Annotated in this window: 53 protein-coding genes and 1 tRNA gene (1 of these 54 running past the window's edge); 24 read left to right on the top strand and 30 right to left on the bottom strand. The window is 70.2% G+C overall.

Annotated elements, in window-relative coordinates; genetic code table 11:
- Nucleotides 1–953, top strand: the 3' portion of a protein-coding gene (locus ACZ6B1_RS18200; RefSeq protein ID WP_468779496.1) for a glycosyltransferase family 87 protein. The gene continues 580 nt to the left of window position 1, outside the view; the window shows 953 of its 1533 coding nt (coding positions 581–1533); its start codon lies off the left edge, out of view; it ends in the stop codon at nucleotides 951–953.
- Between the two features lie 96 nt (nucleotides 954–1049).
- Here the strand turns inward: ACZ6B1_RS18200 and ACZ6B1_RS18195 are convergent, their stop codons facing one another.
- The 3 genes from ACZ6B1_RS18195 to ACZ6B1_RS18185 all read right to left on the bottom strand — a co-directional run bounded on the left by ACZ6B1_RS18195 (nucleotide 1050) and on the right by ACZ6B1_RS18185 (nucleotide 3782).
- Nucleotides 1050–2081 carry an alanine racemase gene (locus ACZ6B1_RS18195; RefSeq protein ID WP_468779494.1) on the bottom strand — a complete coding sequence of 344 codons (1032 nt, stop codon included), beginning with the start codon at nucleotides 2079–2081 and terminating at the stop codon, nucleotides 1050–1052.
- A gap of 84 nt (nucleotides 2082–2165) precedes the next feature.
- Nucleotides 2166–3287 carry a lipid II:glycine glycyltransferase FemX gene (locus ACZ6B1_RS18190; RefSeq protein WP_351661714.1) on the bottom strand — a complete coding sequence of 374 codons (1122 nt, stop codon included), beginning with the start codon at nucleotides 3285–3287 and terminating at the stop codon, nucleotides 2166–2168.
- Between the two features lie 177 nt (nucleotides 3288–3464).
- Nucleotides 3465–3782 (bottom strand): hypothetical protein, encoded by a 318-nt coding sequence (locus ACZ6B1_RS18185; protein ID WP_468779492.1) that lies wholly within the window; start codon nucleotides 3780–3782, stop codon nucleotides 3465–3467.
- 286 nt (nucleotides 3783–4068) lie between these two features.
- Here ACZ6B1_RS18185 and rpsF point away from each other — a divergent pair, with 286 nt between their 5' ends.
- The 4 genes from rpsF to rplI all read left to right on the top strand — a co-directional run bounded on the left by rpsF (nucleotide 4069) and on the right by rplI (nucleotide 5762).
- Nucleotides 4069–4359 (top strand): 30S ribosomal protein S6, encoded by a 291-nt coding sequence (gene rpsF / locus ACZ6B1_RS18180; RefSeq protein WP_004985983.1) that lies wholly within the window; start codon nucleotides 4069–4071, stop codon nucleotides 4357–4359.
- Nucleotides 4360–4432: 73 nt separating this feature from the next.
- Nucleotides 4433–5020 carry a single-stranded DNA-binding protein gene (locus ACZ6B1_RS18175; protein ID WP_468779491.1) on the top strand — a complete coding sequence of 196 codons (588 nt, stop codon included), beginning with the start codon at nucleotides 4433–4435 and terminating at the stop codon, nucleotides 5018–5020.
- Nucleotides 5021–5060: 40 nt separating this feature from the next.
- A complete protein-coding gene (gene rpsR, locus ACZ6B1_RS18170) occupies nucleotides 5061–5297 on the top strand; it encodes a 30S ribosomal protein S18 (RefSeq protein ID WP_003949403.1) in 237 nt (78 codons plus the stop codon).
- Between the two features lie 18 nt (nucleotides 5298–5315).
- Nucleotides 5316–5762, top strand: a complete 447-nt coding sequence (gene rplI, locus ACZ6B1_RS18165) for a 50S ribosomal protein L9 (RefSeq protein WP_143630260.1) — start codon at nucleotides 5316–5318, stop codon at nucleotides 5760–5762.
- Nucleotides 5763–5896: 134 nt separating this feature from the next.
- Here rplI and ACZ6B1_RS18160 read toward each other — a convergent pair whose 3' ends face one another.
- Nucleotides 5897–7234 carry an MATE family efflux transporter gene (locus ACZ6B1_RS18160; RefSeq protein ID WP_468779489.1) on the bottom strand — a complete coding sequence of 446 codons (1338 nt, stop codon included), beginning with the start codon at nucleotides 7232–7234 and terminating at the stop codon, nucleotides 5897–5899.
- A gap of 458 nt (nucleotides 7235–7692) precedes the next feature.
- Here ACZ6B1_RS18160 and dnaB point away from each other — a divergent pair, with 458 nt between their 5' ends.
- Both dnaB and ACZ6B1_RS18150 read left to right on the top strand, forming a co-directional pair.
- Entirely contained in the window at nucleotides 7693–9171 is a 1479-nt protein-coding gene (gene dnaB / locus ACZ6B1_RS18155; RefSeq protein ID WP_390053801.1) for a replicative DNA helicase, read from the top strand.
- 85 nt (nucleotides 9172–9256) lie between these two features.
- On the top strand, nucleotides 9257–10645 hold the full coding sequence (locus tag ACZ6B1_RS18150) for a serine hydrolase domain-containing protein (RefSeq protein WP_468779487.1): 1389 nt from the start codon (nucleotides 9257–9259) through the stop codon (nucleotides 10643–10645).
- A gap of 55 nt (nucleotides 10646–10700) precedes the next feature.
- Here the strand turns inward: ACZ6B1_RS18150 and ACZ6B1_RS18145 are convergent, their stop codons facing one another.
- Entirely contained in the window at nucleotides 10701–11153 is a 453-nt protein-coding gene (locus ACZ6B1_RS18145; RefSeq protein WP_468779485.1) for a GNAT family N-acetyltransferase, read from the bottom strand.
- Nucleotides 11154–11162: 9 nt separating this feature from the next.
- Nucleotides 11163–11621: a MarR family winged helix-turn-helix transcriptional regulator gene (locus ACZ6B1_RS18140; RefSeq protein ID WP_468779483.1), complete on the bottom strand. Its 459-nt coding sequence runs from the start codon at nucleotides 11619–11621 to the stop codon at nucleotides 11163–11165.
- A gap of 143 nt (nucleotides 11622–11764) precedes the next feature.
- On the opposite strand from ACZ6B1_RS18140, the gene ACZ6B1_RS18135 reads away from it, so the two are divergent.
- On the top strand, nucleotides 11765–12973 hold the full coding sequence (locus tag ACZ6B1_RS18135; RefSeq protein WP_468779481.1) for an MFS transporter: 1209 nt from the start codon (nucleotides 11765–11767) through the stop codon (nucleotides 12971–12973).
- A 126-nt stretch (nucleotides 12974–13099) separates the two neighbouring features.
- Nucleotides 13100–13519, top strand: a complete 420-nt coding sequence (locus ACZ6B1_RS18130) for a GlcG/HbpS family heme-binding protein (RefSeq protein WP_468779479.1) — start codon at nucleotides 13100–13102, stop codon at nucleotides 13517–13519.
- A gap of 53 nt (nucleotides 13520–13572) precedes the next feature.
- Here the strand turns inward: ACZ6B1_RS18130 and ACZ6B1_RS18125 are convergent, their stop codons facing one another.
- The 6 genes from ACZ6B1_RS18125 to ACZ6B1_RS18100 all read right to left on the bottom strand — a co-directional run bounded on the left by ACZ6B1_RS18125 (nucleotide 13573) and on the right by ACZ6B1_RS18100 (nucleotide 18372).
- A complete protein-coding gene (locus tag ACZ6B1_RS18125) occupies nucleotides 13573–14439 on the bottom strand; it encodes a GNAT family N-acetyltransferase (RefSeq protein WP_468779477.1) in 867 nt (288 codons plus the stop codon).
- A 179-nt stretch (nucleotides 14440–14618) separates the two neighbouring features.
- A complete protein-coding gene (locus ACZ6B1_RS18120; protein ID WP_468779475.1) occupies nucleotides 14619–15101 on the bottom strand; it encodes an NUDIX domain-containing protein in 483 nt (160 codons plus the stop codon).
- A gap of 87 nt (nucleotides 15102–15188) precedes the next feature.
- Nucleotides 15189–16094 (bottom strand): LysR family transcriptional regulator, encoded by a 906-nt coding sequence (locus tag ACZ6B1_RS18115; RefSeq protein ID WP_468779473.1) that lies wholly within the window; start codon nucleotides 16092–16094, stop codon nucleotides 15189–15191.
- Nucleotides 16095–16311: 217 nt separating this feature from the next.
- On the bottom strand, nucleotides 16312–17460 hold the full coding sequence (locus tag ACZ6B1_RS18110) for a cystathionine gamma-lyase (RefSeq protein ID WP_468779471.1): 1149 nt from the start codon (nucleotides 17458–17460) through the stop codon (nucleotides 16312–16314).
- A complete protein-coding gene (locus tag ACZ6B1_RS18105) occupies nucleotides 17457–17987 on the bottom strand; it encodes a low molecular weight protein-tyrosine-phosphatase (RefSeq protein WP_468779469.1) in 531 nt (176 codons plus the stop codon). The genes ACZ6B1_RS18110 and ACZ6B1_RS18105 overlap by 4 nt, the downstream gene beginning before the upstream one ends.
- A gap of 7 nt (nucleotides 17988–17994) precedes the next feature.
- Nucleotides 17995–18372, bottom strand: coding sequence for a phage holin family protein (locus ACZ6B1_RS18100; RefSeq protein ID WP_351661667.1), 378 nt, complete (start codon nucleotides 18370–18372; stop codon nucleotides 17995–17997).
- 57 nt (nucleotides 18373–18429) lie between these two features.
- On the opposite strand from ACZ6B1_RS18100, the gene ACZ6B1_RS18095 reads away from it, so the two are divergent.
- The 4 genes from ACZ6B1_RS18095 to ACZ6B1_RS18080 all read left to right on the top strand — a co-directional run bounded on the left by ACZ6B1_RS18095 (nucleotide 18430) and on the right by ACZ6B1_RS18080 (nucleotide 20776).
- On the top strand, nucleotides 18430–18747 hold the full coding sequence (locus tag ACZ6B1_RS18095) for a cupin domain-containing protein (RefSeq protein WP_389451950.1): 318 nt from the start codon (nucleotides 18430–18432) through the stop codon (nucleotides 18745–18747).
- A gap of 165 nt (nucleotides 18748–18912) precedes the next feature.
- On the top strand, nucleotides 18913–19125 hold the full coding sequence (locus ACZ6B1_RS18090; protein ID WP_199211200.1) for a DUF5326 family protein: 213 nt from the start codon (nucleotides 18913–18915) through the stop codon (nucleotides 19123–19125).
- Between the two features lie 197 nt (nucleotides 19126–19322).
- On the top strand, nucleotides 19323–20237 hold the full coding sequence (locus ACZ6B1_RS18085) for an IclR family transcriptional regulator (RefSeq protein WP_468779466.1): 915 nt from the start codon (nucleotides 19323–19325) through the stop codon (nucleotides 20235–20237).
- 101 nt (nucleotides 20238–20338) lie between these two features.
- Complete coding sequence (locus ACZ6B1_RS18080; RefSeq protein WP_468779464.1) at nucleotides 20339–20776, top strand: SsgA family sporulation/cell division regulator; 438 nt, start codon at nucleotides 20339–20341, stop codon at nucleotides 20774–20776.
- Between the two features lie 94 nt (nucleotides 20777–20870).
- Here ACZ6B1_RS18080 and ACZ6B1_RS18075 read toward each other — a convergent pair whose 3' ends face one another.
- Nucleotides 20871–22247: a YibE/F family protein gene (locus tag ACZ6B1_RS18075; protein WP_468780127.1), complete on the bottom strand. Its 1377-nt coding sequence runs from the start codon at nucleotides 22245–22247 to the stop codon at nucleotides 20871–20873.
- Between the two features lie 246 nt (nucleotides 22248–22493).
- Here ACZ6B1_RS18075 and thiC point away from each other — a divergent pair, with 246 nt between their 5' ends.
- Nucleotides 22494–24278, top strand: coding sequence for a phosphomethylpyrimidine synthase ThiC (gene thiC, locus ACZ6B1_RS18070; RefSeq protein ID WP_468779462.1), 1785 nt, complete (start codon nucleotides 22494–22496; stop codon nucleotides 24276–24278).
- A gap of 146 nt (nucleotides 24279–24424) precedes the next feature.
- Here thiC and ACZ6B1_RS18065 read toward each other — a convergent pair whose 3' ends face one another.
- From ACZ6B1_RS18065 to ACZ6B1_RS18055, 3 genes are all read right to left on the bottom strand, one after another.
- Nucleotides 24425–25288 carry a hypothetical protein gene (locus ACZ6B1_RS18065; RefSeq protein ID WP_468779460.1) on the bottom strand — a complete coding sequence of 288 codons (864 nt, stop codon included), beginning with the start codon at nucleotides 25286–25288 and terminating at the stop codon, nucleotides 24425–24427.
- Between the two features lie 181 nt (nucleotides 25289–25469).
- Nucleotides 25470–26546 (bottom strand): metallophosphoesterase, encoded by a 1077-nt coding sequence (locus ACZ6B1_RS18060; RefSeq protein WP_468779458.1) that lies wholly within the window; start codon nucleotides 26544–26546, stop codon nucleotides 25470–25472.
- 364 nt (nucleotides 26547–26910) lie between these two features.
- Nucleotides 26911–28023 carry a LacI family DNA-binding transcriptional regulator gene (locus ACZ6B1_RS18055; RefSeq protein ID WP_468779456.1) on the bottom strand — a complete coding sequence of 371 codons (1113 nt, stop codon included), beginning with the start codon at nucleotides 28021–28023 and terminating at the stop codon, nucleotides 26911–26913.
- Nucleotides 28024–28452: 429 nt separating this feature from the next.
- On the opposite strand from ACZ6B1_RS18055, the gene hisC reads away from it, so the two are divergent.
- The 4 genes from hisC (at nucleotide 28453) to cydD (ending at nucleotide 35893) form a co-directional block, all read left to right on the top strand.
- Entirely contained in the window at nucleotides 28453–29532 is a 1080-nt protein-coding gene (gene hisC, locus ACZ6B1_RS18050) for a histidinol-phosphate transaminase (protein WP_468779454.1), read from the top strand.
- Between the two features lie 247 nt (nucleotides 29533–29779).
- Entirely contained in the window at nucleotides 29780–31288 is a 1509-nt protein-coding gene (locus tag ACZ6B1_RS18045; protein WP_468779452.1) for a cytochrome ubiquinol oxidase subunit I, read from the top strand.
- 15 nt (nucleotides 31289–31303) lie between these two features.
- Nucleotides 31304–32308: a cytochrome d ubiquinol oxidase subunit II gene (gene cydB / locus ACZ6B1_RS18040; protein ID WP_468779450.1), complete on the top strand. Its 1005-nt coding sequence runs from the start codon at nucleotides 31304–31306 to the stop codon at nucleotides 32306–32308.
- A gap of 51 nt (nucleotides 32309–32359) precedes the next feature.
- Nucleotides 32360–35893, top strand: a complete 3534-nt coding sequence (cydD, locus tag ACZ6B1_RS18035) for a thiol reductant ABC exporter subunit CydD (protein ID WP_468779448.1) — start codon at nucleotides 32360–32362, stop codon at nucleotides 35891–35893.
- A gap of 39 nt (nucleotides 35894–35932) precedes the next feature.
- Here the strand turns inward: cydD and ACZ6B1_RS18030 are convergent, their stop codons facing one another.
- The 6 genes from ACZ6B1_RS18030 to ACZ6B1_RS18005 form a co-directional block, all read right to left on the bottom strand.
- Nucleotides 35933–36820 carry a Cof-type HAD-IIB family hydrolase gene (locus ACZ6B1_RS18030; protein WP_468779447.1) on the bottom strand — a complete coding sequence of 296 codons (888 nt, stop codon included), beginning with the start codon at nucleotides 36818–36820 and terminating at the stop codon, nucleotides 35933–35935.
- Nucleotides 36821–36906: 86 nt separating this feature from the next.
- Entirely contained in the window at nucleotides 36907–37809 is a 903-nt protein-coding gene (locus ACZ6B1_RS18025) for an LLM class flavin-dependent oxidoreductase (RefSeq protein WP_468779445.1), read from the bottom strand.
- Between the two features lie 106 nt (nucleotides 37810–37915).
- Nucleotides 37916–38464 (bottom strand): RNA 2'-phosphotransferase, encoded by a 549-nt coding sequence (locus ACZ6B1_RS18020; protein ID WP_468779444.1) that lies wholly within the window; start codon nucleotides 38462–38464, stop codon nucleotides 37916–37918.
- Nucleotides 38465–38586: 122 nt separating this feature from the next.
- Complete coding sequence (locus tag ACZ6B1_RS18015; protein ID WP_468779442.1) at nucleotides 38587–39534, bottom strand: MerR family transcriptional regulator; 948 nt, start codon at nucleotides 39532–39534, stop codon at nucleotides 38587–38589.
- Nucleotides 39535–39643: 109 nt separating this feature from the next.
- Nucleotides 39644–41398 (bottom strand): SDR family oxidoreductase, encoded by a 1755-nt coding sequence (locus ACZ6B1_RS18010; RefSeq protein WP_468779440.1) that lies wholly within the window; start codon nucleotides 41396–41398, stop codon nucleotides 39644–39646.
- Nucleotides 41395–42237 (bottom strand): M24 family metallopeptidase, encoded by an 843-nt coding sequence (locus ACZ6B1_RS18005; protein WP_468779437.1) that lies wholly within the window; start codon nucleotides 42235–42237, stop codon nucleotides 41395–41397. The genes ACZ6B1_RS18010 and ACZ6B1_RS18005 overlap by 4 nt, the downstream gene beginning before the upstream one ends.
- A 239-nt stretch (nucleotides 42238–42476) precedes the next feature.
- Here ACZ6B1_RS18005 and ACZ6B1_RS18000 point away from each other — a divergent pair, with 239 nt between their 5' ends.
- From ACZ6B1_RS18000 to ACZ6B1_RS17975, 6 genes are all read left to right on the top strand, one after another.
- Complete coding sequence (locus tag ACZ6B1_RS18000) at nucleotides 42477–43442, top strand: ABC transporter ATP-binding protein (protein ID WP_468780125.1); 966 nt, start codon at nucleotides 42477–42479, stop codon at nucleotides 43440–43442.
- On the top strand, nucleotides 43432–44349 hold the full coding sequence (locus ACZ6B1_RS17995) for an ABC transporter permease subunit (protein ID WP_468779435.1): 918 nt from the start codon (nucleotides 43432–43434) through the stop codon (nucleotides 44347–44349). The genes ACZ6B1_RS18000 and ACZ6B1_RS17995 overlap by 11 nt, the downstream gene beginning before the upstream one ends.
- The gene (locus ACZ6B1_RS17990) at nucleotides 44346–45257 is read left to right on the top strand and encodes an ABC transporter ATP-binding protein (protein WP_468779433.1); all 912 of its coding nucleotides are present in this window, start codon (nucleotides 44346–44348) and stop codon (nucleotides 45255–45257) included. The genes ACZ6B1_RS17995 and ACZ6B1_RS17990 overlap by 4 nt, the downstream gene beginning before the upstream one ends.
- A 10-nt stretch (nucleotides 45258–45267) precedes the next feature.
- On the top strand, nucleotides 45268–45987 hold the full coding sequence (locus ACZ6B1_RS17985; protein ID WP_468779432.1) for an ABC transporter permease subunit: 720 nt from the start codon (nucleotides 45268–45270) through the stop codon (nucleotides 45985–45987).
- 89 nt (nucleotides 45988–46076) lie between these two features.
- On the top strand, nucleotides 46077–46319 hold the full coding sequence (locus ACZ6B1_RS17980; protein ID WP_468779431.1) for an SGM_3592 family protein: 243 nt from the start codon (nucleotides 46077–46079) through the stop codon (nucleotides 46317–46319).
- Between the two features lie 263 nt (nucleotides 46320–46582).
- A tRNA-OTHER gene (locus ACZ6B1_RS17975) sits at nucleotides 46583–46687 on the top strand.
- A 24-nt stretch (nucleotides 46688–46711) separates the two neighbouring features.
- Here the strand turns inward: ACZ6B1_RS17975 and ACZ6B1_RS17970 are convergent.
- The 8 genes from ACZ6B1_RS17970 to ACZ6B1_RS17935 all read right to left on the bottom strand — a co-directional run bounded on the left by ACZ6B1_RS17970 (nucleotide 46712) and on the right by ACZ6B1_RS17935 (nucleotide 55550).
- Nucleotides 46712–47515, bottom strand: a complete 804-nt coding sequence (locus tag ACZ6B1_RS17970; RefSeq protein ID WP_468779429.1) for an HAD family hydrolase — start codon at nucleotides 47513–47515, stop codon at nucleotides 46712–46714.
- Nucleotides 47512–48789 carry a serine--tRNA ligase gene (serS, locus tag ACZ6B1_RS17965; protein ID WP_468779427.1) on the bottom strand — a complete coding sequence of 426 codons (1278 nt, stop codon included), beginning with the start codon at nucleotides 48787–48789 and terminating at the stop codon, nucleotides 47512–47514. The genes ACZ6B1_RS17970 and serS overlap by 4 nt, the downstream gene beginning before the upstream one ends.
- Before the next feature lie 552 nt (nucleotides 48790–49341).
- On the bottom strand, nucleotides 49342–50274 hold the full coding sequence (gene pheA / locus ACZ6B1_RS17960) for a prephenate dehydratase (RefSeq protein WP_468779426.1): 933 nt from the start codon (nucleotides 50272–50274) through the stop codon (nucleotides 49342–49344).
- Nucleotides 50275–50376: 102 nt separating this feature from the next.
- Nucleotides 50377–51675: an iron uptake transporter deferrochelatase/peroxidase subunit gene (gene efeB, locus ACZ6B1_RS17955; protein WP_468779424.1), complete on the bottom strand. Its 1299-nt coding sequence runs from the start codon at nucleotides 51673–51675 to the stop codon at nucleotides 50377–50379.
- Nucleotides 51676–51683: 8 nt separating this feature from the next.
- A complete protein-coding gene (locus tag ACZ6B1_RS17950; RefSeq protein ID WP_468779422.1) occupies nucleotides 51684–53585 on the bottom strand; it encodes a copper resistance CopC/CopD family protein in 1902 nt (633 codons plus the stop codon).
- A 13-nt stretch (nucleotides 53586–53598) separates the two neighbouring features.
- Nucleotides 53599–54072, bottom strand: a complete 474-nt coding sequence (locus ACZ6B1_RS17945) for a copper chaperone PCu(A)C (RefSeq protein WP_468779420.1) — start codon at nucleotides 54070–54072, stop codon at nucleotides 53599–53601.
- Nucleotides 54069–54722, bottom strand: coding sequence for an SCO family protein (locus ACZ6B1_RS17940; RefSeq protein ID WP_468779418.1), 654 nt, complete (start codon nucleotides 54720–54722; stop codon nucleotides 54069–54071). Before ACZ6B1_RS17940 ends, ACZ6B1_RS17945 begins: the two co-directional genes overlap by 4 nt.
- A 90-nt stretch (nucleotides 54723–54812) precedes the next feature.
- Entirely contained in the window at nucleotides 54813–55550 is a 738-nt protein-coding gene (locus tag ACZ6B1_RS17935) for a YcnI family copper-binding membrane protein (protein ID WP_468779417.1), read from the bottom strand.
- Nucleotides 55551–55604 lie beyond the last annotated feature (54 nt).

The following is a 55604-nucleotide window of genomic DNA, read 5'->3' as shown; positions in this document are numbered from 1 at the left end:
CGCCTGCGGCCGCCCTGACCGCCACCATCAACTGGGACCTGCTCGCGGTGGCCCTGACGGCCGCCGCGATGCTGATGTGGTCGAGGGGCCGCCCACTGGCCTTCGGCGTTCTCCTGGGACTCGCCACCGCCGCCAAGCTCTACCCGGTCCTGTTGCTCGGCCCCCTGCTGGTGCTGTGCTGGCGGGCCGGCAAGTGGCGGGAGTTCTTCCAGGCCGTGGGCGGCGCGGCCGTCGCCTGGCTGGTGGTGAACCTGCCGGTGATGCTCTTCGCCTACGAGGGATGGTCGAAGTTCTACACGTTCAGCCACGACCGGGGTGTCGACTTCGGGTCGCTCTGGCTGATCTGGGCGCAGAACTCGAGCAACCCGCCCTCCACCGACTTCGTGAACAACGCCGCCGTCGTGCTGGTGGCCCTGTGCTCGCTGGGTATCGCCGCGCTGACGCTCACCGCCCCGCGCCGGCCGCGCTTCGCCCAGCTGGCCTTCCTGATCGTCGCGGTCTTCATCCTGACCAACAAGGTCTACTCCCCGCAGTACGTCCTGTGGCTGGTGCCGCTGGCCGTCCTCGCCCGGCCCAAGTGGCGGGACTTCCTGATCTGGCAGGCCTGCGAGGTGGCGTACTTCCTGGGCATCTGGTTCTACCTCGCCTACACGACCAGCGGGGACGCTCACAAGGGACTGCCCACGCTGGGATACGACTGGGTGATCGCGGTGCATCTGCTCGGCACCCTCTACCTGTGCGCCGTCGTCGTGCGGGACATCCTGATGCCCGAGCGGGACGTGGTGCGCCGGTCCGGTGACGACGACCCCTCGGGCGGAGTGCTCGACGGCGCCGAGGACGTCTTCGTGCTGGGCGCCGCGGCCCATCCGCCGCGCCACGCCGCCCACTTCGACGGGCCTCAGGTGGACTGGGGAAGGCCCGGGCTGCCACCGAACGGGCAACGTTCGCTCTGAGCGAACCAGCGCCTGGGCGCACAGGAAGAAGGCCGTACACGCGCGATGCGTGTACGGCCTTCCCGGTCCGGGGCCCGTGCTGTCCGGCCGTCCGGACTAACGGTCCACGATCCGGTCGAACTGCGTTGTGGTGTGCCGCAGATGGGCCACCAGCTCGTCGCCCACCTTCGGCTCGGGGGCGTCCGAGGGCACGAAGAGGATCGACACCTGCATGTGCGGCGGCTCGGCGAACCAGCGCTGCTTGCCGCCCCAGACGAACGGAGCGAGGTTCCGGTTCACGGTCGCCAGGCCGGCCCGTGCGACGCCCTTGGCGCGCGGCATGACGCCGTGCAGCGCCTTCGGGGCCTCCAGACCCACTCCGTGCGACGTACCGCCCGCCACGACCACCAGGAAGCCGTCCGAGGCCGCCTTCTGCTGCCGGTAACCGAAGCGGTCGCCCTTGGTCACCCGGGTGACGTCCAGGACGGCGCCGCGGTACTCCGTGGCGTCGTGGTCCCCGAGCCAGAGCCGCGTGCCGATGCGGGCGCGGAACCGCGTCTGCGGGAACTGCTGCTGCAGCCGGGCGAGTTCATCCGCCTTGAGATGGCTGACGAACATCGTGTGCAGCGGCAGCCGGGCCGCGCGGAGCCGGTCCATCCAGCCGATGACCTCCTCGACGGCGTCCGAGCCGTCGGTGCGGTCCAACGGCAGGTGGATGGCGAAGCCCTCCAGCCGGACGTTCTCTATGGCGGAGTGCAGTTGCGGCAGGTCCTGCTCACTGATGCCGTGCCGCTTCATCGAGGACATCACCTCGATGACGACGCGCGCGCCCACGAGGCCGTACACGCCGTCGACCGACGACACCGAACGGATCACCCGGTCCGGCAGCGGAACGGGCTCCTCGCCCCGCCGGTACGGCGTCAGCACCAGCAGGTCGCCGCCGAAGAAGTCCTTGATGCGCGCGGCCTCGTACGTGGTGCCGACGGCGAGGATGTCCGAGCCGAGCCGGGTGGCCTCCTCCGCCAGCCGTTCGTGTCCGAAGCCGTAGCCGTTGCCCTTGCAGACCGGGACGAGGCCCGGGAACTGCTCCTGCACGTGCTTGTGGTGCGCCCGCCAGCGCGCGGTGTCGACGTAGAGCGTGAGCGCCATGGCCGGACCCGGACCCTTTCTCGTGGCTGCCGTGTGTCAGTGGGGTGGAGAGCTGTGAAGGCTATGGAATCAAACGTCCCGCGCTCAGCGGCGCGACATGTAGATGTCGAGCGCCTTGTGGAGCAGCTTGTTCAGCGGGAAGTCCCACTCGCCGAGGTACTCGGCGGCCTGGCCGCCGGTGCCGACCTTGAACTGGATCAGGCCGAACAGGTGGTCCGTCTCGTCCAGCGAGTCCGAGATACCGCGCAGGTCGTAGACGGTGGCGCCGAGCGCGTAGGCGTCGCGCAGCATCCGCCACTGCATCGCGTTCGAGGGCCGGACCTCACGGCCGATGTTGTCGGAGGCGCCGTAGGAGTACCAGACGTGCCCGCCGACGATCAGCATGGTCGCGGCAGACAGGTTCACGCCGTTGTGGCGGGCGAAGTACAGCCGCATGCGGTTGGGGTCCTCGGTGTTGAGGGCCGTCCACATGCGCTGGAAGTACGACAGCGGGCGGGGCCGGAAGTGGTCGCGTACGGCCGTGATCTCGTACAGCCGCTGCCACTCGGCGAGGTCCTGGTAGCCGCCCTGGACGACCTCGACACCGGCCTTCTCGGCCTTCTTGATGTTACGGCGCCACAGCTGGTTGAAGTTCTTGTGCACGTCTTCCAGGGAACGATTCGCCAGCGGCACCTGGAAGACGTAGCGGGGCTGGACGTCGCCGAAGCCGGCGCCGCCGTCCTCGCCCTGCTGCCACCCCATGCGGCGCAGCTTGTCGGCCACCTCGAAGGCGCGCGGCTCGATGAAGTCGGCCTCCATGTCGCGCAGGCGCTTCACGTCCGGGCTCTGGATGCCCTTCTTGATCGTCTCCGCGTTCCAGCGGCGGATGATCACCGGCGGGCCCATCTTCACGGAGAAGGCGCCCTGCTGCTTGAGGTGGGCCAGCATCGGCTGGATCCAGTCGTCCAGGTTCGGCGCGAACCAGTTGATGACCGGGCCCTCGGGGAGGTAGGCGAGGTAGCGCTTGATCTTGGGCAGCTGGCGGTACAGGACCAGGCCCGCGCCGACCATGTCGCCGGTGCGCTCGTCGAACCAGCCGAGGTGCTCCGAGCGCCACTCCGCCTTCACGTCGGCCCACGCCGGGACCTGCATGTGGCTCGCCGACGGCAGGCTCTGGATGTAGGCCAGATGTTGCTCGCGGCTGATGGTCCTCAGGGTCAGGCTCATGTCGGGGCGCTCCTCGGGCTGGTGTGTCCCCATGGGTTCAGGGGCTCCGGCTCACGCGCCGAAGCCTACTGCGCCTTGCGACCACCCCGACTGGGCACACGGCACCTTCGCCCCGGCCTGTCGCCTGCCGGGGCGTCTGCGCGGTGCTCAGCGGGGCGTCGTCGGAGGGCCGGCGGCTCAGCCGACGAGCCCGCCGAACAGTCCGCCGTTCGCCATACCGAGCATGAAGCCGACGCCGGAGGCGCCCAGGCCCAGGATCAGGCCGAACCGTTCACGCGTCGTCACCGAGATCCACTGGCCGTAAGCCCCGATCACGAGTCCCGCGAGGCCGGCCCAGGAAGCGATCAGATGCAGACCGGAGAAGAAGGACGTGATGAAGGCCAGCACGCCCAGGACGAGCGTCACCGCCATGAGGGCGTCCTGGAGCGGATGGGGCTTGCCGTCCGTGGCGAAGAGGGATCCGGCGGTGTTGGGTTGCAATGCCTGCTGTGCCATGGGGCACCTCCTGCGGATCGCGGCGCACGGTAGCGCCATACACACCCGATGTGTACAGACTGACGGTGCCCACCGCCGGATTTCAACCGGAAGCCGGTGTGCAGGTAGTCTGTACCGTCTGCACCGGTGTCTGCCCAGGCCTGCCAGAAATATCTGCGGCCGCACTGCGGGATCCCCAGCGGAAGCCCTTCGATTGTCAGTGGCGGCCGATACCGTTGCGTACGCATCACGACCCTCCTGCCACGGAACGACCGTGGCCGCTGAGTCCAAAGGAGGTGGGTTCCACATGCGTCACTACGAGGTGATGGTCATCCTCGACCCCGATCTCGAGGAGCGCGCTGTCTCCCCGCTGATCGAGAACTTCCTGTCCGTCGTCCGCGATGGCGGCGGCAAGGTTGAGAAGGTCGACACCTGGGGCCGTCGTCGTCTCTCGTACGAGATCAAGAAGAAGCCCGAGGGCATCTACTCGGTCATCGACCTGCAGGCCGAGCCTGCGGTCGTCAAGGAGCTCGACCGCCAGATGAACCTGAACGAGTCGGTCCTCCGGACCAAGGTCCTCCGTCCCGAGACCCACTGAGCCTCCCGCTCAGCTGATCTCGGGATTCGAGTAGCAGCAAGCAGCCAGCAGCAAACCCGCCGAGAGGTTCCCCATGGCAGGCGAGACCGTCATCACGGTCGTCGGCAATCTTGTCGACGACCCCGAGCTGCGCTTCACCCCGTCCGGTGCGGCGGTCGCGAAGTTCCGCGTCGCGTCCACTCCCCGCACCTTCGACCGCCAGACGAACGAGTGGAAGGACGGCGAGAGCCTGTTCCTGACCTGCTCGGTCTGGCGTCAGGCGGCGGAGAACGTCGCCGAGTCGCTCCAGCGAGGCATGCGCGTCATCGTGCAGGGCCGGCTGAAGCAGCGGTCCTATGAGGACCGTGAGGGCGTCAAGCGCACGGTCTACGAACTGGACGTCGAGGAAGTCGGCGCCAGCCTGCGCAACGCCACGGCGAAGGTCACCAAGACCTCCGGTGGCGCCCGCGGTGGCCAGGGCGGGTACGGCGGCGGTGGCGGCCAGGGTGGCGGCGGCTGGGGCGGCGGCCCCGGTGGCGGCCAGCAGGGCGGCCAGCAGGGCGGCGCTCCTGCCGACGACCCGTGGGCGACCGGCGCTCCCGCCGGTGGCAACCAGGGTGGCGGCGGCTGGGGCGGTGGCTCCGGCGGCGGTGGCGGCTACTCGGACGAGCCCCCCTTCTAGGGCTCGTATTCCCACTTCTTGATCACACAGGAGAAACACCATGGCGAAGCCGCCTGTGCGCAAGCCTAAGAAGAAGGTCTGCGCTTTCTGCAAGGACAAGGTCACGTACGTGGACTACAAGGACACGAACATGCTGCGGAAGTTCATTTCCGACCGCGGCAAGATCCGTGCCCGCCGCGTGACCGGCAACTGCACGCAGCACCAGCGTGACGTCGCCACGGCCGTCAAGAACAGCCGTGAGATGGCGCTGCTGCCCTACACGTCCACCGCGCGCTAAGGGAAGGGTGACCGACTAATGAAGATCATCCTCACCCACGAGGTTTCCGGCCTCGGTGCCGCGGGCGACGTCGTGGACGTCAAGGACGGTTACGCTCGCAACTACCTGATCCCGCGGAAGTTCGCTATCCGCTGGACCAAGGGTGGCGAGAAGGACGTCGAGCAGATCCGTCGCGCTCGCAAGATCCACGAGATCCAGACCATCGAGCAGGCCAACGCTGTGAAGGCCCAGCTCGAGGGCGTCAAGGTCCGTCTGGCCGTCCGCTCCGGCGACGCCGGTCGTCTCTTCGGTTCCGTCACCCCGGCCGACGTCGCTTCCGCGATCAAGGCTTCCGGTGGCCCCGAGGTCGACAAGCGCCGTATCGAGCTGGGTGCGCCGATCAAGACCCTGGGCGCCCACGAGACGTCCGTGCGTCTGCACCCCGAGGTTGCCGCCAAGGTCAACATCGAGGTCGTCGCGGCGTAACGTCGCGCTCGGCTTGAACAGCTGAGAGAGGGGCCACCCCACTGGGGTGGCCCCTCTTCGTATGGCGGTGTGGCCTGCTGGGGCGCGGTCTTGTTTCACGTGAAACCGGGCCAAGGTGAGCGGGCTGGTCCCGCTCAGCGAGTCGCGCCCGTCACGACCCATCGGCCCGAGCGCGTCCGCAGCCACAGGGTGATCATGCGGACCGTCATCATCAGGGTCATGGCCGCCCAGAGGGCGGTGAGGCCACCGCCGAGCGCGGGGACGAGCAGCGCCACCGGTGCGAAGACGGCCAGGGTCACGACCATGGCCCCGGCCAGATACGGGCCGTCGCCGGCGCCCATCAGGACACCGTCCAGGATGAACACGATTCCGCAGATGGGCTGCGAAACGGCCACCATCAGCAGCGCGGGCAGTGCCGCGTCCTTGACCACTGAGTCGCTGGTGAACAGCGGCAGGAACAGGGGGCGGGCGGCCACCACGAGCAGCCCGAGCCCGGCGCCGGTGGCGATGCCCCACTGGACCATGCGGCGGCAGGCCAACCGGGCGCCCTCGGAATCGTTCGCCCCGAGATAGCGGCCGATGATGGCCTGACCGGCGATGGCGATCGCATCGAGGGCGAAGGCCAGCAGACTCCACAGGGACAGGATGATCTGATGGGCGGCGATGTCGGCGTCGCCGAGGCGTGCGGCGACCGCTGTGGCGATCATGAGGATCGCCCGCAGCGACAGGGTACGGACGAGCAGCGGGGCTCCGGCCTGCGCCGAGGCCCGGATACCGGCCGCGTCCGGTCGCAGCGAAGCCCCGTGCCGCCGGGCCCCACGGACCACCACGATCAGATAGGCCGCCGCCATGCCGCACTGGGCGCTCACGGTGCCCCAGGCGGATCCGGCGATGCCGAGTCCGGCGCCGTAGACGAGACCCACGTTGAGCGCGGCGTTGGCGACGAAACCCGCGATGGCGACGTAGAGAGGTGTCCTGGTGTCCTGCAGGCCGCGCAGCACACCGGTGGCGGCCAGGACGATCAGCATGGCCGGGATGCCGAGCGCGGAGATGCGCAGGTAGGTCGTGGCGAAGGGCGCCGCGGTGGCGGATGCGCCGAACAGGTCCACGATGCCTGGGGCCAGGGGGAGGACGGCGGCGATGACCGCCGCCCCGAGGAGCAGCGCGAGCCAGATGCCGTCCATGCCCTGGCGGATGGCCGCCTGAAGATCGCCGGCGCCGACTCGCCGGGCCACGGCGGCCGTGGTGGCGTACGCGAGGAAGACGAAGACGCTCACCGCGGTGGTGAGGAGGGCCGACGCCACCCCCAGGCCCGCGAGCTGGGCGGTCCCCAGGTGGCCGACGATCGCGCTGTCGGCCATCACGAACAGCGGCTCGGCGACGAGGGCACCGAAGGCCGGGACGGCCAGCGCGATGATCTCTTGGTCGTGCCGGCGGCGGGTGGCCTTGGGGATCGCGGGAGCCTGTGTCATGAGCACCAATCTAATCGTCCACAGGTAAGAGATGCAATTGACTAATGACCCTTACTGCCAGTCGGGGGTCGCGCGGCTGTGCGTACCGGCCGGGGTGATCTTGATCCGACCGGGAAAGTTTTTCTTCTGCACAGCCGGTGGACGGTAAAGCCGCAGCTCAAAGGGGTGGCATGTGTCATAGGGAGGGCTTGTTCACAGGGCTGTCCACCGGGTCGTGCACAGGTTTGGGGAGGTTCTCCACAGCATCTGGGCCGTCGTCCACATGGCCTGTGGATAACCAGATTGGCTGACGCTGCCGACAGGCCTAACGTTGTCCGGCGCCCGCTCCTTCCTCCGACCCGGGAAACCTCACAAAACAGACCCGCGCGAACCGGAGTTGGGCCTCTTATTTGTCAGTGTCGTGCCGTACAACAGAGGGCACGGCTAGGTCCGCCGTGCGGACGGGAGGAGGTGGCTCGGTGAGCATTTCCGAGCCCTTGGACGATCCGTGGGCCGAGGCCGGGCCCAGCGATCGTCTGCCGGCCTCCCGTAGGCGGAGCGACGGTGGCCGGGGTCGTGACGAACAGCACGACCGGGGCCGGGAGAGCGGTGGCTGGGACGGCGGGGGTTCCTCCTTCGAACGGCTGCCCCCGCAGGACCTGGACGCCGAGCAGTCCGTTCTTGGTGGCATGCTCCTGTCCAAGGACGCCATCGCCGACGTCGTGGAGATCCTCAAGGGCCACGACTTCTACAAGCCCGCGCACGAGACGATCTACCAGGCGATCCTCGACGTCTACGCCAAGGGCGAGCCGGCCGACCCGATCACCATCGCCGCCGAACTCACCAAACGGGGCGAGATCAACAAGGTGGGCGGGGCGTCGTATCTGCACACCCTCGTGCAGACCGTGCCGACGGCGGCGAACGCCGAGTACTACGCCGAGATCGTGCACGAGCGCGCGGTGCTGCGCCGTCTGGTCGAGGCCGGTACCCGCATCACGCAGATGGGATACGCGGCCGACGACGACGTGGACGAGATCGTCAACCGTGCCCAGGCCGAGATCTACGCCGTCACCGAGCAGCGCACCAGCGAGGACTACCTCCCGCTGGGGGACATCATGGAGGGCGCCCTCGACGAGATCGAGGCGATCGGCTCGCGCAGCGGCGAGATGACCGGTGTACCGACCGGGTTCACGGACTTCGATTCGCTGACGAACGGCCTGCACCCGGGCCAGATGATCGTCATCGCGGCCCGTCCGGCCATGGGTAAGTCCACTCTCGCGCTGGACTTCGCCCGGGCCGCCTCGATCAAGAACAACCTCCCCAGCGTCATCTTCTCCCTTGAGATGGGGCGCAACGAGATCGCGATGCGTCTGCTGTCGGCGGAGGCCCGCGTCGCCCTCCACCACATGCGGTCCGGCACGATGACGGACGAGGACTGGACCCGGCTCGCCCGGCGTATGCCGGACGTGTCCGCTGCCCCGCTCTACATCGACGACTCCCCGAACCTGTCGATGATGGAGATCCGCGCGAAGTGCCGAAGGCTGAAGCAGCGCAACGACCTGAAGCTGGTGGTCATCGACTACCTCCAGTTGATGCAGTCCGGCGGCTCCAAGCGCGCCGAGAGCCGTCAGCAGGAGGTATCGGACATGTCCCGTAACCTCAAGCTGCTCGCCAAGGAGCTGGAGCTCCCGGTCATCGCGCTCTCCCAGCTCAACCGTGGCCCCGAGCAGCGCACCGACAAGAAGCCGATGGTCTCCGACCTGCGTGAGTCCGGCTCCATCGAGCAGGACGCCGACATGGTCATCCTGCTGCACCGTGAGGACGCGTACGAGAAGGAATCCCCGCGCGCGGGTGAGGCCGACCTGATCGTGGCCAAGCACCGAAACGGCCCCACGGCGACGATCACGGTCGCCTTCCAGGGCCACTACTCACGCTTCGTGGACATGGCCCAGACCTGACCGTCTACTGAAGGGTCGTGGCCGTCACGCGCGGGGCCGGTGAAATGGACTCGACGTGTGTCGGCACAGCCGCTGAACTGGGGGCATGACGACATCCCAGGAAGAGCTGCTCCCCGGTACGCGGCGGGCGTTGCTGCACCGCATCGCTGTCGCTCAGACCGAAGGGCGGACACCCTCGCTGGTCGCCGCGGTCGTTCGGGACGGGCGGACCGTGTGGCACGGCGCGCGATCCTCGGTCGACGGGCACGCGCCGGACGAGAACGTGCAGTACCGGATCGGTTCGATCACCAAGACGTTCACCGCCGTCCTGGTGCTACGACTGCGTGATGAGGGTTTGCTCGACCTCAACGACCCGCTGGAGAAGCATCTGCCGGGCACCGGCGCGGGGGAGGCGACCATCGCCCAACTGCTCGCGCACACCAGTGGGCTGGCGGCGGAGTCACCCGCACCCTGGTGGGAGCGGACGCCCGGTTCGCTGCGTCCCGAGCTGAGTGACGTCCTGGGAGAGCGGCCGGTACTGCACCCCGTCGGCCGGCGGCACCACTACTCCAATCCCGGCTACACCCTGCTCGGTGCCCTCGTGGAGCGGCTGCGCGGCGCTGCCTGGACGGACGTGCTCGGCAGGGAGGTGCTGGAGCCCCTGGGGCTGACCCGTACCAGTGCCCAGCCGCAGGCGCCCCACGCGGGAGGCTGGGCCGTCCATCCGTGGGCCGACGCGCTGCTGCCCGAGCCTTTGGAGGACCTGGGCCGGATGGCGCCGGCCGGACAGCTCTGGTCCACCACGGCCGATCTGGCGCGCTTCGCCGCCTTCCTGGTCAGGGGAGACGACGGGATATTGAGCGCGGAATCGGTCCGGGAGATGCGCACACCGGCCGCCCCGGCGGAGACCTCGGACGTCGTCGACGGCGCCGCGTACGGCCTCGGTATGCAGATTCAGCAGCGCGACGGCCGGCTGATCGTGGGGCACTCCGGCTCGCTGCCGGGGTTTCTCGCGAACCTCAGCATCAGCGTGGAGGACGGGGTGGCGGCCGTGGTGCTGACCAACTGCACGTCCGGCCCGGTGGTGTCAGCGGTGGGCGCCGATCTCGTCCGCATCGTCGCGGAGGCTGAACCCCGGATTCCCGCTCCGTGGCGCCCGCTGAGCGAAGCCGACCCGGTCGTACTGGAGTTGGCAGGGCAGTGGTACTGGGGAACGCATGCCTTCGCCCTGCGCGTGACGGCGGACGGCCTCGTCTCCCTGGGGCCGATGTCGGGCGCCGGGCGTCGGGCGCGCTTTCGGTCCAACGGTGACGGCACCTGGACCGGACTGGAGGGCTACTACGCGGGAGAGGTCCTGCGTGCCGTGCGGCGTCCGGACGGTTCCGTGAGCCATCTGGACCTCGGGTCGTTCGTGTTCACACGGCAGCCCTACGAGGACGGCGCCGGGGTGCCCGGCGGAGTGGACCCGGCGGGCTGGCGGGGGATCGCGGACTGACTGAACGAAGCGGCTGTTGGTGGTGTTTCACGTGAAACACCACCAACAGCCTTTTTCACAGCTGGAGCTTGAAGCCGACGTGGGAGGCGGCGAAACCGAGCCGCTCGTAGAAGCGGTGGGCGTCGGTACGGCTGCTGTCGGAGGTCAGCTGTACCAAGTGGCAGTCCTGACGCCTTGATTCCTCGATCGCCCACTGGATGAGCTGCGTACCCAGTCCGCTGCCCCGCTCGTCGGCGTGGATGCGAACGCCCTCGATGATCGAGCGGGTGGCTCCCCTGCGGGAGAGGCCGGGAATGATCGTGAGCTGGAGCGTGCCGACGACCCGGGTCTCGCGCACCGCGACGACGAGCCGCTGGTTCGGGTCCGCGGTCAGCCGCTCCAGGGCTGACAGGTACGGCGACAGGTCGTCGGGTGACTCGCGCTGGGCTCCGAGTGGATCGTCGGCGAGCATGGCCACGATCGCGGGCAGGTCGGGTGCGGTTGCCCCGCGTATCTCAAGATCTCCCATGCCCGAACCCTATGCGGGCACGTTCAGGGACTCCACGACCCTTACCAGGGGGGCCAGCTCGGGATTTCTGGCCGCCTCGTCCAGGGCTTCGCGGAGAGCGGCGTCATTGGTGGGCCGCGCCTCGTTCAGCAGCCGCAGACCCGCCTCCGTGACGTTGGTGTAGATGCCGCGACGGTCGGTGGGGCACAGGTAGCGCTCCAGTAGACCGCGGTCCTCCAGGCGGGTCACCAGCCGAGTTGTGGCGCTCTGGCTGAGGACGACCGCGTCGGCGACCTGCTTCATCTGCAGATGGCCGCCCTCACCCTCGTGCTGGCGGCTGAGCACGTCGAGCAGGGAGTACTCGCGCACGCTCAAGTCGTGCTTCGCCTGCAGAGCGCGCTCGATGTGCGCCTCGATCCTCCCGTGCAACAGGGAGAGGGCGCACCAGCCCTGGGCGAGGGCGGTGAGCGCAGGGTCCGTCGCTGTCATTGGCGTCTTCCTCCGTCCCGGAGCGGCTGGATCCAGGGTAGAGCATTTCCGCAATAGTCGGCGCTTGCACGTAGCCCGCGTCTGCAACTATTGTGAACGCACGCAAAGCGCTCCTGCAATCGTCTGGGAAGGTGTACCCCCACATGCCTCTCGCGCTTCTGGCCCTCGCGATCGGGGCCTTCGGAATCGGAACGACCGAGTTCGTGATCATGGGCTTGCTGCCCGAGGTCGCGGGTGACTTCGGGGTCTCCATCCCCACGGCCGGCCTGCTCGTGACCGGGTACGCCCTCGGCGTGGTGATCGGCGCCCCGTTGATGACCGTGCTCGGCACCAAGGTCCCGCGCAAGCGGATGCTGATGCTCCTCATGGGGCTCTTCATCGCCGGCAACCTGCTCTCCGCGGTGGCCCCGGCCTTCGCGGTCATGCTGATCGGACGTGTGATCGCGTCTCTCGCCCATGGCGCCTTCTTCGGCATCGGCTCGGTCGTCGCGGCCGAACTGGTGGCTTCCGACAAGAAGGCCGGAGCCATCGCCATGATGTTCACCGGTCTGACCGTCGCCAATGTCGTCGGCGTCCCGCTCGGCACGCTGATCGGCCAGAGCGTCGGCTGGCGTGTCACCTTCGGCATCGTCGCCGCCCTCGGTGTCGTCGGCCTGGCGGGCATCGCCCGGCTGGTGCCGGACCTGCCGCGGCCGGAGGGCGTACACCTGCGTCATGAGCTGGCCGCCTTCAAGAACGCCCAGGTGCTGCTCGCCATGGCGATGACCGTCCTCGGCTTCGGCGGGGTCTTCGCGGCCATCACCTATATCGCGCCGATGATGACGCACATCGCGGGCTTCGCCGATGGCTCGGTCACCTGGCTGCTGGTCCTGTTCGGCCTCGGCATGGTCGGCGGCAACCTCATCGGCGGCAAGTTCGCCGACCGCGCGCTGATGCCCATGCTGTACGTCTCCCTGGGCGCGCTGGCCGTGGTCCTCGCGCTCTTCACTCTCACCGCGCACAACAAGATCGCCGCCGCCGTGACCATCGCCCTGATCGGCGCCCTCGGCTTCGCGACCGTGCCGCCGCTGCAGAAGCGCGTCCTCGACCAGGCGCACGGCGCCCCGACGCTCGCGTCGGCCGTCAACATCGGCGCCTTCAACCTGGGCAACGCCCTCTCCGCCTGGCTCGGCGGCATGGTCATCGCGGCCGGCCTCGGCTATACCGCGCCCAACTGGGTCGGTGCCGCCCTCGCCGCGAGCGCCCTGGTCCTGGCCGTGCTCTCGGCCACCCTCGAGCGCCGCGACGGCACGCGCGGCATGGTGGTCGCCTCGGAGGCGCCTGCCGGGCAGCGGACCCCGGTCCACCACTGAGCCCACCCCGGGCCGTCGGACAGAGCGTCCGTACCCGGCCGTCGCACGGAACACGGGGGCGTGAGCGCACCGGACCGTGCCACATCACCTCACCTCACGCACCACCGCACAAGGAGAACGCTCCACATGAGCACCATCACCGTCGCCCCGCTCACCATCGAGGACGCCGACCTGCTCGTCGCCACGGCACGACGCGCGGCCGAAGAGGCCGGCGTCACAGTCAGCGTCACCGTCCTGGACGCCGGCGGCAACCTGCTCGCCTTCCGTCGGGACGACCGGGCGGTGCTGATCTCCGGTGAGACCAGCACCCGCAAGGCCTACACGGCGCTCCAGCTCAACGCGGCCACCGCCGACCTCGTGGACGCCGTGCAGCCGGGCGGCCTCTTCCACACGCTGCCCACCGCCCTCGACCGGCCCCTGCTCTTCATCGCGGGCGGTCTCCCCGTCCACCGGGACGGCCGCCTGATCGGCGCGATCGGTGTCGGCGGCGGTGCGCCCGAGCAGGACCACGGTTTCGCCACCGCGGCCGTTGCGGCACTCGTCTGACCGACCCCTCCGGTCCGGCAGCGTCGGCCCCGCTCCCGAGTGAGGGCCGACGATCAGCCTGCGGCCACCGTCAGCGGCGCGAACCGGCGCCGCCAGTCCCCCGGCAGGTCCGTGATGCCGTAGGTCATGACGGCGTTGACGGCCACGGCGCCCAGTCCCCGGGCTTTGGCCCAGGTCAGCAGCTCCTCGTGGCGTACGTCGATGTCGGTGCGCAGGGGGCGGCGTGTGTGGGCCGCGAGCGAGGCGATGAGGGCCTTGGCCGTCTCCGTGTCCCGGGCGATCAGCGGACCGACGACATGGGTGTCCATGTTGGGCCACGCGGCCGTGTAGCCGATGATCCTGCCGTCCTCCTCGGCCACGCGCAGCTGGTCGGCGAACGAGGGGAGACGGGTGATGAGGGGAGTGCGGTCGGTGCCGAACGCCTCCTCGTCGAGCCGGAGGATCGAGGGCAGGTCCTCGGCGACGGCCGGCCGTGTCGCCACTCGGCATTCCGGCCCGCCGGGAGTGAAGTGCCCCCTCAACATCTCCGACCGACCCGTGACCTTGAAGCCCAGCTCCTCGTAGAGCGGACGCCCGAAAGGCGTGGCGTACAGGGTCAGCGGAGTCGTGTCCATGAGTGACACGACATGCCGCATCAAACGGCGTCCGACTCCCTGGCGGGCATGGCGTCCGGCCACGAGGACCATGCCGATGGCGCCGAGGGTCGAGCGCTCCCAGGAACCGTACTCAGTGACGACGCACGCGGCGACGAGGCCGCCATCGGGGTCGTCGATGCCGTGTCCCTTGCCGGCTGTGAGCAGGAGGCCCCACTTGTGTTCCTCACGTGGCCACCCCCGGTCCTCGGACAAGTCGGCGCAGGCTTGGAGATCGTGGAGCGTCAGACGCCGGATGGGCAGGGCGGCGAGCGAAGGAGTCGGCACGCAGGTCAGGCTGTCCGACCGGCCCCCCGTACGTCCACCTGTTTCGATGCGGACATGGACGCTTTCGGCCACGTCATGGCCCATTCACGCGGGCCTGGGTGAGCGCACGAGTTTCACGTGAAACACCGGTGGGCCACGGGCCACGTGCCCGTAGTGGCCTCCGGGACGGGCCGTGTGTTCTATCCGAGGTCGGGGGCGTGCATGGCGCGTACGCCTTCGATATTGCCGTCCAGGTAGTGCCGCAGGGACAACGGCACGAGGTGGACGGAGGCAATGCCGACCCGGGTGAAGGGAACACGGACGATCTCGTACTCGCCCAGAGGTTCATCCACTTCGGGGCCGTGACGCAGCGACGGGTCCATGGACTCCAGTCGGCAGACGAAGAAGTGCTGCACCTTCACACCGGTCGCGCCGCCGTCCTCGCCGATGTGCTCCACGGTGTCCACGAAGCAGGGCACGACGTCGGTGATCTTGGCGCCGAGTTCCTCGTACACCTCTCGGTGCAGGGCGTGGACGACGGTCGGGTCCGCGGCTTCCACTCCGCCACCGGGGGTGACCCAGTAGGGATCGACGCCGGGCTTGGTGCGCTTGATCAGGATCAGGTCGTCACCGTCGAGCAGGACGGCGCGGGCGGTGCGCTTGACCACGGGTCGGACGGTCATGGAGGGAATGTGGCCCGGCTCGTTCCACGTGAAACATCACGCCTTCGACACCGCTCGACTGCGAGCCGTGAAGTCAGTCCGGCTGTCTCAGCACCAGGCGGTCGCCGCCCGCTGGAGCCATTCGTGCGCCCGGGCGATGTGCGGCATGCCGAGGGTGCCGGTGCGCGCGGTCAGGAAGTAGGTGCGCAGCGGCGGCACCGCGGGCTCGTACAGCGTCGTGATCTCGCCGCGGTCCAGGGCGGAGGCGCTCAGATAGCGGGGCAGTACCGCGAGCCCCGCGCCCGAGATCGCGCAGGAGAGCACGGCACGCAGATCGGGAACGATGACCGTGCCAGAGGCGGCCGGACGGGAGTCGAAGACGGAGGCCCAGTAGCGCGAGACGAACGGCAGCGACTCGTGGACCTCCACGACGGGCAAGTTCTCCAGGGCTTTTGCTCCCTTGAGGCGCAGGGCTCCGGGTCGGATCCGCTCGGCCCAGCGGGGAGCGGCCACCAGCACGTGCTCCTCGTCGCAGAGCGGGGTCGCGGTCAGCAGGGCGCCGCGCGGTCGGGCGGTGCTGATGGCCAGGTCGTGGTGTCCGGCGGCGAGCCCTTCCAGCGCCTCCTCCGCGGTGCCGAAGGAGGCGCGCAGCGCGAAGGCCTGGCCGTCCTCGCCGGTCAATCGGGTCAGAGCGGGAAGGGCACGCTCGGCGGTGAACTCCGGCGGGCCCACGAGGTGCAGCGTTCGTAACGAGGATCCGTCGTCCGGGGCGCTCTCGGCTATCTCCACCAGGGCGTCGAGGTGGGGCGCGGCCTTGTGGGCGAGTTCGTCGCCGATGGTCGTGGGCGTCACCCCGCGGGCCTGTCTCAGGAACAGGGGACTGCCCAGCTGCCGCTCCAGGGTGCGGATCTGGGAGGTGACGGCCGGCTGGGAGAGGCCCAGCAGGGCCGCGGCGCGGGTGAAGGAACCGGCCCGGTGCACGGTGACGAAGGTGCGCAGCAAGGCCAGGTCCATGGCGCGCCCTCCCCCTTTCCCTGCCCTCTTCCGGCCCCCGGGCAGGCACCAACTATAAATAAGTCGATAGGTCTCTGTCGCCACCGTGATTGGACACTGACAGAGAGTCAACTAGCCTTGTTCGCGCGGTTCTTCGCGCGCAGAACCGAGGACGGTCCGAGCCACGAGGGGGGAGGCTCGGACCGTCTGCCGACCGGGATTGCCGTCGTTAACCGGCTCACTCGGCCGACTCGTCGAGCGCGCGCAGCACGTCCGCCACCAGGTCCTCGGGGTCCTCCGCGCCGACGGACATGCGGATGAAGCCCTCGGGAACCGCGTCCCCGCCCCAGCGTCGGCGGCGCTCGGCCGTGGACCGCACTCCGCCGAAGCTCGTCGCGTCCTCGACCAGGTGCAGCGCCTCCAGGAACCGCTCGGCACGCGCGCGCGTGGGCAGCGTGAAGGAGACCACGCAGCCGTAGCGGCGCATCTGCTGCGAGGCGACCTTGTGCGAGGGGTCGTCGGGCAGCCCCGGATAGCGCAGCCCCGAGACCTCGGGCCGGTGCCGCAGGGCCTCGGCGACCGCGAGCGCGGTGGTGTTCTGCCGGTCGACGCGCAGCTGGAGCGTGGCGATGGAGCGGTGGGCGAGCCAGGCCTCCATCGGCCCGGCGATCGCTCCGACGATCTTGCGCCACCGTCGTACGGCGGCCATCGCCTCACCGTCACGCCCGGCGACGTAGCCCAGCAGGACGTCCCCGTGACCGGTCAGCTGCTTGGTACCGCTGGCCACGGAGAAGTCGGCACCCAGTTCCAGCGGACGCTGGCCGAGCGGGGTGGCGAGCGTGTTGTCGACGGCGACGAGGGCGCCCCGCGCATGCGCGGCCTCCACCAGCCGCCGGATGTCGCACACGTCGAGCCCCGGATTCGACGGCGACTCGATCCACAGCAGCCGGGCGCCGTCGAGAACCTCGAGCTGGGCGTCTCCACCCGTGGGTGCGGTGCGCACCTCGACGCCGTAGGCCTCCAGCTGGGCGCGGACCAGTGGCAGCACCTGGTAGCCGTCGGAGGGCAGGACGACCGCGTCGCCCGCGCGCAACTGGGAGAACAGCACCGCCGAGATCGCGGCCATCCCCGATGCGAATACCAGCGTCTCGACGTCGTCCCGTCCCGGTGCCTCCAGCTCGCCGACGGCGCGCTCCAGGTTGGTCCAGGTGGGGTTGTCGTCACGGCCGTAGGAGTACGGCCCCGTCACCTCGCCCGGGAGGTGGAAGTGCGCGGCGAACACGGGCCCCGGCAGGGTCGGCTCGTGCTTGACCGGCTCGGGCAGTCCGGCCCGTACCGCGCGTGTGCCGTCGCCGGTGTGGTCCGCGCCCCTGGTGGATTCGCTCATGCGATCCGTCCCTCCAGTTGTTCCCGTACGGCGGCGAGCAGACCGGTGCTCGCCTCCTCCACCATCTCAAGGCATCCCTGGAAGCCGTCCGCGCCCCCGTAGTACGGGTCCGGCACGTCGAGGTAGTCGCAGGCGCCCTCGGGAGCGCCGGCCGTGCCGCGTCGGTCGGAGGAGGGGCGGGCGTAGGAGCGCAGCAGGCGGACCTTGCGAGCGTCCTCCTCGGTGGGCGCGAGACGGCGCAGGGCCTTGAGGTGGCCGGTGTCCAGGGCGATCACCAGGTCGAGTCGGCCGAACCAGGCGGGCTGGAACTGCCGTGCGACGTGCTCGGTGCGGTAGCCGTGCTCGTCGAGGACCGTGACGGTGCGCGGGTCGGCGGCTTCCCCCTCGTGCCAGTCGCCGGTGCCGGCGCTGTCGATCTCCACCAGGTCCTCCAGGCCCGCCTCCTCCACGCGCGCGCGGAAGACGGATTCGGCCATCGGGGAGCGGCAGATGTTGCCGGTGCACACGAAACAGACGCGGTAGGTCATGGCGAGCTCAGTCCTCGTCGGGCAGGACGAGGTTCAGCGCCCAGGAGACGACGGAGATGATCAGTCCGCCGAGCACGGCCGTCCAGAAGCCCTCCACGTGGAAGCTCAGGTCGAGCTTGCCGCACACCCATGAGGTCAGCAGCAGCATCAGCGCATTGACGACCAGGGTGATCAGCCCCAGCGTCAGCAGGAACAGCGGGAAGGTGAGCACCTTCACGATCGGCTTGACCAGGAAGTTGACCAGACCGAAGATCAGCGCGACGACGATCAGAGTGCCGGCCTTCTTGCCCGTGCTGTCACCCGTGAGAGTGATCTTGTCGAGCAGCCAGACGGCGATGGCGAGAGCGGCCGCGTTGGCGATCGTCTTGACTACGAAATTCTTCATGTGTCTGATCGTGGCAGACCGGATCCAGGGCGAGCAGGGGCGAGGGCGGACAAGGCGATGAAGGCATTCCGGCTGGACGAACTGGAGGCGGAGCGCGCCGCCAACGAGGGGGCCTACCTTCAGTTCCTGCGGGAGCGGAACATGTCGGTCGGCCTGTACGCCCTCGACGCGGGCGAGCACGACCCGCAGAAGCCGCACAACCAGGACGAGGTGTACTTCGTCGTCAGCGGCCGCGCGTCGATCACGGTCGGCCTGGAGACCACCCAGGTGGCGCGGGGCAGCGTGGTGTACGTACCGGCCGGCGTCGCCCACAAGTTCCACCACATCAGCGAGGACCTGAGGGTACTGGTCGTCTTCTCTCCACCCGAGGCCTGAGCTCGGGGCTCGGGGTTCCCTAGGGGTCGGGTCAGGGGAGGACAAGGGGTGCGAGGCGCCCGCACGCCCGCTCGGCGGCCCTAGCATCGATGGCAGACATCGGGACTGTGTCCAGGACAGAGCGCAGCACGTCGGGGACGCAACGGAACGCAAAGGACGAGGGCAATGCGAGAGATCTTCGCTGGGCTGCCGTGGTGGGTGAAGTGGGTCGCGGTGCCGGTCATCGCCCTGGTCGTGTTCGGCAGCCTGATAGCGACCGTCATCGGCTTCGTGATCGGCCTGCTCTTCAAGGCACTGGTCTTCGTCGCGCTGGTCGGCGGACTGATTTACATCGTGCGCAAGTTCATGTCGAACTCCTCGTCGCGCAGCGACTGGTGACGGGCGCGGGAGCCGGTGACCGGTAACGGAAATCACCGGTTCCCTCGGGGGAGGGAAGTTTCCCCGCGGGCCGTCCGCACGCGGTGGAGGACGGTTAGGTTCGGAACCCACGCGGGGCCGAGCCCCGCACGCGGCACACACCCTCACCCGTGTTTCCCCGCACGGGCCGCCCCACCCTCGCGCTCCCGGAGTGACCCTTGGCCACGGTTGACACCGCACCGGCAGAACCCCACGCACCCGCCGCTCCACCGCGACCCTGCGTGCCCCAGGTGCAGCGGCCATGTGCGGCGGCCGTCCCGGGACAACCGCGTCCCGCGAACGGCCCCGGACGCGCACGGCCCCCGGAGGTTCCGGAGCAACCGCAGGCGGCGACCCTCATCGGCTCCGTCCAGCGGGCGATGCGCCTGTTGGAGACCGTCGCGGTCCACGAGTACGGCGCGCCCGCCAAACAACTCGCCCGCGAGACCGGCCTCGCCCTCCCCACGGCGTATCACCTCCTGCGCACCCTGGTGCACGAGGGCTATCTGCGCCGCGACAAGGGTCTGTTCTTCCTCGGCGACGCGGCCGAGCGGCTGAGCAGCAGCGGAGCGCAGCAGAAACGTCGCAGCACGGTGGCCGACACCCTCGCGTACTGGCGCGAATCGATCGGGGCTCCGGTGTACTACGCCATGTACCGGGCCGGTGAGATCGAGGTCATGTGCGTATCCGACTCTCGGGAGACACCCGCCGTCGAGGAGTGGGCCGACTTCCGTGAGACCGGGCACGCGCACGCCATCGGACAGTGCCTGCTCTCCCAACTGGACGAGGAGGCACGCCGGGACCACCTGAGCCGCTATCCGGTGCGGTCCCTCACGCCGTACTCGGTGCGGGACAACCACGCTCTCCTGCGCCGGCTGGCCAGGACGCCGCGCATGGAGCCGGTGGTGGAGCGGCAGGAGTACGCGCTCGGGACGGTCTGTGCGGCGATCCCCATCACGGTCGGCACGACGGCGGCCACGATGGCCATCTCACTCCCCGTACATCAGAGCGAACAGCTGCTGCCCGCCGCCCTGCGCCTGCAGGCCGGGATCGGGCGGCATCTGGGCGCGCTGTCGCTCTCTATCAGTATCTGAAAACTCACTCCTTGTGATCTGCTGTGTACGTTGAGCAAGATTTGGTGCACAGTCGAGGGGGATCATTCCCGGCCAGTCGACGTCATATGACGGGGTAGGCGATGCGCGAATCCGTACAGGCAGAAGTCATGATGAGTTTTCTCGTGTCCGAGGAGCTCTCCTTCCGCATCCCGGTGGAGTTGCGCTACGAGACCTGTGATCCCTACGCCGTCCGGCTCACCTTTCATCTGCCCGGTGACGCCCCGGTGACCTGGGCCTTCGGGCGGGAACTGCTGATCGACGGGGTCGGGCGGCCGTGCGGGGAGGGTGATGTGCACATCGCCCCCGCCGACACCGAGGTGCTGGGCGAGGTGCTGATCCGACTTCAGGTGGGCACTGACCAGGCCCTGTTCCGCTCCTCCACGCCGCCGCTCGTGGCCTTCCTCGACCGCACGGACAAGCTGGTGCCGCTCGGCCAGGAGGGCGCGCTGGCGGACTTCGACGCCCACCTCGACGAGGCTCTGGACCGGATCCTGGCCGAGGAGCAGAGCGCCGGCTGAGGGTTCGTGGCAGCGGGGCGCCGGGGCGCTCAGGTACCGCCGCCCGGTACGCCGCAGGAACGCTTCTTCGGTGGTGCCCCGGACTGATGCCCTTTCAGCGCTTCCGCCGCCGTCCCCTGCCGGCGCGCGCCGGGACGGGCCGCGTCCCGCCGTCCCCCGCACCGGCCGGACCGGACCGGTCGGCCGACACCACCAGGGCCGCGAGGGCGGTGGTGACCGGGACCGAGGCGACCAGGCCGATCGAGCCCACCAGCGTGCGCACGATCTCCTCGGCCACCAGCTCGCTGTTGGCCACCGTACCCACGCTGCTCTGCGCGATCGAGAACAGCAGGAGCAGCGGCAGGGCGGCACCGGCGTAGGCGAGGACAAGGGTGTTGACGACCGAGGCGATGTGGTCGCGACCGATCCGGATACCCGCCCGGTACAGGTCGCGCCAGCCCATCGCGGGATTGGCCTCGTGCAGCTCCCAGACCGCAGACGTCTGGGTCACCGTCACATCGTCCAGCACACCCAGTGAACCGATGATGACTCCGGCGAGCAGCAGACCGCTCATGTCTATCGACGGAAACAGGCCGTGGATCAGACCGGTGCTGTCGTCCGTGTTACCGGTCAGCGCCGCCCAGTCGATGAACCCGGAGCCCAGAACGCCGATCAGCAGCAGGGAGGCCAGGGTGCCGAGCACCGCGACGGATGTACGCGCCGAAAGGCCATGGCACATGTAGAGCGCGATGAGCATGATGGCGCTCGACCCGACGACGGCGACCAGCAGTGGATTCGAGCCCTGCAGGATCGCGGGCAGGATGAAGAACGTCAGCACCAGGAAGCTCACGGCCAGCGCCACCAGGGCCATGACCCCGCGCAGCCGGCCCACGACCACGACGGCGAGCGCGAAGATGCCCGCCAGCAGTGCCATGGGGAACTTCCGGTTCACATCGGTCACCGAGTACTGCAGGTCCTTCGGCGCCGAGGGCTCGTAGGCGACCACGACCTTCTCGCCCTGGTGCAACTGCCGTGACTGGTCCGGCTGCACGATCTCGGCGAAGGTCCGGCCCTCGTCCTTGCCGGTGTCGACCCGGATCGTCGCCTTCCTGCAGGTGCCCTTCGCCTCGTGGCCCGCCGAGCCGTCCCCTGGAGTGGAGGTGCCGCCGGCGGTCGTACCGCCCGATGCGGTCACCGACTTGCAGCTCAGCTCGACCACCTCGGTGACCGTGGCCTGCTGCGTCTGTCGGTCGAAGCCCACACCGGTGCGCTCGTGCGGCGGCGCACCTCCGGGCCACAGAATCACCAGGCCGACCACGACGGCCGCGGTGAACGGGACGAGGATCGCCGCGATGACCTTGCGCAGATGCTTCGAGACGGGCGCGGCAGGCCCATGGCTGTGACTGTGACCGTGGGAGTGGCCATGACCACGGTCTGGTTCGGAGCCGCCTCGGCGCGGCGGCTCGGAGGGCGGATGAGGGTGCTGCTCCATCGTGGTCACCGCCCGATCATCGCAAGAACGAAGGGGGCCCTCTGTTCACCGCGCCCGAACTGACGCTAGCGTGGAGGCACCTTTGCACACGCGGGAGCTCGGAGCACCGGGCTGAGAGGGCGCTGACCTCCGTACACGCGATGTTTCACGTGGAACGTGGTTTCCCGGGAGACATCCGAAGTCGGAAGCCGCTGCGTCGACCGCCGAACCTGTTACCGGGTAATGCCGGCGTAGGGAGTAGGTCTCATGACCAACAAGGACGCACGCACGCCTGCCTCCGTTCAGGACGAGAAGTCCCAGGAGGCCGGAAAGTCCATCGGCTGGCACAAGGCGTACATCGAGGGTTCACGCCCCGACCTGTGCGTGCCGGTCCGTCAGGTGCACCTCACCAACGGGCAGTCCGTCACGCTGTACGACACCTCGGGCCCGTACACCGATCCACTCGTCGACACCGATGTCCGCAGGGGGCTGTCGCCGCTGCGGGAGAACTGGATCATCGCCCGCGGTGACACCGAGGAGTACGCGGGCCGCCCCGTCCGCCCCGAGGACGACGGGATCAAGCACACCTCGCCGCGCGGCGGGCTGCGCAACCTGGACGCGGTGTTTCCCGGGCGCCCGCGTCAACCGCGGCGCGGCCGTGAAGGCCAGGCGGTCACACAGCTCGCATACGCGCGCAGGGGCGAGATCACGCCCGAGATGGAGTACGTGGCCCTCCGGGAGAACCTCTCTCCCGAGGTGGTCCGTGAAGAGATCGCGGCGGGGCGCGCGGTGTTGCCGGCCAACGTCAACCACCCGGAGATCGAGCCGATGATCATCGGCAAGCGCTTCCTGGTGAAGGTCAACGCCAACATCGGCAACTCCGCGGTCACTTCCTCGATCGAGGAGGAGGTCGAGAAGATGACCTGGGCGACCCGCTGGGGCGCCGACACGGTCATGGACCTCTCCACCGGCCGCAACATCCACACCACTCGCGAGTGGGTGCTGCGCAACTCCCCCGTGCCCATCGGCACCGTTCCGCTCTACCAGGCGCTGGAGAAGGTCGACGGCAGGGCCGAGGAACTGACCTGGGAGATCTACAAGGACACCGTCATCGAGCAGGCCGAGCAGGGCGTGGACTACATGACCGTCCACGCCGGCGTACGCCTGCCGTATGTGCCGCTCACCGCCAACCGCAAGACCGGCATCGTCTCGCGAGGCGGTTCGATCATGGCCGCGTGGTGCCTGGCGCACCACAGGGAGTCCTTCCTGTACGAGAACTTCGAGGAGCTCTGCGAGATCCTCGCCGCCTACGACGTCACGTACTCGCTGGGCGACGGTCTGCGACCCGGCTCGATCGCGGACGCCAACGACGAGGCGCAGTTCGCGGAGTTGCGCACGCTCGGGGAACTCAACCGGATCGCCAGGCGTTTCAACGTACAGACCATGATCGAGGGCCCGGGCCACGTCCCGATGCACAAGATCAAGGAGAACATCGACCTTCAGCAGGAGATCTGCGATGAGGCTCCGTTCTATACGCTCGGCCCGCTGACGACCGACATCGCGCCGGCGTACGACCACATCACCTCCGGCATCGGCGCCGCCATGATCGCCTGGTGGGGCACGGCGATGCTCTGTTACGTCACGCCCAAGGAGCACCTGGGCCTGCCCAACCGTGACGACGTCAAGACCGGGGTCATCACCTACAAGATCGCCGCACACGCGGCGGACCTCGCCAAGGGGCACCCGGGCGCGCAGGAATGGGACGACGCGCTGTCCGACGCCCGCTTCGAGTTCCGGTGGGAGGACCAGTTCAATCTCGCCCTGGACCCGGACACGGCACGGGAGTTCCACGACGAGACCCTGCCGGCCGAACCCGCCAAGACGGCCCACTTCTGCTCCATGTGCGGGCCGAAGTTCTGCAGCATGAAGATCTCCCAGGACATCCGCCGGGAACACGGCGGCACCCGGGCCGAGGTGGAGGAGGGCATGGCCCAGAAGTCGAAGGAGTTCGCGGCGTCGGGCAACCGGGTGTACCTGCCGATCGCCGACTGATCCGGCCATGACGGCGGCCGGCCCGGGGCGTGCCGGGTCCTGGGCACCGGGCGACGCGGAGAGATCGGCGTCGTGCCGCCTCGGCACCGTCCCTGCCGGGCGCCGACCCGGGTCCGGCAGGCGTCCCGTCAGGGGGCGCCTGCCGGCTATTCCGGCTGGTGGTCCGGGCCGCCGAAGTCGGGGCTGGTGTAGTCGGGGCTGCTGAAGCTCGGGCGCTCGGAGACGGAGCCGTCGTCCGGGCTGCTGAAGCCGGGGCGGCCGTAACCGAGGCGCGGCATGCGGCTCGTCGGGGCCGCAGGTGCCGTGCGGTGCAGCGGGGCCGTATCGGGCTGGGCGAGCGCGTCCCGCAGGAACGGAACGACACCGCGTTCCAGCAGGGCCTCCCGCCAGGCCTCTCTGGCCCTGGTCACGTCCTCGTCGGCCGCGTCACGGGCTCCGGCTTCCGCGGCGGCGCTGTTGCGCAGGGCGGTGAGCAGCAGCCCGGCACCGGCGACGAGGATCGCGGCGGCGGTGACGGCGCCGAAGACCCAGCCCGCGGTGAGCATGGTCCGGGCGAAGGCCTGGCCGGGGGCCAGCATTCTCAGGATGTAACCGACGAGCAGGAAGATCGCCGCGGCGGTCCCGGCGAGGACGGGCGCCAGCACCGCGATCACGGCGACGGCGCCCGCGCCGGTGGCCTCGGCGGCCTCGCCAAGGGCGGTGGCGAGACCCACCGGGTCCGCGCCCGGCTCCGCGGAACCGGTGTCGTCGGCGGCCGGAGCGACGTACGGCGCCGGGCGGCGCAGTTCCTCGCGGACCTTCACGTAGTGCTGGTACTCGGCCGCCGCTGCCGTCGTGATGAGCGCGGTGGCGTTGAGTGCCATGGTGCGCAGTTGTTCCGGGTTGAGCCGCTGACCGACAGCGGCGAGTTCGGGTCGCTGGGGTGCGGAGCGCAGCGCCTCATCGAGGATCCGCTCGAATTCCTGGCGGTCCTCGCTCAGCAGGTGCTGCGGAACGCTGTTCATGTGCATCCCCCGATGCTCCGTAGGGCTTGGGGCTCGCACGCCGGCGAGCCGTCGGGCAGAAACGGAGGGGAGCCTGCTACGGATAAGCCGATGGTAGAGCCGTGACGCCATGCGGTGACAGGGGGTTGCCGGAAATTGCGTGCCGACCTGGGCGCATCCGGTCGGACTCGATCAGTTCGGTGAACGCTCAGGCATTCAGCGGCAGTTGCTGGACCAGCAGCTTCCCGGCCATGGTCACGCCGCCGTCCATGGCGATGGCGAGCCCGTCGGCGTAGATGTGCGGTCCCTCCACCGAGGGGCCGTCGTCCTCCTCACCGTCCTCGGAGCCGACTTCGCCGAGCAGATAGGGAATGGGGCTGTGACCGTGAACGACGCGGGTGCCGCCGTATGTATCGAGGAGGGAGCGCACGGCTTCCGCGCCGCCCTCGTCGCGGAAGGAGAACCGCTTGGTGAACTTGCGGAACAGGTCCCAGACTTCGTCCGCGTCGTTACGGGTGATGGTCTCGCGGACGGTGTCGTTGACCGCCTCGATCGAGTCGCCGTAGTCGAGGTAGGCGGTGGTGTCGGAGTGGATGAGCAGATGCCCGTCGACCTCCTCCACGGCGTCGAGGCGGGACATCCACTGCAGGTGGTGGTCCTGGAGGCGGTCCATGTCGGTCTTCTGGCCGCCGTTGAGCAGCCAGGCCGCCTGGAAGGTGGCGGTGCCCGCGCCGGAGTGGACCGGGGTGTCGCCGAACCGCTTCGCGCCGAGCAGCAGCAGCTCGTGGTTGCCCATGAGGGCCTTGCAGTAGCCGCCGGCCGCGGCCGCCTCGGCGGACAGCCGCATGACCAGGTCGATGACGCCGATGCCGTCAGGGCCGCGGTCGGTGAAGTCACCGAGGAACCACAGCCGGGCGGTGCCCGCGCTCCACTGGCCGTCGGCGTCTACCAGCCCCTTATCCCGCAGGGCGGCCAGCAGTTGGTCCAGGTAGCCGTGGACGTCACCGACGACGTACAGAGGGCCCGGGCCGGTCGCCGGCTGCGGGTCGGGGATCGCGGGGCCCGGCTCGACGGTCACCTGCAGCGTGTCGCCGCGGTTGACGACGGGCAGGTCGCGCTGGGTGGGCGTGTAGCCCTCGGGGTAGGCCTCGTCCATGGGCGGCACGGTGTCACCGGGGTGGGTGTGGACGTACGGGCCGGTCTCGTTGACGTACGCGGGCACCCGGAAGTCGCGCAACGTCGCCGTCCGCTCCACCTCGGGTCCCTGACCGGCCCCCTGAGTCATCAGACCCCTCCACCATCGCGCCGCAGCTGCACCGCTTCGGACTGCCTGGTCGCAGCGGCCCGCGGTGTCGTGCGCCCATCATAGGAATGCGCGTCGTTCCGTGTGATGACCCAGGGGTGGTGAATCGGAGCGAGACTCCGGTTCATCGCGGCTTTCGATCCGTTTGGGCGGGGTTTCGACCGGTTGCCCGACGCCGGTGGACCGTACCGCGCGACGGCCGGCCGGCCCGTCCGGGGGCGATCGGAGCCGCGGGCCGGTCGGGCCGGGCGGGCCGTGACCTTGCCGCTCCGGGCCCTTCGCGTCCCACCGCCCGGCGCCGGCCACCGCGTGCTCTTCGGTCGCCCGCCGGGCGGCGAGCCCTCCGCTACCCCTTCTCCGGGGCCCGCGGCGGGCTGATGGTCGTGCGCGGAGGACGTCGCTGGGACGAGGTACGCACGATCAGCTCGGTCGGTATCACCTGTTCGACGGGTTGGTCCGAATCGAGGCCCTCGATGGCGTCGATGAGCAGCTGCACCACGGCCGTACCGATCCGGCGCGGCTTCAGGGACAGCGTGGTGATGGGCGGCTCGGTGTTGGCGTACACCGTGGACTCGCTGCAGCACACCAGCAGCAGGTCATCGGGGACGCGCAGGCCGTAGCGGCGGGCGGCGGCGAGGAGATCGGTGCCGTTGGGGTCGAAGAGGCCGTACACGGCGTCGGGCCGGTCGGGCCGGGCGAGCAGCCGGTCGGCGGCGACGGTGCCGGCGCAGGGGTCGTGCGCGGGGTAGGCCTCGTAGACCGGGTCCTGGCCGACCCGCTCGCACCAGCGCAGATAGGCGGTGGTGGACAGATGGGTGTACGTGTCCGTCGTGGTGCCGGTGAGGAGGCCGATGCGGCGGGCACCGGCGTCGGCGAGGTGGTCGAGGATGTCGAGGACGGCGGCCTCGTGGTCGTTGTCGACCCAGGCGGTGACCGGGAGCGAGCCGGCCGGGCGGCCGTCGGAGACGACCGGCAGGCCCTGCCGGACGAGCTCGCTGACCACCGGGTCCTGGTCGGAGGGGTCGATGACGACGGTGCCGTCCAGGGCGACGTTGGACCACACGTCGTGACGGGAGGTGGCGGGGAGGATGACCAGGGCGTAGCCGCGGGCGAGCGCGGCGGAGGTGGCGGCCCGGGCCATCTCGGCGAAGTAGGCGAACTCCGTGAAGGTGAAAGGTTCATCCCCGTACGTCGTCACGGTCAGGCCGATCAGCCCCGACTTGCCGGTACGGAGGGTGCGGGCGGCGGCCGAGGGGCGGTACCCCAGCCGGTCGGCGACCTCACGGACATGGCGCCGGGTGGCGTCCGGGAGCCTGCCCTTGCCGTTGAGGGCGTCGGACACGGTCGTGATGGAGACCCCGGCGGCGGCGGCCACGTCTCTGATGCCCGCCCGGCCCGGCCGGCTGCCTCGACGTGAGGTTTCCGCGCGGCTCACCTGGTGCTTCCCTGCTGCTGTCATGGCGAGCCGATAGTAGGGCTCATGCGGTGGGGTAGTGCGGACGCATATGCACGCGTTGACAGGCACGTTTCTGCATGGTGGAAGGTACCTAACAGCCATGGAAAACAAGGCAGTTGAACGATCCGGTGATAGGACGTGACGTACTGACGGGCGTGGGCCTGCCAAGGGGCCGATGTCTCGAAGAGGTCTCAACTCACCTTCACGAGGGATGCGCGCCAGGGCGTGAGCCACCGGCGCGTAGATATATGTGTGGCACGCCCCCTGGTACGTACGCCTTCGTACGGTGATGCCCCTGATGCCTGTGTGACGGAAGAGGCCGGACTCCCGTAGTCCCGCACCTGTACGCAGCGGAGCCGAATCCTCATAAGGTGTGGAGTATTGGAAGCCGGCGGCGTCGACGGGCCGCCGGTGGTCGCGAGGAGGACTGCGGTGAGCGAGACGAGCCCCAAGCTGCGCGCCGAGCTGGAGGGTATCCCCACCTACAAGCCGGGCAAGCCGGCCGCGGCCGGCGGCCCGGTCGCCTACAAGCTGTCCTCGAACGAGAACCCGTATCCCCCGCTCCCCGGCGTGATGGAGAGCGTGACCGCGGCCGCCTGCAACTTCAACCGCTACCCGGACATGGCCTGCAGCGGGCTGATGGAGGAGCTGTCGGAGCGGTTCGCCGTCCCGCTCGCCCACCTCGCGACCGGCACCGGCTCGGTGGGCGTCGCCCAGCAGCTGATCCAGGCGACCAGCGGGCCCGGTGACGAGGTGATCTACGCCTGGCGCTCCTTCGAGGCGTACCCGATCATCACGCAGATCAGCGGGGCGCGCTCGGTCCAGGTGCCGCTCACCCCCGGTGATGTGCACGACCTGGACGCCATGGCGGCCGCGATCACCGAGCGGACGCGTCTGATCTTCGTCTGCAACCCCAACAACCCGACCGGCACGGTGGTGCGGCGGGCCGAGCTGGAACGGTTCCTCGACCGGGTGCCCAAGGATGTGCTGGTGGTCCTGGACGAGGCCTACCGCGAGTTCATCCGCGACCCCGAGGTGCCCGACGGGGTCGAGCTGTACCGGGATCGCCCCAACGTCTGCGTCCTGCGCACCTTCTCCAAGGCCTACGGTCTCGCCGGGCTGCGCGTCGGTTTCGCGATCGCCCATGAGCCGGTGGCGGCGGCGCTGCGCAAGACGGCGGTGCCCTTCGGTGTCAGCCAGCTCGCACAGGAGGCGGCGATCGCCTCACTGCAGGCCGAGGACGCGCTGCTCGGCCGGGTCGGCTCGCTGGTGTGCGAACGCGCGCGCGTGGTCGACGCGCTGCGTGCCCAGGGGTGGACGGTGCCGGAGACGCAGGCCAACTTCGTGTGGCTGCGGCTGGGGGAGCGCACGGTCGCGTTCGCCGCGGCCTGCGAGGAGCACGGTGTGGTGGTCCGGCCGTTCCCGGGTGAGGGTGTGCGCGTGACGGTCGGGGAGAACGAGGCGAACGACATCTTCCTGAAGGTCGCGGAGGCGTTCCGCAAGGAGAGCTGAGAGCAGGTGGCCCCGGCTGGAGTGCCGGCGGCTTCGGCTGGGCCCCGCCATGTGCGGGGCCCTTCTCGTTGATCCGTTCTGCCCCGGAGCCCCCGAGGGGTACCCCCTTGCGGTTGCCGAATATCAGTGCGTCATAATGGCTTGTGAATGTGAACGCGTTCACAAGCGCGTCCCGATTGCTCCTGTATGGACGTGACAAACGGAGCAAATCGCCGCTGTATCGCGGCGTAGTAAGGAGAGTGACGACGTGGACCTGGCTCTGGCGCCGGAGACACTGGCGCGCTGGCAGTTCGGCATCACCACCGTCTACCACTTCCTGTTCGTCCCCCTGACGATCTCCCTGGCCGCCCTCACGGCCGGACTTCAGACGGCGTGGGTGCGCACGGAGAAGGAGAAGTACCTCAGGGCGACGAAGTTCTGGGGCAAGCTCTTCCTGATCAACATCGCGATGGGTGTGGTCACCGGGATCGTGCAGGAGTTCCAGTTCGGTATGAACTGGTCGGACTACTCGCGCTTCGTCGGTGACATCTTCGGTGCCCCTCTCGCCTTCGAGGCCCTGATCGCCTTCTTCTTCGAGTCCACGTTCATCGGTCTGTGGATCTTCGGCTGGGACAAGCTGCCCAAGAGGATCCACCTGGCCTGCATCTGGACGGTGTCGATCGGCACGATCCTGTCGGCGTACTTCATCCTCGCGGCCAACTCCTGGATGCAGCACCCGGTCGGCTACAAGATCGACAAGGTGCGGGGGCGGGCCGAGCTCACCGACTTCTGGGCCGTGCTGACCCAGAACACCGCGCTCAGCCAGGCCTTCCACACCCTGTCCGCGGCCTTCCTGACCGGTGGCGCGTTCATGGTGGGCATCGCTGCCTACCACCTGGCCCGCAAGAAGCACGTCCGTGAGATGAAGACCTCGCTGCGGCTCGGTCTGATCACCGTGGTCATCGCCGGCCTGCTCACCGCGGTCAGCGGTGACGTGCTCGGCAAGGTCATGTTCAAGCAGCAGCCGATGAAGATGGCGGCCGCCGAAGCACTGTGGGACGGCCAGAAACCGGCGCCGTTCTCGGTCTTCGCCTACGGCGACGTGGAAAAGGGACACAACAGCGTGGCCGTCGAGATCCCGGGCCTGCTGTCGTTCCTCGCCAACGACGACTTCACCTCGTCCGTGCCCGGCATCAACGACGTCAACAAGGCGGAGCAGCAGAAGTTCGGCCCCGGCGACTACCGGCCCAACATCCCGGTCACCTTCTGGGGGTTCCGTTGGATGATCGGTTTCGGCATGGCCTCTTTCGCCATCGGCCTCGCCGGGCTCTGGCTGACCCGCAAGAGGTTCATGCTGCCGCAGCACCTGCGGGTGGGCGACGACGAGGTGCCACACCTGGTCCTGTTCCCGAACAAGGCGCTCGGCCCGAAGCTGACGCCCTGGTTCTGGCGCATCGCGATCTGGACCCTGGCCTTCCCACTGATCGCCAACTCGTGGGGATGGATCTTCACCGAGATGGGCCGGCAGCCGTGGGCCGTCTACGGCGTCCTGCAGACCCGCGACGCGGTCTCCCCCGGCGTCTCCCAGGGCGAGGTCCTCACCTCGATGCTCGTCTTCACCGCGCTGTACGCGATCCTCGCCGTCGTCGAGGTCAAGCTGCTCGCGAAGTACGTCAAGGCCGGCCCGCCCGAGCTGACCGAGGCAGACCTCAACCCGCCCACGAAGATCGGCGGCAACACCCGTGACGCCGACAAGCCGATGGCCTTCTCGTACTAGGCCGAGGGGACAGTCATGGAACTTCACGACGTCTGGTTCGTCCTGATCGCCGTCCTGTGGACCGGCTATTTCTTCCTGGAGGGCTTCGACTTCGGGGTCGGCATCCTCACCAAGCTGCTGGCCCGCGATCGGCCCGAACGCCGGGTGCTCATCAACACCATCGGGCCCGTCTGGGACGGCAACGAGGTGTGGCTGCTCACGGCGGGCGGCGCGACCTTCGCCGCCTTCCCGGAGTGGTACGCCACCCTCTTCTCCGGCTTCTACCTGCCGCTGCTGGTCATCCTGGTCTGCCTGATCGTCCGGGGTGTGGCCTTCGAGTACCGGGCCAAGCGGCCTGAGGAGAACTGGCAGCGCAACTGGGAGACGGCCATCTTCTGGACCTCGCTCGTCCCGGCGTTCCTGTGGGGCGTGGCCTTCGGGAACATCGTGCGGGGCGTGAAGATCGACCGGCACTTCGAGTACGTCGGCGGCCTCCTGGATCTGCTCAACCCCTACGCCCTGCTCGGCGGCCTGGTGACGCTGACGCTGTTCACCTTCCACGGGGCGGTGTTCACCGCACTGAAGACCGTGGGCGACATCCGGGTGCGGGCGCGGAAGCTGGCGCTGAAGGTCGGGCTTGTCACCGCCGTTGTGGCGCTCGTCTTCCTGCTCTGGACGCAGGCCGACAGCGGTGACGGCAAGAGTCTGGTGGCGCTGATCGTGGCGTTCGCCGCACTGGTGGCCGCGCTGGTCGCCAACCAGGCGGGGCGTGAGGGATGGTCGTTCGCGCTGTCCGGCGTGACGATCGTGGCGGCCGTGGCGATGCTCTTCCTGTCGCTCTTCCCGAACGTCATGCCGTCCACGCTCGAAGGAGACTGGAGCCTCACGGTCACCAACGCCTCGTCGAGCCCGTACACCCTGAAGATCATGACCTGGTGCGCGGCCGTCGCCACGCCGCTCGTGCTGCTCTACCAGGGGTGGACCTACTGGGTGTTCCGCAAGCGGATCGGCACGCAGCACATAGCCGACGCCGCGCACTGAGACCCGCCGAGGGTGTGTTTCACGTGAAACACACCCTCCGGACGGAAGGGCATGTTTCACGTGAAACCGATCGATCCGCGCCTGCTGCGATACGCCCGTGCCACCCGTCTCTTCCTGGTGGCGACCGTCGCTCTGGGAGCCGTCGGGGCCGGGCTGCTCATCGCCCAGGCGATGCTCATCGCCGAGGTGGTCACCGGGGCGTTCCAGCACGGTCAGGCGTTCGCCGAACTCCGCACCTCTCTGCTGCTGTTGGCCGCCGTGGCCGTGGGCCGGTCGATCATCGCGTGGCTCACCGAGCTCGCCGCTCACCGGGCCAGCACGGCCGTGAAATCGGAGCTGCGTGGACGTGTGCTGGACCGCGCGGTTCGGCTGGGTCCCGGCTGGCTCGGCGGGCAGCGGACCGGCTCGCTGGTCACCCTGGCCACACGCGGAGTCGATGCCCTCGACGACTACTTCTCCCGCTACCTTCCGCAGTTGGGGCTCGCGGTGATCGTCCCGGTGGCCGTGCTGGCGCGCATCGTCACCGAGGACTGGGTGTCGGCGGCGATCATCGTCGGCACCCTGCCGCTCATCCCTCTCTTCATGATGCTGATCGGCTGGGCCACCCAGTCCCGGATGGACCGTCAGTGGCAACTGCTGTCCCGGCTTTCCGGCCACTTCCTGGACGTGGTCGCGGGGCTGCCCACACTGAAGGTGTTCGGCCGGGCCAAGGCCCAGGCCGAGTCCATCCGGCGAATCACCGGTGAGTACCGCCAGGCCACCATGCAGACCCTGCGGATCGCCTTCCTCTCCTCGTTCGCCCTGGAGCTGCTGGCCACACTCTCGGTCGCGCTGGTCGCCGTGACGATCGGCATGCGCCTCGTCCATGGCGACATGGACCTGTACACCGGGCTCGTCATCCTGGTGCTGGCGCCCGAGGCCTATCTGCCGCTGCGCCAGGTGGGGGCGCAGTACCACGCGGCGGCGGAGGGGCTCGCGGCGGCGGAGGAGATCTTCGCCGTGCTGGAGACACCGGTGCCGGCCGCCGGCACCGCGTCGGTCCGGCCGGGCACCATCGCCTTCGACGCGGTGACGGTCCGCTACCCGCAGCGCTCGGCCGATGCTCTGGCGGGCGTGTCCTTCACCGTCGAGCCCGGTGAGACCGTGGCCCTGGTCGGACCGAGCGGTGCGGGCAAGACGAGCCTGCTGAACGTGCTGCTGGGCTTCGTCCGGCCCACCGAAGGCCGGGTGCGCGTCGGCGGGACGGACCTCGCCGACCTCGACCTCGAGGAGTGGCGCTCGCGGATCGCGTGGGTGCCGCAGCGGCCGCACCTGTACGCCGGGACCATCGCGGAGAACGTACGGCTGGCCAGGCCCGAGGCGGACCACGCCGCTGTGCGCAGCGCACTGCGGGATGCGGGCGCGCTGGAGTTCGTGGACGCGCTGCCCGAGGGCGCCGGGACGGTGCTCGGCGAGGACGGGGCGGGACTGTCCGCCGGCCAGCGCCAGCGGCTCGCGCTGGCCCGTGCCTTCCTCGCCGACCGGCCCGTCCTGCTGCTGGACGAGCCGACGGCCGCGCTGGACGGCGCGACGGAGGCCGAGGTCGTGGCGGCGGTGCGACGGCTGGCGGTCGGCCGCACGGTGCTGCTGGTGGTGCACCGGCCGGCGCTGCTGGAGGTGGCGGACCGGACGGTCAGGCTGGACCTTCCCGCGCCGCCCGCCGTCGGGACGACCACTGCCGAGACGCCCGCCGCCGGTACGGCCACGGACACCGTCGACCTCAGCACGCGTTCGGTCGAGGCGATCGGCTCCGCCGAGGCCGGATCGGAGCCGGAGACCGGGGTCCCGGCTTCGCGCGGGCGGACATCGGCCCGAGTACGAGCCCTGGCGGGTCCCCGGCGCGGCCGGCTGCTGCTCGCGCTGCTGCTCGGAGGCCTGGCGCTCGGCAGTGCGGTCGGGCTGATGGCCACCTCCGGCTGGCTCATCTCACGGGCCTCGCAGCATCCGCCGGTGCTCTACCTGATGGTGGCCGTGACGGCGACGCGGGCGTTCGGGATCGGACGGGCCGTCTTCCGGTACGCCGAGCGACTCGTCTCGCACGACGCCGTTCTGCGGATGCTGGCCGACACCCGGGCCGCCGTGTACCGGCGGCTGGAGCGGCTGGCGCCCGCCGGGCTGCGGACGGCCCGTCGCGGCGATCTGCTCACCCGGCTGGTCGCCGACGTCGACGCGTTCCAGGACTACTGGCTGCGCTGGCTGCTGCCCGCCGGGGTCGCGGCCGCCGTCTCCACCGTCGCCGTCGCCTTCACGGCCTGGCTGCTGCCCGAGGCCGGGGCCGCCCTCGCCGCGGGCCTCCTGGTGGCCGGTGCCGGAGTCCCCCTGGTCACCGCCGCCGCGGCCCGGCGCGCCGAGCGGCGACTGGCGCCCGCCCGCGGTGCGCTCGCGACCCGGGTGACCGACCTGCTCACCGGCACCGCCGAGCTGACCGTCGCCGGCGCCCTGCCGGCCCGTACCGCGGCGGCCCGGCGGGCCGACGGCACCCTCACCCGGATCGCCGCGCGCGGCGCCACCGCCACCGCCCTCGGCGACGGGCTCACCGCACTGGTCTGCGGCCTGACCGTCACCGCGACCGCGGGGCTGGGCGCCCAGGCGGTGGCCACGGGCCGGCTCGGCGGAGTGGCGATGGCCGTGGTGGTGCTCACCCCGCTGGCCGCCTTCGAGGCCGTACTGGGGCTGCCGCTCGCCGTGCGTCATCGCCAGCGGGTGCGCCGCAGCGCGGAGCGGGTGTTCGAGGTGCTCGACGCCCCGGAGCCCGTCACCGAGCCGGAGCGGCCGCGGCAGGCGCCCGTCTCGCCCTTCCCCCTCGTGCTCCGGGACCTGACCGCCCGCCACCCCGGTCAGCGGCACGAGGCGCTGGCCGGGCTGGACCTCACCCTGGAGCGTGGGCGGCGGATCGCCGTGGTCGGTGCGTCCGGCTCCGGCAAGACGACGCTCGCCCAGGTGCTGCTGCGGTTCCTCGACGCCGGGGCGGGCTCGTACACGCTCGCAGGTGTGGACGCGTACGCCCTGGCCGGCGACGAGGTGCGGCGGCTCGTCGGACTGTGCGCCCAGGACGCCCACCTCTTCGACAGCACGGTGCGTGAGAACCTGCTGCTCGCCCGGAAGGACGCCGACGAGGCCGGCCTGCGGGACGCGCTGTCCCGGGCCCGGCTGCTGGACTGGGTGGACGGGCTGCCCGACGGGCTGGACACGCTCGTCGGCGAGCACGGGGCACGGCTGTCCGGCGGGCAGCGTCAGCGTCTCGCCCTGGCCCGCGCACTGCTGGCCGACTTCCCGCTGCTCGTTCTGGACGAGCCCGCCGAGCACCTGGACCTGCCGACGGCGGACGCGCTCACCGAGGATCTGCTGGCCGCCACCGAGGGCCGTACGACACTGCTGATCACCCACCGGCTGGCCGGGCTCGACGCGGTGGACGAGGTGGTCGTGCTCGACGAGGGCCGGGTGGTGCAGCGGGGACCGTACGCGGAGCTGGCCGCCGTGGACGGGCCGCTGCGGGCGATGGCACGGCGGGAGGCGGCCGCGGAGTCGCTGGTGGCGGCGCGCTGAGGGCGCGCCGGGCACCGGTACGGCCGGACCGGACGGGTGTCAGTCCCGTTCGGCGAGCATGCGCTCGATGACGATCGCCACGCCGTCCTCGTTGTTGGCGACCGTACGGCCCGAGGCGGCGGCGAGGACGTCCGGGTGGGCGTTGCCCATCGCGTACGACCGGCCTGCCCAGGTCAGCATCTCGACGTCGTTGGGCATGTCGCCGAACGCGACGACCTCCTCGTGCGAGATGCCGCGCTCGGCGCAGCACAGGGCGAGGGTGCTGGCCTTGGAGACTCCGGGACCGCTGAGTTCCAGCAGCGCGCTGGGGCTGGAGCGGGTGACGTTGGCGCGCTCACCGACCGCCAGCCGGGCCAGAGTGAGGAAGGCGTCCGGGTCGAGGTCGTGGTGGTAGGCGAGGATCTTGAGTACCGGCTGGTCGGCGTCCGGGCCGTCGGCCGCGAGGAGCTCCTCCGCGGGCAGCAGGTTGTCCGGCGTCTCCATGTGCAGCTTGGGATAGGCGGGCTCCTGATGGAAGCCGTACGTCTGCTCGACCGCGAACACCGTGCCGGGTGCCGCGTCGCGCAGCAGCCGTACGGCGTCCAGCGCGTTCCGACGGGCCAGTTCCCGCACCTTCACGAACCGGTGGGTGCCGGGGCCGCCGTGCAGGTCGACCACGGCGGCGCCGTTGCCGCAGATTGCCAGGCCGTGGCCGTGCACGTGCTCACTGACGACGTCCATCCAGCGGGCCGGCCGGCCGGTGACGAAGAAGACCTCGATGCCGGCCTCCTCCGCGGCGGCCAGCGCGGCGACCGTCCTCGGGGAGACCGACTTGTCGTCGCGCAGGAGAGTGCCGTCGAGGTCGGTGGCGATCAGCCGCGGCCGAAAGGCGGCGGCCGGGGTCCCGGGCTGTCTGGTCGCTGAGGTCACCCGGCCATTCTGGCGCATATGCCCGCACGCCCGTGCGGGAGTCCGCACAGATGAGTCCACCGACACACCGCAGTCGGCCGACGGACGACGTCTCCGCCACCGGATCACGAGAGCTGGGCGAGCCCTTCCATGGCGATCCGCTCGAAGACCTTCTCGTCCGCGGCGAAGTCGGAGTCCGGGATCGGCCAGTGGAGCACGATCTCGGTGAAGCCGAGCTCCCGGTGACGGCCCGCGAAGTCCACGAAGGCGTCCAGCGACTCCAGCGGCCTGCCGCGGTCCGGGGTGAAGCCGGTGAGCAGCACCTTGTCCAGCTCGGCCACGTCCCGGCCGGCCTCCGCGCAGGCCTCGGCCAGCTTCGCCGTCTGCCCGCGCAGTGCGGCGACGGACTCCTCCGGAGTGCCGTTCTCGTACAGCTTCGGGTCGCCGGTGGTCACCCACGCCTGTCCGTACCGCGCGGCGAGCCGCAGCCCGCGCTGGCCGGTGGCCGCCACGGCGAAGGGCAGCCGGGGCCGCTGCACACAACCGGGGATGTTGCGCGCCTCCACCGCGGAGTAGAACCGGCCCTCGTGCGTCACGGAGTCCTCGGTGAGCAGCCGGTCGAGCAGCGGCACGAACTCGGCGAACCGGTCGGCACGCTCGCGCGGCGTCCACGGCTCCTGGCCGAGGGCGGTGGCGTCGAAGCCGGTGCCGCCCGCGCCGATACCCAGGGTCACGCGGCCACCGGAGACGTCGTCCAGGGAGATCAGTTCCTTGGCGAGGGTCACCGGGTGCCGGAAGTTCGGGGAGGTGACCAGCGTGCCCAGACGCAGCCGGTCGGTGACGCCCGCGGCGGCGGTCAGGGTCGGCAGCGCACCGAACCACGGGCCGTCGCGGAAGGTGCGCCAGGACAGGTGGTCGTAGGTGTACGCGGTGTGGAAACCGAGCTCCTCGGCCCGTACCCAGGCCGCGCGGCCGCCCTCGCTCCAGCGGCGGTACGGCAGGATCACGGTGCTCAGACGCAGACTCATGCGTCCGAGCGTACGGGGGAGGCTCGGTAATGGCCGAAATCGGCCACTGTGTGTGGCCGCCGCGCTACAGGGCGAGCAGGCCCCTTGCGGGGGCGTCGGCCGGAGGTCAGTGCGCGGCGGGGAAGCGCAGGTAGCGGGGCGGTACCGCCCGGGTGAGCCACACCCCGTTCGCGCTGACGTGGAAGACGTGGCCGTCGCGGTGCATGGCGCCCGCGTCCACGCCGAGGACGACGGGCCTGCCACGGCGGGCGCCGACCCGGGTCGCGGTCTCGCGGTCGGCGGACAGATGGACGTCGTGCCGGTTCATGGGCCGCAGGCCCTCGGCGCGGATCGCGTCCAGGTTGCCGGCGACGGTGCCGTGGTAGAGGTACGGCGGCGGGGGCGCGGGAGGCAGGCCGAGGTCGACCTCGACGCTGTGTCCCTGGCTGGCGCGGATCCTGGTGCCCTCCACGGCGAAGCGCCGCTTGTCGTTGGCGGCCACCACGTGGTCGAGTTCCTCGCGGGTGAAGCGGAATCCGTGCGCGGTGGCCGCGGCGATCAGCGTGTCGATCTCGACCCAGCCGGCCGGGTCCAGCGTGAGGCCGATGCGCTCGGGCTGGTGGCGGAGGTGTTTCGAGAGGTACTTCGACACCTTCACGGTGCGTCTGTCGTCCATCTCTCCAGAGTGCGGGAGAGACGCGGATCACGCAGGTTATTTTTCGCCTTGAGGTTTGGTCCACAAGCAACTCGCGTTATCCACAGGTTATTTGTAAAAGTTGTGGACAACGGGCGGGTGATTCATGGCCTTTCATCAACTGCTGGGTCTGCTTGCCTTGTTGTGATCATGTTGTCCAATGCTCTTGCTCTGAGCTCCCGTTCGGCGGCGAGCGCTATGAAGGCGGACGCCCGCTCCCGGCCAACCAGGGCCTCCACGCCATTGATCACATCCGCGGGCAGTTCGACGGAGCGCTTGCCTTCCGGGGGCTGTGGCGGGTCGTCGGAGCCGAGCCCGGCCCGGAGGTGCCGCACCGCGAACGTACGCATGGCGCGAGCGAGTTCGGCATCCACCGTCTGTCTGGCCAGGGGGCGCAGCCTGCGCACCAGAGAGGCCGCTTCGTCCGCGTCGGCGTCCGTACGGTGGGCCGGGTCGTCCAGGTACCGGGCGAAGACGTGCTCGGTGGTGAACTCCAGGAAACGGGCGGCGATGTGCTCGATGTCGCCGCGCAACTCCCGCAGATGGCCGGCGATCGCGGACAGGGGCACGCCCGCGGAGTGCAACTCGGCTGCCACGTACAGCTCTTGTGGACTGGGTACGAGAAAAGTGTCGGGGTCGTCCACCACCGGTTCGAGTACGCCCAGTTCGAGTGCCTCGGTCACGGCGTCGGCGTCGGGGGCGTCACCGAAGCGGGCGTCGAGTTCCGCGCGGGTGATGCGGGCCGGTTGCTCGTCGGTCCACGGGCCCTCCACCTCCGTGGCCAGTCCCAGGACTCCGCCCAGTCCGCGTCCGGTGTCCCAGGCGTCCAGGAGTTCCCTGATCGAGGCGAGGGTGTAGCCGCGTTCGAGGAGGTGGGCGATCTCACGGAGGCGGGTGAGGTGGAGGTCGGAGTAGAGGTTGGCCCGGCCCTCGCGCCGGGGGCGGGGGAGGAGGTTCTTGTCCTGGTAGGCGCGGATGGTCCTCACCGTGGTGCCGGAATGGTGCGCCAAATCCTCGATGCGGTAGGTCTTCTGGGGTGGTGGGTCGGTCATGTGGATGTCCTTGGCCGGTTGCCGGAGCCGGGGCGTGCCGCCCCTGGCGGCGCGCATGCCCGCGCCTGGGCGGCCGGGCAGTCGCTGTGGCCGACAGGGCGCTCGGGCCTCACAGTTTCGGGTTCACGCGGGCCAGTCTTCGCAGTGCTCCCGGCATGAAGCGGGACAGGAGGTGGGCGCCTCGGGCCTCCGGGGTCACCGGGACCACCGCTCTGTTGCGTGTCACCGCGTCCAGGACGGCGTCCGCGACCTTCTCCGGTGGGTAGTTGCGCAGGCCGTACAGGCGGGCCGAGCGCTGCTGACGGCGGCGTTCCTCCGCCTCGTCGACCCCGGTGAAGCGGGCCGTGGCGGTGATGTTGGTGTTGACCAGCCCGGGACAGACGGCCGTGACTCCGATGTCCTGTCCGGCGAGTTCGGCCCGCAGGCACTCGGAGAGCATCAGTACCGCCGCCTTGGACGTGCTGTAGGCGGGCAGTGCCCGGGACGGCTGATAGGCGGCCGCCGAGGCGATGTTGACGATGTGACCGCCCTGCCCGCGCTCGGCCATGCGCGCGCCGAAGAGCCGGCAACCGTGGATGACTCCCCACAGATTGACGTCCAGGACCTTGCGCCAGTCGTCCGTGGTCGTGGTGAAGAAGGAGCCCGAGAGGCCGATGCCCGCGTTGTTGACCAGGACGTCCAGCACGCCGTACGCGCTGTGCACCCGCTCGGCCAGCTTCTCCATGGCCTGCTCGTCCGAGACGTCCGCCGTCTCCGCCCAGGCCTCGGGGGCGCCGATCAGCCGGGACAGTTCGGCGGTGCGGGCGGCCGCCTCGGCGTCGCGGTCGACGGCCACCACCCGCGCCCCGGCCTCGGCGAAGGCGAACGCCGTGGCCCGGCCTATACCGCTGCCCGCGCCGGTGACGAGCACCAGCTGCCCGCCGAACCGCTCCGCGTGGCGGCCGTTGGCCTTCGACTCCGGCCGGCCGCCCTCGACGCCCTTGACGAACTCCTCGATCCACGCGGCCACCTGGTCGGGCCGGGTGCGCGGGATCCAGTGCTTGGCCGGCAGCGTGCGGCGGGTCAGCCGCGGTACCCACTCGTCCAGGTCGTCGTAGAGCCGCTCCGACAGGAACGCGTCGCCCAGGGGGGTGATCAGCTGCACGGGCGCGTGCGCGAACGCGTCCGGGCGGGGCCTGCGCAGACGGGCGCGGACGTTGTCCCGGTACAGCCAGGCGCCGTGCGCGGCGTCGGTGGGCAGGGACGCGGTCGGGTAGTCACCCGCGGGTACCTTCTCGGCCCGCTCCAGGATCCTGGGCCAGCGCTTGCCGAGCGGGCCCCGCCAGGCCAGTTCCGGCAGGGCGGGGGTGTGCAGCAGGTAGACGTACCAGGACTTGGCGCCCTGGCCGAGGAGCTGGCCCACCCGGCGGGGCGTCGGACGCTTCACGCGCGCGTTGATCCAGTGCCCGAAGTGGTCGAGGGACGGCCCGGACATGGAGGTGAAGGAGGCGATGCGGCCTTCCGTGCGGCCCACCGTGACGAACTCCCAGGACTGCACCGAGCCCCAGTCGTGGCCCACCAGGTGCACGGGCCGGTCCGGGCTCACCGCGTCCACCACGGCCATGAAGTCGTCGGTGAGCTTGGGCAGGGTGAAACCGCCGCGCAGCGGCCGCGGTGCCGTGGAGCGGCCGTGGCCCCGGACGTCGTACAGCACCACGTGGAAGCGGTCGGTGAGGCGTGCGGCCACCTCCGACCAGACCTCCTTGCTGTCCGGATAGCCGTGCACCAGCACCACGGTGGGCGCTTGCGGATCGCCCAGTTCGGCCACGCACAGCTCGACCCCGCCGGTGTGCACCCGGCGCTCACGCGCTCCCTTCAGTGTCACTTCGCCTCCGCCCAGCGCCGCACGTGCGGCAGATCGTCGTCCAGCCAGAAGGCGCTCTCCTCGGGATCCTGGGAGTCGGTGACCACCAGGATCTCCTCGAACTTCGCGCCCGTACCCCGGAACCCGAGGTGGGGTTCGACCGCCCACAGACCCGGCCGCGGCGGGTGGTCGGAGAAGCGGTACGGCGACCACAGGGGCGACCAGCCCTCGCGGTGGCCGTGCAGGGCGTCGGCGGCGAGCCCTTTGAGGGACTGCGTGCCGAACCCGAACAGACGCGGGGAGAAGCGGCGGGCCTTCACCCGGTCCACCTTGTGGGCGATCACCCCGAAGGGATACGCGCGGTGCCGGTTGGCGTAGCCCTGGCGGACCATGAGGCGGTCCACGTCCTGGTAGATCTCGCGCAGCGGGCGCCGCTCGCGCACTTCCCGCAGGATCAGCTCTCGGTGCGCCTCCAGATCCGCCATCAGCCGGTCCTGCACCGGGTTGACGCCGAGCGAGCCCGAGTAGCCGATGTCCGCGGTGCATCCCTCGAACACCGGCGCCATGTCCAGGATGAACGGCATCCCGGGCTCCAGCCGGCGGTCGGTCGGGAAGAACTGCAGCGGCAGGCGGAAGCCCACGAACGCCGTGCGGTCGCCGAACCAGGCGAAGGGAAGGTGGAACCAGTCCCGTACCCCGCGCTCCCGCAGCCACTCGCGTTGCATCCGGGCCGCCTCGCGCTCGGTGACGCCGGGCTCCAGACGTGCCGCGACCGCCTCCGCGCACTCGTAGGCGAGGCGCTGCACCCGCCTGAACCCCCGCAGCTCCGCGGAGAGTTCGCTGCTCACTGCCGTCGTCATGCCGCCCCGTCCGTCGACTGCGGTACGCGTCCGTAACTTGACACTGGTGAATGTGACAGTTGTTAGAGGCGGCGTCAATAGGGTGGATCAAGGGCTGTGGACAACGGCCGGTGAGCGGCTGCCGGGTAGGTCCGGGGCAGGGGATCGCTCAGGGTCCCGTCCTACTCGAGTCTGACGTGAAGACGGCTCTGAGGTCTGACGACCGGCGTGGCCGGCGTCACTACCTTCGAACCGTGACTGTGATCGCGACCGAAAGCCTGAGCAAGCGGTTCCCCCGGGTGACCGCGCTCGACCGGCTGTCCATGGACATCGGACCCGGTGTGACCGGACTCGTCGGAGCCAACGGCGCCGGCAAGTCCACCCTGATCAAGATCCTGCTGGGTCTGTCCCCCGCAACGGAAGGGCGCGCCGCGGTGCTCGGCCTCGACGTGGCGACCGAGGGCGCCGCCATCCGCGAGCGCGTGGGCTACATGCCGGAGCACGACTGCCTGCCGCCCGACGTCTCGGCCACCGAGTTCGTCGTGCACATGGCGCGGATGTCCGGCCTGCCGCCCACCGCCGCGCGCGAGCGCACCGCGGACACCCTGCGCCACGTCGGCCTGTACGAGGAGCGCTACCGCCCCATCGGCGGCTACTCCACCGGCATGAAGCAGCGGGTGAAGCTGGCCCAGGCCCTGGTGCACGACCCGCGGCTGGTCTTCCTGGACGAGCCGACGAACGGCCTGGACCCGGTCGGCCGGGACGAGATGCTCGGCCTGATCCGCCGCATCCACACCGACTTCGGCATCTCGGTCCTGGTCACCTCGCACCTGCTGGGCGAGCTGGAACGCACCTGCGACCACGTCGTCGTCGTCGACGGCGGCAGGCTGCTGCGCTCCAGCTCCACCACCGACTTCACCCAGACCACGACCACCCTCGCGATCGAGGTCACCGACAGCGACAGCCACCCGGACGGCACCCGCGCGGTCCGCGAGGCGCTCCGCGCGCGCGGGGTGGACACCCACGACGAGGGCGGCGGTCTGCCGGGCGCCGGACACATCCTGCTGCTGACCGCCCCCGGCGAGGAGACGTACGACCTGGTGCGCGACGTCGTCGCCGACCTCGGTCTCGGTCTGGTGCGCATGGAGCAGCGCCGGCACCACATCTCCGAGGTGTTCACCAGCAGCGACGAGCAGCGGAAGGAGGCCGTCGGCCATGGCGGTTGAGCAGCCCGCGCCGGTGACCGCCGGCGGCGACCAGTCCCGCATCCACGACATCGGCTACCGCGGCTACGACGGCCCTCGCCTGGGCCGCGGCTACGCACGCCGCTCGCTGTACTCGCAGTCCCTGCGCGGCGCCTACGGCCTCGGCCGCTCGGTGAAGTCCAAGGTGCTGCCGATGCTGCTGTTCGTGGTGATGTGCGTGCCCGCGGCCATCATGGTGGCCGTCGCGGTGGCCACCAAGGCGCACGAACTGCCGCTCGCCCACGCCTACACCCGCTGGGCGATCGTCATGCAGGCGGTGATCAGCCTGTACGTCGCCTCGCAGGCGCCCCAGTCCGTCTCCCGCGATCTGCGCTTCAAGACCGTGCCGCTGTACTTCTCGCGGCCCATCGAGACCGCCGACTACGTGCGGGCGAAGTTCGCCGCGCTCGCCTCGGCCCTGTTCGTCCTCACCGGCGCTCCCCTGCTCGTGATGTACGCGGGCGCGCTGCTGGCGAAGATGGGCTTCGCGCACCAGACCGAGGAATTCGCCCAGGGGCTGGTCTCCGTGGCCCTGCTCTCGCTGCTGTTCGCCGGGATCGGCCTGGTCATCGCCGCCGTCACCCCGCGCCGCGGCTTCGGCATCGCCGCCGTGATCGCCGTGCTGACCATCTCCTACGGAGCCGTCTCCACGCTCCAGGCCATCGCCGACGTGCAGGGCAGCACCGAGGCCGTGCCGTGGATCGGCCTGTTCTCGCCGGTCACCCTGGTCGACGGCGTCCAGTCCGCGTTCCTCGGCGGCAGCTCCGGCTTCCCCGGCGGCACCGGCCCGTCCAGCGGCGAGGGCGCGGTGTACGTCCTGGTCGTGCTCGGCCTGATCGCCGCGTGCTACGCCCTCCTGATCCGCCGCTACAAGAAGGTGGGGCTGTGACGACCCTCAGCATCGACCACGTCTCCCGCTGGTTCGGCAACGTGGTCGCCGTCAACGACATCACCATGACCATCGGCCCAGGCGTCACCGGCCTGCTCGGCCCGAACGGCGCCGGAAAGTCCACCCTCATCAACATGATGGGCGGCTTTCTCGCCCCCTCCACCGGCTCGGTCACCCTCGACGGGCAGCCGGTGTGGCGCAACGAGGCCATCTACAAGCACATCGGCATCGTCCCCGAGCGGGAGGCGATGTACGACTTCCTCACCGGCCGCGAGTTCGTCGTCGCCAACGCCGAGCTGCACGGACTCGGCGCGAAGGCCGCCCAGCGGGCGCTCGCCACGGTCGAGATGGAGTACGCGCAGGACCGGAAGATCTCCACGTACTCCAAGGGCATGCGCCAGCGGGTGAAGATGGCCTCCGCGCTGGTCCACGAACCCTCCCTGCTGCTGCTCGACGAGCCGTTCAACGGCATGGACCCGCGCCAGCGCATGCAGCTCATGGATCTGCTGCGGCGGATGGGCGACGAGGGCCGCACGGTGCTGTTCTCCTCACACATCCTCGAGGAGGTCGAGCAGCTCGCCCGGCACATCGAGGTGGTCGTCGCAGGACGGCACGCCGCCAGCGGCGACTTCCGCAGGATCCGCCGCCTGATGACCGACCGGCCGCACCGCTACCTGGTGCGCTCCAGCGACGACCGCGCCCTCGCGGCCGCGCTGATCGCCGACCCGTCGACGTCCGGCATCGAGGTCGACGTCACCGAGGGCGCGCTGCGCGTCCAGGCCGTCGACTTCGGCCGCTTCACCGCGCTGCTGCCGAAGGTCGCCCGGGACCATGGCATCCGGCTGCTCACGGTCTCGCCGTCCGACGAGTCCCTCGAGTCCGTCTTCTCGTACCTGGTCGCGGCGTAGGAGGCCCATGATGTACGACCCCACCGTCGCCCGGCTCACCTACCGGGCCCTGCTCGGCCGCCGCCGGGCCCTCATCCTCGGCGCGCTGCCGCTGCTGCTGCTCGTGATCTCCGTGGCCGTACGCGCCCTCACCGGCGCCGACGACCAGACGGCCGCCGACGTCCTGGGCGGCTTCGCGCTGGCCACCATGGTGCCGATCATCGGAGTCATCGCGGGCACGGGCGCCATCGGGCCGGAGATCGACGACGGCTCCGTGGTGTACCTGCTGTCCAAGCCGCTGAAGCGGCCGACGATCATCCTGACCAAGCTGATCGTCGCCATCGCGGTGACCATGGTGTTCTCCGCCGTGCCGACCATGCTCGCGGGACTGATCCTGAACGGCAACGGCCAGCAGATCGCCGTCGCCTACACGGTGGCCGCGCTGGTCTCCTCCATCGCCTACTCGGCGCTGTTCCTGCTGCTGGGCACGGTGTCCCGGCACGCCGTGGTCCTCGGGCTCGTCTACGCGCTCGTCTGGGAGGCACTGTTCGGCTCCCTGGTGCCGGGAGCGCGGACGCTCAGCGTCCAGCAGTGGTCGCTCGCCGTCGCCCAGAAGCTCGCCGGCGGTGACCTGGTGACCTCCGACGTCGGCCTGACGACGGCCACGGTGCTGCTCGTCGCCGTCACCGTCCTGGCCACCTGGTACGCCGGCCAGAAGCTGCGCGCACTGAAGCTGGCGGGCGAGGAGTAGGCCCGTGAGGGCCCCGGTCGTCCTTGACGGGGCCTTCACCTCCGCCCGGGCACACTGGACGGAGCGGATGTACGGCTGGGAGGCCGCGGATGGCTGAGCGGACACCGGAGCACGGCGGAGCCGGGCGGGCCGAGGGCGACGACTGGGACGAGACCGTCCTGGACGAGGCGTTCGTACGGGCCGCGGAGACCTCCGAGCCGTCCGCGCGGGCCCGAATGCTCGCCGCCCGCTGGCGCGCCGAGTCGCCGGAGCCGCAGCCCTGGCGGTCGGACGAGCCGCCCGCGGGGTGGTTCTTCGGCAAGGCGCGCCGGCGCAGATGGCGGCGCCGGTAGGACGGACGCGGTCCCGGATAATTCGGTGGCGCCCAATTCCGGTGCGGGGCACAGTGGTTGTGCCCCACCCGCCGGGACGGACCCGGCGTCATGGACCGGGAGAGGAGCCGGGCGATGTCCATGCACGACAGTACGCCCAGCTCCCGTCAGGGCAGCCCGAGGCGGGCTCCGGAGTGATCGCCACTTCTCCGTAGAGCTCATGGGAACTGCCCGGGGCGGCCGCTTCGAGCACGCGATGTCGCTCGCGCGTGGGCCGCCCACCCGGAGGATTGGCCGAGTGGCAAGGCACTGACTTGCGCTGTGTTCGGTCAGAAGCAAGTCAAGGTCGGGTGTGAAAGCCCGCGCACGTTCGATTCGTGCATCCTCCGCGAGACGTTGTCACCGCGAGACGCTCACGGCAGCAACCGCTCCAGGACTGCCGCGATGCCGTCCTCCTCGTTGGAGGTGGTGACCTCGTCCGCCACCGCCCTGAGTTCCTCGTGGGCGTTGGCCATGGCTACGCCGTGGGCGGCCCAGCCGAACATCGGGATGTCGTTGGGCATGTCGCCGAAGGCGATCGTGTCGGCGGCCTTCAGGCCCAGCCGGCGGGCGGCCAGGGAGAGGCCCGTGGCCTTGGACAGGCCGAGCGGCAGCAGCTCCACGATGCCCGCGCCCGCCATGGCCACCGTGACGAAACCGCCGGCCACGCGACGGGCCACGTCCGCCAGTTCGTCGTCGCCGAGCGTCGGGTGCTGTATGTAGACCTTGTTCAGCGGGGCGGACCACAGGTCGGCCGCGTCCGTGAACGGGGTGGCGGGGAGGTTGCCCGTGACCGCGTAGCCCGGTCCCACCAGCACCTCGCCCTCCAGGCCGTCCCGGCTCGCCGCCAGGTACAGCGGGCCCACCTCCGCCTCGAGCTTCGCCAGGGCCACGCCCGCGAGCTGCCGGTCCAGGGTGACGGAGGTCAGCAGGCGGTGCGCGCCGGCGTCGTACACCTGGGCGCCCTGGCCGCAGACGGCGAGGCCGTCGTAGCCGAGGTCGTCCAGGATGTGGCGGGTCCAGGGGACCGCGCGGCCGGTGACGACGATGTGGGCCGCGCCCGCCGCGGTGGCCGCGGCGAGCGCGTCACGGGTGCGCCGCGAGATCGACTCGTCGGAGCGCAGGAGCGTCCCGTCGAGGTCGGTCGCGATCAATCGGAACGGGAATCCGGCGCTCACTTGGCGACCGGCTCCAGGACCTCCCGGCCGCCCAGGTACGGGCGCAGCACCTCGGGAACCCGGACGGAGCCGTCCGCCAGCTGGTGGTTCTCCAGGATCGCCACGATCGTGCGCGGCACGGCGCACAGGGTGCCGTTGAGGGTGGCCAGCGGGCGGACCTGCTTGCCGTCGCGCATGCGGATCGACAGGCGGCGGGACTGGAACTCGGTGCAGTCCGAGGTCGACGTCAGCTCGCGGTACTTGCCCTGGGTCGGGATCCACGCCTCGCAGTCGTACTTACGGGAGGCCGAGGCGCCGAGGTCGGCGGAGGCGACGTCGATGACGCGGAAGGGCAGCTCCAGCGAGGTCAGCCACTGCTTCTCCCACTCCAGCAGGCGCTTGTGCTCCTGCTGGGAGTCCTCGGGAGTCACGTAGGAGAACATCTCGACCTTGTCGAACTGGTGCACACGGAAGATGCCCCGGGTGTCCTTGCCGTGCGAGCCGGCCTCGCGGCGGAAGCAGGGCGAGAAGCCGGCGTACCGCAGCGGCAGCTTGTCGGCGTCGATGATCTCGTCCATGTGGTAGGCCGCGAGCGGGACCTCGGAGGTGCCGACCAGGTACAGGTCGTCCTTGTCGAGGTGGTAGACGTCCTGGGCCGCCTGACCGAGGAAGCCGGTGCCCGCCATGGATTGCGGGCGCACCAGCGCCGGGGTCAGCATCGGGGTGAAGCCGGCCGCGGTGGCCTGGGCGAGGGCCGCGTTCACCAGGGCCAGCTCCAGCAGGGCGCCGACACCGGTGAGAAAGTAGAAGCGGGAGCCGGAGACCTTGGCGCCGCGCTCGACGTCGATCGCGCCGAGCACCTGACCGAGCTCCAGGTGGTCCTTGGGCTCGAAGCCCTCGGCGCCGAAGTCGCGGATGGTGCCGTGCGTCTCCAGCGTGACGAAGTCCTCCTCGCCGCCGACGGGCACGTCGGGGTGGACGAGGTTGCCGAGCCGCTGCAGCAGCTGCTGGGTCTCGCTGTCGGCGGCGTCGCGCTCGGCGTCGGCGGCCTTGACGTCGGCCTTGAGCTGCTCGGCGCGGGCCAGCAGCTCGGCCTTCTCCTCCGGGGTTGCCTTGGGGATCAGCTTGCCGAGCGACTTCTGCTCGGCGCGCAGCTCGTCGAAGCGGACGCCGGAGGACCTGCGCCGTTCGTCGGCAGACAGGAGGGAGTCGACGAGCGCGACGTCCTCTCCACGGGCGCGCTGGGACGCGCGCACACGGTCGGGGTCCTCACGGAGCAGGCGAAGGTCAATCACGCGAGCAAGGCTACCGGTGCGAGCTCGCAGGTCACGACTCACTATTGCGACTCGCGCCTTACGTGCCGTTTCAGGGCAATTGCGCAGAGTGGTGGAGGGTGTCAAGAAAAGGTGTCTCAATCCCTGGAACGAGGCAGGCGGCGCATTCCCGGTTGACCGGATTTCCTTGCGGAGGGCGGGACTTGGAGAGGTCGTTGTCCACAGCGATACAGGCCGCCGGGGGAGTTATCCACAGGCTGTGCGGAAAGTCTGTGGATTCCGGAATTGATCACTCCGGAAGTTTCGGCCGGACGAAGGAATTCTCGCCTCAAGCAGGGGTGACACCTACTTTCGAGTGGAAAGGGGTCGCCCCAAAAGATGAACCAAAGGAAACGGGTGGACGAAGGGTGACGTGCGGGACGGTGGCCGCAAGGGGGACTTCCAGGGCGATTTGTCGACGGGACCGCTCGCCCTTGTCGACTTGTCCCCAGGTCGAGAAGCGGACCTGTGGATAACTTCTGTGGATAACGAAGATATGCAGGTAGGACTGACCGGGAGCAGTCTACGACCGCCTCAGAACCGGCCGTCCTGGCAGCGCGCCACCCAGTCGGCGGCCGCCACGAACTCCTTGTCCGAAGTGCCGGGCGTGGTGGCCCGGGCCTCGCCGGGGAGGATGTCGGCGCGCGGATAGGAGCCCAGGAACCGCACCTGGAGGCAGATCCGCTTCAGCCCCATCAGCGCCTCGGCCATCCGCCGGTCGGAGATGTGCCCCTCGGCGTCGATGCAGAAGCAGTAGTTGCCGATGCCGGCGCCGGTCGGCCGGGACTGCAGCAGCATGAGGTTGATGCCCCGGGTGGCGAATTCGCCCAGCAGGTCGCGCAGGGCGCCGGGGTGGTCGTCCCGCTGCCACAGCACCACCGAGGTCTTGTCGGCGCCGGTCGGTGCCGCGGGCCGGGCCGGGCGGCCGACGAGCACGAAGCGGGTCTGCGCGTTCTCCGCGTCGTGGATTCCGGTCTCCAGGGCCTCCAGGCCGTACCGGGCGGCGGCGAACTCGCCGGCGAAGGCGGCGTCGTACTGGCCCTCCTGGACCAGCCGCGCGGCGTCCGCGTTGGAGGCGGCCGACTCCCAGTGGACGTCCGGCAGGTTCGCCTTGAGCCAGTTGCGCACCTGCGGCTGGGCCGCCGGATGGGCGGAGACCGTCTTGATGTCCGCCAGCCGGGTGCCCGGCCGGACCAGCAGTGCGAAGGTGATCGACAGCAGCACCTCGCGGTAGATCGTCAGCGGCTCGCCCGCGACCAGCTCGTCCAGGGTGGTGGTGATGCCGCCCTCGACGGAGTTCTCGATCGGCACGAACGCGGCCTCGGCCTCGCCGGCCCGCACCGCGTCCAGCGCGGACTGCACCGACACGTAGGGCATCAGCTCCCGGGTGGCCGCCTCCGGAAGCGTGCGCAGGGCGACTTCGGTGAAGGTGCCTTCGGGACCGAGATACGCATAGCTCGCTGGCATGTCCTCACCCTAATGGGCGCCGGGGCGAGGGGTTCCCGTGTCTCATCGACGCCACTCGACCGGGTGGTTTGAAAGCCCGGGCGGGTGGTTCTCGACCCGGAATCACCCCTCCAGGAGCCTCTGTCCCACGTACTCTCCCTCGGCCGCGCCGCCGGGCACCGCGTACAGGCCGCTGGCCTCGTGCCGGATGAACTTCGACAGGGCGTCGCCCCGGTCGAGCTTGCGCTGCACCGGTACGAAGCCGCGCAGCGGGTCCGCCTGCCAGCAGACGAAGAGCAGCCCGGCGTCCGGCGTGCCGTCCTGGTCGATGCCGTCGTGGTAGGAGAACGGGCGCCGCAGCATGGCGGCGCCACCGTTGCGGTCGGGCCGGGTGATCCGGGCGTGGGCGTTGATGGGGACGGCCAACTCGCCCTTGGCGTCGGTCCGGTCCAGGTCCATCGGTGTCGTCTCGTCGCCCCCGGACAGCGGCGCCCCGGTGTCCTTGCGGCGCCCGATGACCGCTTCCTGGGCCGCGAGCGACAGCGTCTCCCAGTCGTCGAGGAGCATGCGGATACGGCGGACGACGGCGTAGGAGCCGTTCGCCATCCACGCGGGCTCCGCCGAGGCGGGTACGAAGATCCGCCGGTCGAAGTCGGCGTCGGCGGGCTTGGGATTGCGGGTGCCGTCGATCTGGCCCATGAGGTTGCGGGCCGTCATGGGGTGGGCGGTGGTGCCGGGGCTGCGGTTGAAGCCGTTCATCTGCCAGCGCACGCGGGCCGCGTGGCCGGCGTCCTTCTGGATCGCGCGCAGGGCGTGGAAGGCGACGAGGGCGTCGTCGGCGCCGATCTGCACCCACAGGTGGCCGTCGCTGCGCGCCTTGTCGAGCCGGTCGGAGGAGAAGTCGGGCAACGGGTCCAGGGCGGCCGGCCGCTGCTTCTCCAGGCCGGTCCGCCCGAAGAAGCCGTGGCCGAAGCCGAAGGTGATCGTCAGTGAGGACGGTCCCGCGTCCAGGGCGACACCGGTGTCGCCCTGGGGTGCCGTCTCACCCGCCATCAGCCGCTCGGCCGTCGCCGACCAGCGGCGCAGCAGGGCCGCCGCCTCCTTGCGGCCCGCCCCCGCCGCGAGGTCGAAGGCGACGAGGTGGCCGCGGGCCTGGAGTCCCTCGGTGATGCCGGGCTGATGTTTCCCGTGAAACATCGCCCGGCCGGTGCCCACCGAGGTCAGCGGAGTGGCCTGGGCGGGAGCGGAGGCGTATCCCACGGCCCCACCGGCCGCGCCGAGCGCCAGCCCGGTGGCACCGGCGGTCCCGAGCAGAGCGCGCCGGGAGACACCACGGCGGCCCTCGGCGGTGTCGCCGTGGGCGCTCGGTTCGCGGGCCGGGGAGCCGGGCGTGCGGGTCTCGGGAAGGGACTGGTCGGGCATGGTGTGGTTCAGCCGATCTGCGCGTTCTTGGAGACGGTCACCTGGTCGATGTCGGAGGTCCGCACGGTCACGGCGACCTTCCAGCCGCCCGCCATGGGGATCTGCACTCCGCTCGCCGCCCAGTGGCCGGTGGTGATGTGGTCCGGGGTCACGGGGAGCGGCCCGATCTTCCTCGCCGCGAGGGTGAGGGCGACCTTCACCTCGGGGACGTCGAAGGCGCGCCCGTTGGGCCGCTGGACGTAGACGTGCATCTCATTGCCGCCCACGCGCGCGGGGTCGAAGTCGATCCGGACCAGGCCCTTGCCGTCGGTGCCGCCGGTGTCGAAGGGCATGTCCAGGGTCAGCGCGCCGGACGAGGACGACGAGGAACTGGAGGAGGACGAGGAGGCCGCCTTGGCGTCCAGCTCCGTGCGGCCCGGCTCGGTCTGGGTCAGCCAGGTGGTGACGGCGAGCAGCACGACGGCGACACCGGCCTCGGCGAGCACCGAGCGGCGCAGTCCGAAGCGGTTCGGGTCGGCGTCCCGCTGCCGCTTCTGCCGGGCGGCGTCCACCGCAGCCCGCTGGCGGGCGAGCTGGGCGGCGCGCTCGCCGTCACCGGGGGTGGCCTCCGAGCCGGTGGAGGCCGGCGCCGGCACGGGCTCCTTCTCGGTCCGCTCGGTCCGTCCGGCTTCGGTGACCTGGTCCCCGAGCCGTCCCGTCCAGCGCCGGGAGATCCAGGCGATGCCGACCAGCAGTGCCACCAGCGCGATCTTGACCAGCAGCAGTTGCCCGTACCGGGTCTCGGTGAACGCCGACCAGGCGCCGAGCTGCCGCCAGGACTGGTAGGTGCCGGTGGCGACGAGGGTGAGGACGGAGGCGAAGGCGAGGCGGGAGAAGCGGTGGACGGCGGCGGACTCGACCGGGGTGTCCGCGGGCGCCCGGTACAGGGCGACCAGCAGGGCGGTGAGGCCGCCCAGCCAGGCGGCGACGGCCAGCAGGTGAGCCACGTCGACGGGCATGGCGATGCCCGGCTGGAGTCCGGTGGAGGCGTGCTCGGCCATGGCCCAGCTCGCCGCGAGCCCGGCGGCGACGACCACGCCGCCGACGGTCAGCCCGAAGGTCAGGTCGCGCTTCTCCTCGGCTTCCTCCCGCCGGTTGTAGGCGCCGAAGAGGACGGCGATGAACAGCGCGGCGGCGGCGAGCAGCAGCAGCCGCGAGACCAGCGCCGCGCCGGTCTTGGTCTGCAGCACCTGTCCGAGCAGGTTCAGGTCGAAGACGTCGCCGAACTTCCCCGAGGAGGTGTAGGAGCCGCGCAGCAGGAGCAGCCAGAGGGTGGACGCGGTGAGCGTCAGCCAGCCGCCGACCACCAGCCGCTGCAGGGCCCGTACGCCCGAGCCGCGCTGCCAGCAGGCGAGCACGAAGGCGGCGCCGCCCGCCAGCACGATGAAGCCGGCGTAGGAGACGTACCGCCCGACGGAGTAGAGCCGGCCGACGGCCGTGTCGCCCGCTGTCGTGCCGACGCCGGAGACGACGGTCTGCGAGGGCGCCCCGATGGAGAAGGTGTAGGCACCGGCGACGGGGTGGCTGTCGGCCGAGACGACCTGGTAGCCGACCGTGTAGGTGCCCTTGGCGAGGCCGCCCTTGAGCTTCACGGCGTACGTGGTCCCGCTCACGTTGACCGGGGAGCCGACCTGGACCTTTCTGCCCTTGGGGTCGAGGACCTGCAGTGAGTCGTCGTTCATGGCCACCTTCTCGGAGAAGGTGAGCGACACCTGGGTGGGTGCCTTGTCGACCACCACCCCCTGCGCGGGGTCGCTGCCGGTCAGCGCGGCGTGCGCGGCGGCCGGACCGGCGCCCGCGAGCAGCGCGCCGGTGACGGCGATGAGCAGCAGCACCAGGGTGCGCAGGCGGGGGGTGATGGTCCGCGTCAAGATGGTCCCTCCCTCAGTGTCCGGTCGACGGGTTGTACGTGGCGGACTTCACCGGCATCTCGACGGTGAGGGGCCCGGACTCGGCGAACGTGAGCTTCAGGGTCACGTGCTGGCCCTGCTTCGGCGTGCGCTTCAGCTCCTCGAACATCAGATGGTTGCCGCCGCTTCTGAAGACCAGCCGGCCGTGGGCGGGTATCGCGAAGGAGGTCTTCTCCCGCATGGCTCCGCCGACGGTGCTGTGCATGGTGACCCGGCCGGCGACCTCGCTGCTGACGGAGGTCAGCGCGTCCTTCGCGCCACCGCGGTTGGCGATCGTCAGGAATCCGGCGGCCATGTCGGGGGAGACCGGCTGGGGCATGTACACCGAACTCACGGACAACTCGGCCTTGGAGGCGCCCGAGCCGGAGCCCGGTTCCGAACCGGAGCCGCAGCCCGTGAGGGCCAGGGAACCGGCGAGGGCGGCCGCGGGCAGGACCGCACGCCTCACGGCTTGGCTCCCTCGACGAGCTTGGGCAGGTCCTTGGTGTAGTCGTCGACGGTGGTGTCCTCGCCGTAGAGGACGTAGCCGCCGTCGGTCTTCGGTGAGAAGGCGATGACCTGGGTGCCGTGCACCGAGACGACCTTGCCGTTCTTGTCCTTCGTCGTCGGCTCGATGGAGATGCCCAGCGAGCGGGCGCCGGCCTGGATGGTGGCGAAGTCACCGGTCAGGCCGGTGAACCGGGGGTCGATGCCCTTGAGCCACTTGCCCAGCTCGGCGGGGGTGTCGCGGTCGGGGTCGGTGGTGACGAAGACGACCCTGAGGTCGTCCTGCTCGGCCTTGGGCAGTGCCTTCTTGGCGACGGCGATGTTGCTCATCGTCGTCGGGCAGATGTCGGGGCAGTGCGTGTAGCCGAAGTAGACCAGGGTCGGGTGGCCCTTGGTCTCGGCGCGCAGGTCGTACTTCTTGCCGTGCGTGTCGGTCAGGACCAGGTCCGGCTTCTCGAACGGCCGGTCCAGGACGGTCGCGGCCTTGCCGGAGCCGGACTCCTCGGAGACCACGGAGACGGGTGATGTGGTGTCGTCACCGCTGCCGCAGGCGGAGAGGGTCAGGGAGGCGGCGGCGAGCAGCGCGGCCGCGGCGAACGTCTTCTTGCGCATAGAAAAATGTCCCAGATGTGATAACTCCGGCGCGCACCGGGGGTCGTACGAAAGGGTCGCACGACCCCCGGTGCGCGCGCGGAACGGTGATCAGGCGGTGCGGCGGCGGCCCGCGAGGACGCCGTAGGCCACGCCCGCGGCACCGATGACGATGCCGACCACGCCGAGCACGCGCGCGGTGGTGTCGCTGCCGCTCTTCTCGTCATCGTCGGCGGCGGCGGTTTGCCCGGTCTTGCCGTCGGTCTTGTCGGCGGCCTCGTCGGCGGCGGCCGAGGTGCCGTGGTGGTCGTCGGTGGCGGCGGACAGCTCCAGCACCGGGGCGGGGTTCTCCGGCTCCTCCTGGCCCTCCTGCGGCACCTCGATCCAGCGCACGACCTCCTTGTCGGAGTACGTCTGGACCGCCTTGAACACGAGCTGGTCGGTGTCCTCGGGCAGGGCGCCGACGGAGAGCGGGAACTTCTGGAAGTAGCCGGGCTCGACGCCCTTGCCGTCGGCGGTCCAGGTGACCTTGGTGACGGCCTCGTCGATCTTCTCCCCGTGCATGGTCAGCGGCTTGTCCAGCTTGGACTTGGTGACCTTCACGCTCCAGCCGGGCAGCGGCTGGGGCATGACCGAGGCCAGCGGGTGGTCGGCGGGGAAGTTCACCTCGAGCTTGGTGGTCGAGGTGTCGTCGCGCTCGTTGGGGACCTTGAAGTCGATGACCGCGTAGCCGCCCTTGGCCGCGGTTCCTTCGGGCTGCACGCTGACGTGCGCGAAGGCGGTGCCGGACAGGGCGAGGACGGCCGACCCCGCGACGGCGGTGGCGGCGGCGATACGAGAAGCCTTCATGGCAGGGAGCACTCCACTTCGGGTGAGTTCCGGTGGTGATCGGGAGTACGCGTG

The organism is Streptomyces sp. NPDC041129 (assembly GCF_055592265.1).
Note: the sequence above shows the minus strand (reverse complement) of the source record. Positions and strands in the feature narration are given on the sequence as shown.

Bases quoted from the DNA above. Each gene is read 5' to 3' on its own strand.
- pheA (WP_468779426.1), bottom strand. From the start codon at position 50,274: ATGCCAGCGAGCTATGCGTATCTCGGTCCCGAAGGCACCTTCACCGAA.
- ACZ6B1_RS18185 (WP_468779492.1), bottom strand. From the start codon at position 3,782: ATGGCACAGCAGGCATTGCAACCCAACACCGCCGGATCCCTCTTCGCC.
- ACZ6B1_RS18020 (WP_468779444.1), bottom strand. From the start codon at position 38,464: ATGGACGACAGACGCACCGTGAAGGTGTCGAAGTACCTCTCGAAACAC.
- efeB (WP_468779424.1), bottom strand. From the start codon at position 51,675: ATGCCCGACCAGTCCCTTCCCGAGACCCGCACGCCCGGCTCCCCGGCC.
- ACZ6B1_RS18075 (WP_468780127.1), bottom strand. From the start codon at position 22,247: ATGGAGCAGCACCCTCATCCGCCCTCCGAGCCGCCGCGCCGAGGCGGC.
- ACZ6B1_RS18190 (WP_351661714.1), bottom strand. From the start codon at position 3,287: ATGAGCCTGACCCTGAGGACCATCAGCCGCGAGCAACATCTGGCCTAC.
- rpsR (WP_003949403.1), top strand. From the start codon at position 5,061: ATGGCGAAGCCGCCTGTGCGCAAGCCTAAGAAGAAGGTCTGCGCTTTC.
- ACZ6B1_RS18140 (WP_468779483.1), bottom strand. From the start codon at position 11,621: ATGACAGCGACGGACCCTGCGCTCACCGCCCTCGCCCAGGGCTGGTGC.
- ACZ6B1_RS18005 (WP_468779437.1), bottom strand. From the start codon at position 42,237: ATGACGACGGCAGTGAGCAGCGAACTCTCCGCGGAGCTGCGGGGGTTC.
- cydB (WP_468779450.1), top strand. From the start codon at position 31,304: ATGGAACTTCACGACGTCTGGTTCGTCCTGATCGCCGTCCTGTGGACC.
- cydD (WP_468779448.1), top strand. From the start codon at position 32,360: ATGTTTCACGTGAAACCGATCGATCCGCGCCTGCTGCGATACGCCCGT.
- ACZ6B1_RS18105 (WP_468779469.1), bottom strand. From the start codon at position 17,987: ATGACCTACCGCGTCTGTTTCGTGTGCACCGGCAACATCTGCCGCTCC.
- ACZ6B1_RS18065 (WP_468779460.1), bottom strand. From the start codon at position 25,288: ATGCACATGAACAGCGTTCCGCAGCACCTGCTGAGCGAGGACCGCCAG.
- ACZ6B1_RS18060 (WP_468779458.1), bottom strand. From the start codon at position 26,546: ATGACTCAGGGGGCCGGTCAGGGACCCGAGGTGGAGCGGACGGCGACG.
- ACZ6B1_RS17985 (WP_468779432.1), top strand. From the start codon at position 45,268: ATGTACGACCCCACCGTCGCCCGGCTCACCTACCGGGCCCTGCTCGGC.
- ACZ6B1_RS18055 (WP_468779456.1), bottom strand. From the start codon at position 28,023: ATGACAGCAGCAGGGAAGCACCAGGTGAGCCGCGCGGAAACCTCACGT.
- thiC (WP_468779462.1), top strand. From the start codon at position 22,494: ATGACCAACAAGGACGCACGCACGCCTGCCTCCGTTCAGGACGAGAAG.
- ACZ6B1_RS18110 (WP_468779471.1), bottom strand. From the start codon at position 17,460: ATGAGCGAATCCACCAGGGGCGCGGACCACACCGGCGACGGCACACGC.
- ACZ6B1_RS18090 (WP_199211200.1), top strand. From the start codon at position 18,913: ATGCGAGAGATCTTCGCTGGGCTGCCGTGGTGGGTGAAGTGGGTCGCG.
- ACZ6B1_RS18130 (WP_468779479.1), top strand. From the start codon at position 13,100: ATGAGCACCATCACCGTCGCCCCGCTCACCATCGAGGACGCCGACCTG.
- ACZ6B1_RS18030 (WP_468779447.1), bottom strand. From the start codon at position 36,820: ATGCGCCAGAATGGCCGGGTGACCTCAGCGACCAGACAGCCCGGGACC.
- ACZ6B1_RS18080 (WP_468779464.1), top strand. From the start codon at position 20,339: ATGCGCGAATCCGTACAGGCAGAAGTCATGATGAGTTTTCTCGTGTCC.
- rpsF (WP_004985983.1), top strand. From the start codon at position 4,069: ATGCGTCACTACGAGGTGATGGTCATCCTCGACCCCGATCTCGAGGAG.
- ACZ6B1_RS17980 (WP_468779431.1), top strand. From the start codon at position 46,077: ATGGCTGAGCGGACACCGGAGCACGGCGGAGCCGGGCGGGCCGAGGGC.
- ACZ6B1_RS18145 (WP_468779485.1), bottom strand. From the start codon at position 11,153: ATGGGAGATCTTGAGATACGCGGGGCAACCGCACCCGACCTGCCCGCG.
- ACZ6B1_RS18175 (WP_468779491.1), top strand. From the start codon at position 4,433: ATGGCAGGCGAGACCGTCATCACGGTCGTCGGCAATCTTGTCGACGAC.
- ACZ6B1_RS18015 (WP_468779442.1), bottom strand. From the start codon at position 39,534: ATGACCGACCCACCACCCCAGAAGACCTACCGCATCGAGGATTTGGCG.
- ACZ6B1_RS17940 (WP_468779418.1), bottom strand. From the start codon at position 54,722: ATGCGCAAGAAGACGTTCGCCGCGGCCGCGCTGCTCGCCGCCGCCTCC.
- ACZ6B1_RS18095 (WP_389451950.1), top strand. From the start codon at position 18,430: ATGAAGGCATTCCGGCTGGACGAACTGGAGGCGGAGCGCGCCGCCAAC.
- ACZ6B1_RS18195 (WP_468779494.1), bottom strand. From the start codon at position 2,081: ATGGCGCTCACGCTCTACGTCGACACCGCGCGCTGGCGGGCGCACCAC.
- ACZ6B1_RS17995 (WP_468779435.1), top strand. From the start codon at position 43,432: ATGGCGGTTGAGCAGCCCGCGCCGGTGACCGCCGGCGGCGACCAGTCC.
- ACZ6B1_RS18150 (WP_468779487.1), top strand. From the start codon at position 9,257: ATGACGACATCCCAGGAAGAGCTGCTCCCCGGTACGCGGCGGGCGTTG.
- ACZ6B1_RS17935 (WP_468779417.1), bottom strand. From the start codon at position 55,550: ATGAAGGCTTCTCGTATCGCCGCCGCCACCGCCGTCGCGGGGTCGGCC.
- ACZ6B1_RS18135 (WP_468779481.1), top strand. From the start codon at position 11,765: ATGCCTCTCGCGCTTCTGGCCCTCGCGATCGGGGCCTTCGGAATCGGA.
- ACZ6B1_RS18120 (WP_468779475.1), bottom strand. From the start codon at position 15,101: ATGACCGTCCGACCCGTGGTCAAGCGCACCGCCCGCGCCGTCCTGCTC.
- ACZ6B1_RS18025 (WP_468779445.1), bottom strand. From the start codon at position 37,809: ATGAGTCTGCGTCTGAGCACCGTGATCCTGCCGTACCGCCGCTGGAGC.
- ACZ6B1_RS18160 (WP_468779489.1), bottom strand. From the start codon at position 7,234: ATGACACAGGCTCCCGCGATCCCCAAGGCCACCCGCCGCCGGCACGAC.
- ACZ6B1_RS18100 (WP_351661667.1), bottom strand. From the start codon at position 18,372: ATGAAGAATTTCGTAGTCAAGACGATCGCCAACGCGGCCGCTCTCGCC.
- ACZ6B1_RS18115 (WP_468779473.1), bottom strand. From the start codon at position 16,094: ATGGACCTGGCCTTGCTGCGCACCTTCGTCACCGTGCACCGGGCCGGT.
- rplI (WP_143630260.1), top strand. From the start codon at position 5,316: ATGAAGATCATCCTCACCCACGAGGTTTCCGGCCTCGGTGCCGCGGGC.